Source organism: Tepidicella baoligensis, from assembly GCF_013432195.1.
In the GTDB taxonomy this organism is placed as follows: domain Bacteria; phylum Pseudomonadota; class Gammaproteobacteria; order Burkholderiales; family Burkholderiaceae_C; genus Tepidicella; species Tepidicella baoligensis.
Map to the genome: position 1 here is coordinate 1 of NZ_JACCDB010000004.1, position 57,061 is coordinate 57,061.

The 57,061-nt window shown below is 64.4% G+C and carries 52 protein-coding genes and 1 pseudogene (1 of these 53 cut by a window edge); 29 read left to right on the plus strand and 24 right to left on the minus strand.

From position 1 onward, the window contains the following. The first annotated feature begins 75 nt into the window (after positions 1–75). On the plus strand, positions 76–834 hold the full coding sequence (locus HZS63_RS06080) for a 3-hydroxyacyl-CoA dehydrogenase (RefSeq protein ID WP_180683169.1): 759 nt from the start codon (positions 76–78) through the stop codon (positions 832–834). A gap of 60 nt (positions 835–894) precedes the next feature. Continuing rightward, a complete protein-coding gene (locus tag HZS63_RS06085) occupies positions 895–2,433 on the plus strand; it encodes a GGDEF domain-containing protein (RefSeq protein ID WP_180683170.1) in 1,539 nt (512 codons plus the stop codon). 10 nt (positions 2,434–2,443) lie between these two features. Here HZS63_RS06085 and HZS63_RS06090 read toward each other — a convergent pair whose 3' ends face one another. Then, a complete protein-coding gene (locus HZS63_RS06090) occupies positions 2,444–4,102 on the minus strand; it encodes an acyl-CoA synthetase (protein ID WP_180683171.1) in 1,659 nt (552 codons plus the stop codon). Positions 4,103–4,199: 97 nt separating this feature from the next. Between HZS63_RS06090 and dnaG the strand changes: the two genes are divergently transcribed. Both dnaG and rpoD read left to right on the plus strand, forming a co-directional pair. Continuing rightward, a complete protein-coding gene (gene dnaG, locus HZS63_RS06095) occupies positions 4,200–6,167 on the plus strand; it encodes a DNA primase (RefSeq protein ID WP_180683172.1) in 1,968 nt (655 codons plus the stop codon). Positions 6,168–6,484: 317 nt separating this feature from the next. Further along, positions 6,485–8,641, plus strand: coding sequence for an RNA polymerase sigma factor RpoD (gene rpoD, locus HZS63_RS06100; protein WP_246316217.1), 2,157 nt, complete (start codon positions 6,485–6,487; stop codon positions 8,639–8,641). 85 nt (positions 8,642–8,726) lie between these two features. Here the strand turns inward: rpoD and HZS63_RS06105 are convergent, their stop codons facing one another. Continuing rightward, positions 8,727–9,578, minus strand: a complete 852-nt coding sequence (locus tag HZS63_RS06105) for a class III extradiol dioxygenase family protein (protein WP_180683174.1) — start codon at positions 9,576–9,578, stop codon at positions 8,727–8,729. A gap of 17 nt (positions 9,579–9,595) precedes the next feature. Beyond that, the gene (locus HZS63_RS06110) at positions 9,596–9,970 is read right to left on the minus strand and encodes a protocatechuate 4,5-dioxygenase subunit alpha (protein ID WP_343039958.1); all 375 of its coding nucleotides are present in this window, start codon (positions 9,968–9,970) and stop codon (positions 9,596–9,598) included. A gap of 87 nt (positions 9,971–10,057) precedes the next feature. Between HZS63_RS06110 and HZS63_RS06115 the strand changes: the two genes are divergently transcribed. After that, the gene (locus HZS63_RS06115; protein ID WP_180683176.1) at positions 10,058–10,996 is read left to right on the plus strand and encodes a LysR family transcriptional regulator; all 939 of its coding nucleotides are present in this window, start codon (positions 10,058–10,060) and stop codon (positions 10,994–10,996) included. Here the strand turns inward: HZS63_RS06115 and HZS63_RS06120 are convergent. Then, the gene (locus tag HZS63_RS06120; RefSeq protein ID WP_180683177.1) at positions 10,953–11,873 is read right to left on the minus strand and encodes a helix-turn-helix domain-containing protein; all 921 of its coding nucleotides are present in this window, start codon (positions 11,871–11,873) and stop codon (positions 10,953–10,955) included. The genes HZS63_RS06115 and HZS63_RS06120 overlap by 44 nt on opposite strands. A gap of 111 nt (positions 11,874–11,984) precedes the next feature. Here HZS63_RS06120 and HZS63_RS06125 point away from each other — a divergent pair, with 111 nt between their 5' ends. From HZS63_RS06125 to HZS63_RS06135, 3 genes are read left to right on the plus strand one after another with little or no spacing between them, the layout of a single operon-like run. Further along, positions 11,985–13,166, plus strand: coding sequence for a cytochrome P450 (locus tag HZS63_RS06125; protein ID WP_180683178.1), 1,182 nt, complete (start codon positions 11,985–11,987; stop codon positions 13,164–13,166). A gap of 28 nt (positions 13,167–13,194) precedes the next feature. Then, complete coding sequence (locus HZS63_RS06130; RefSeq protein WP_180683179.1) at positions 13,195–13,518, plus strand: 2Fe-2S iron-sulfur cluster-binding protein; 324 nt, start codon at positions 13,195–13,197, stop codon at positions 13,516–13,518. A 7-nt stretch (positions 13,519–13,525) separates the two neighbouring features. Beyond that, a complete protein-coding gene (locus HZS63_RS06135) occupies positions 13,526–14,791 on the plus strand; it encodes an NAD(P)/FAD-dependent oxidoreductase (RefSeq protein ID WP_180683180.1) in 1,266 nt (421 codons plus the stop codon). A 229-nt stretch (positions 14,792–15,020) separates the two neighbouring features. Here HZS63_RS06135 and HZS63_RS06140 read toward each other — a convergent pair whose 3' ends face one another. From HZS63_RS06140 to HZS63_RS06175, 8 genes are all read right to left on the minus strand, one after another. After that, positions 15,021–16,019 carry an aldo/keto reductase gene (locus tag HZS63_RS06140; RefSeq protein WP_180683181.1) on the minus strand — a complete coding sequence of 333 codons (999 nt, stop codon included), beginning with the start codon at positions 16,017–16,019 and terminating at the stop codon, positions 15,021–15,023. Positions 16,020–16,118: 99 nt separating this feature from the next. Beyond that, complete coding sequence (locus HZS63_RS06145; protein WP_180683182.1) at positions 16,119–17,072, minus strand: Gfo/Idh/MocA family oxidoreductase; 954 nt, start codon at positions 17,070–17,072, stop codon at positions 16,119–16,121. Between the two features lie 42 nt (positions 17,073–17,114). Continuing rightward, on the minus strand, positions 17,115–17,996 hold the full coding sequence (locus HZS63_RS06150) for a class III extradiol dioxygenase subunit beta (protein WP_180683183.1): 882 nt from the start codon (positions 17,994–17,996) through the stop codon (positions 17,115–17,117). Positions 17,997–17,998: 2 nt separating this feature from the next. After that, complete coding sequence (ligA, locus tag HZS63_RS06155) at positions 17,999–18,436, minus strand: protocatechuate 4,5-dioxygenase subunit alpha (RefSeq protein ID WP_180683184.1); 438 nt, start codon at positions 18,434–18,436, stop codon at positions 17,999–18,001. 3 nt (positions 18,437–18,439) lie between these two features. Beyond that, positions 18,440–19,378, minus strand: coding sequence for an amidohydrolase family protein (locus HZS63_RS06160; RefSeq protein WP_180683185.1), 939 nt, complete (start codon positions 19,376–19,378; stop codon positions 18,440–18,442). A gap of 329 nt (positions 19,379–19,707) precedes the next feature. Further along, the gene (ligK, locus tag HZS63_RS06165; RefSeq protein WP_180683186.1) at positions 19,708–20,391 is read right to left on the minus strand and encodes a 4-carboxy-4-hydroxy-2-oxoadipate aldolase/oxaloacetate decarboxylase; all 684 of its coding nucleotides are present in this window, start codon (positions 20,389–20,391) and stop codon (positions 19,708–19,710) included. 20 nt (positions 20,392–20,411) lie between these two features. Next, positions 20,412–21,452: an amidohydrolase family protein gene (locus tag HZS63_RS06170; RefSeq protein ID WP_180683187.1), complete on the minus strand. Its 1,041-nt coding sequence runs from the start codon at positions 21,450–21,452 to the stop codon at positions 20,412–20,414. A 34-nt stretch (positions 21,453–21,486) separates the two neighbouring features. Continuing rightward, positions 21,487–22,179: a substrate-binding domain-containing protein gene (locus HZS63_RS06175; protein WP_246316202.1), complete on the minus strand. Its 693-nt coding sequence runs from the start codon at positions 22,177–22,179 to the stop codon at positions 21,487–21,489. 132 nt (positions 22,180–22,311) lie between these two features. Between HZS63_RS06175 and HZS63_RS06180 the strand changes: the two genes are divergently transcribed. Continuing rightward, positions 22,312–23,235 (plus strand): LysR substrate-binding domain-containing protein, encoded by a 924-nt coding sequence (locus HZS63_RS06180; protein ID WP_180683188.1) that lies wholly within the window; start codon positions 22,312–22,314, stop codon positions 23,233–23,235. A gap of 1 nt (position 23,236) precedes the next feature. On the opposite strand, the gene HZS63_RS06185 is transcribed toward HZS63_RS06180, so the two are convergent. The 9 genes from HZS63_RS06185 to HZS63_RS06225 all read right to left on the minus strand — a co-directional run bounded on the left by HZS63_RS06185 (position 23,237) and on the right by HZS63_RS06225 (position 32,065). Then, positions 23,237–24,145 (minus strand): NAD(P)-dependent oxidoreductase, encoded by a 909-nt coding sequence (locus tag HZS63_RS06185; RefSeq protein ID WP_180683189.1) that lies wholly within the window; start codon positions 24,143–24,145, stop codon positions 23,237–23,239. Further along, the gene (locus tag HZS63_RS06190; protein WP_180683190.1) at positions 24,145–25,461 is read right to left on the minus strand and encodes a TRAP transporter large permease; all 1,317 of its coding nucleotides are present in this window, start codon (positions 25,459–25,461) and stop codon (positions 24,145–24,147) included. The genes HZS63_RS06185 and HZS63_RS06190 overlap by 1 nt, the downstream gene beginning before the upstream one ends. A 1-nt stretch (position 25,462) precedes the next feature. Next, a complete protein-coding gene (locus HZS63_RS06195; RefSeq protein ID WP_180683191.1) occupies positions 25,463–25,984 on the minus strand; it encodes a TRAP transporter small permease in 522 nt (173 codons plus the stop codon). Positions 25,985–26,068: 84 nt separating this feature from the next. Further along, positions 26,069–27,109 carry a TRAP transporter substrate-binding protein gene (locus HZS63_RS06200; protein WP_180683192.1) on the minus strand — a complete coding sequence of 347 codons (1,041 nt, stop codon included), beginning with the start codon at positions 27,107–27,109 and terminating at the stop codon, positions 26,069–26,071. Between the two features lie 254 nt (positions 27,110–27,363). Next, positions 27,364–28,680: a fumarylacetoacetase gene (gene fahA, locus HZS63_RS06205; protein ID WP_180683193.1), complete on the minus strand. Its 1,317-nt coding sequence runs from the start codon at positions 28,678–28,680 to the stop codon at positions 27,364–27,366. Between the two features lie 7 nt (positions 28,681–28,687). Continuing rightward, positions 28,688–28,894, minus strand: coding sequence for a DUF2783 domain-containing protein (locus tag HZS63_RS06210; protein WP_180683194.1), 207 nt, complete (start codon positions 28,892–28,894; stop codon positions 28,688–28,690). Between the two features lie 18 nt (positions 28,895–28,912). Beyond that, positions 28,913–30,517, minus strand: a complete 1,605-nt coding sequence (locus HZS63_RS06215) for an FAD-dependent oxidoreductase (RefSeq protein WP_180683195.1) — start codon at positions 30,515–30,517, stop codon at positions 28,913–28,915. Between the two features lie 31 nt (positions 30,518–30,548). After that, positions 30,549–31,091, minus strand: a complete 543-nt coding sequence (locus tag HZS63_RS06220) for a VOC family protein (protein WP_180683196.1) — start codon at positions 31,089–31,091, stop codon at positions 30,549–30,551. A 17-nt stretch (positions 31,092–31,108) separates the two neighbouring features. Continuing rightward, the gene (locus tag HZS63_RS06225) at positions 31,109–32,065 is read right to left on the minus strand and encodes an MBL fold metallo-hydrolase (RefSeq protein ID WP_180683197.1); all 957 of its coding nucleotides are present in this window, start codon (positions 32,063–32,065) and stop codon (positions 31,109–31,111) included. 155 nt (positions 32,066–32,220) lie between these two features. On the opposite strand from HZS63_RS06225, the gene HZS63_RS06230 reads away from it, so the two are divergent. Continuing rightward, the gene (locus HZS63_RS06230) at positions 32,221–33,027 is read left to right on the plus strand and encodes an IclR family transcriptional regulator (RefSeq protein ID WP_425505919.1); all 807 of its coding nucleotides are present in this window, start codon (positions 32,221–32,223) and stop codon (positions 33,025–33,027) included. Positions 33,028–33,041: 14 nt separating this feature from the next. Continuing rightward, positions 33,042–33,830, plus strand: a complete 789-nt coding sequence (locus tag HZS63_RS06235; protein WP_180683198.1) for an enoyl-CoA hydratase/isomerase family protein — start codon at positions 33,042–33,044, stop codon at positions 33,828–33,830. Between the two features lie 16 nt (positions 33,831–33,846). On the opposite strand, the gene HZS63_RS06240 is transcribed toward HZS63_RS06235, so the two are convergent. Both HZS63_RS06240 and HZS63_RS06245 read right to left on the minus strand, forming a co-directional pair. After that, positions 33,847–34,716, minus strand: a complete 870-nt coding sequence (locus HZS63_RS06240) for an amidohydrolase family protein (RefSeq protein ID WP_180683199.1) — start codon at positions 34,714–34,716, stop codon at positions 33,847–33,849. Positions 34,717–34,758: 42 nt separating this feature from the next. Next, positions 34,759–35,388 carry a TetR/AcrR family transcriptional regulator gene (locus tag HZS63_RS06245; protein ID WP_180683200.1) on the minus strand — a complete coding sequence of 210 codons (630 nt, stop codon included), beginning with the start codon at positions 35,386–35,388 and terminating at the stop codon, positions 34,759–34,761. A 243-nt stretch (positions 35,389–35,631) separates the two neighbouring features. On the opposite strand from HZS63_RS06245, the gene HZS63_RS06250 reads away from it, so the two are divergent. From HZS63_RS06250 to HZS63_RS06310, 12 genes and pseudogenes are all read left to right on the plus strand, one after another. Next, entirely contained in the window at positions 35,632–36,426 is a 795-nt protein-coding gene (locus tag HZS63_RS06250) for a crotonase/enoyl-CoA hydratase family protein (protein ID WP_180683201.1), read from the plus strand. A 33-nt stretch (positions 36,427–36,459) separates the two neighbouring features. Then, positions 36,460–38,331 carry a feruloyl-CoA synthase gene (locus HZS63_RS06255; protein WP_180683202.1) on the plus strand — a complete coding sequence of 624 codons (1,872 nt, stop codon included), beginning with the start codon at positions 36,460–36,462 and terminating at the stop codon, positions 38,329–38,331. 15 nt (positions 38,332–38,346) lie between these two features. After that, a pseudogene (locus HZS63_RS06260) lies at positions 38,347–38,814 on the plus strand (thiolase family protein); the annotation flags it as partial. 31 nt (positions 38,815–38,845) lie between these two features. Further along, positions 38,846–40,060 (plus strand): thiolase family protein, encoded by a 1,215-nt coding sequence (locus tag HZS63_RS06270; RefSeq protein ID WP_246316219.1) that lies wholly within the window; start codon positions 38,846–38,848, stop codon positions 40,058–40,060. Positions 40,061–40,086: 26 nt separating this feature from the next. Continuing rightward, positions 40,087–40,872, plus strand: coding sequence for an SDR family NAD(P)-dependent oxidoreductase (locus tag HZS63_RS06275; protein ID WP_180683350.1), 786 nt, complete (start codon positions 40,087–40,089; stop codon positions 40,870–40,872). 12 nt (positions 40,873–40,884) lie between these two features. Next, positions 40,885–41,304: an acyl-CoA thioesterase gene (locus HZS63_RS06280; RefSeq protein WP_180683203.1), complete on the plus strand. Its 420-nt coding sequence runs from the start codon at positions 40,885–40,887 to the stop codon at positions 41,302–41,304. A gap of 84 nt (positions 41,305–41,388) precedes the next feature. Beyond that, a complete protein-coding gene (locus HZS63_RS06285; protein ID WP_180683204.1) occupies positions 41,389–42,522 on the plus strand; it encodes an ABC transporter substrate-binding protein in 1,134 nt (377 codons plus the stop codon). Between the two features lie 132 nt (positions 42,523–42,654). Beyond that, a complete protein-coding gene (locus HZS63_RS06290; RefSeq protein WP_180683205.1) occupies positions 42,655–43,695 on the plus strand; it encodes a branched-chain amino acid ABC transporter permease in 1,041 nt (346 codons plus the stop codon). A 1-nt stretch (position 43,696) separates the two neighbouring features. Then, complete coding sequence (locus HZS63_RS06295) at positions 43,697–45,463, plus strand: branched-chain amino acid ABC transporter ATP-binding protein/permease (protein ID WP_180683206.1); 1,767 nt, start codon at positions 43,697–43,699, stop codon at positions 45,461–45,463. Position 45,464: 1 nt separating this feature from the next. Beyond that, positions 45,465–46,199, plus strand: a complete 735-nt coding sequence (locus HZS63_RS06300) for an ABC transporter ATP-binding protein (protein ID WP_180683207.1) — start codon at positions 45,465–45,467, stop codon at positions 46,197–46,199. A 7-nt stretch (positions 46,200–46,206) separates the two neighbouring features. Next, positions 46,207–47,889: an acyl-CoA dehydrogenase family protein gene (locus HZS63_RS06305; RefSeq protein ID WP_180683208.1), complete on the plus strand. Its 1,683-nt coding sequence runs from the start codon at positions 46,207–46,209 to the stop codon at positions 47,887–47,889. A gap of 121 nt (positions 47,890–48,010) precedes the next feature. Continuing rightward, entirely contained in the window at positions 48,011–48,439 is a 429-nt protein-coding gene (locus HZS63_RS06310; protein WP_343039959.1) for a MarR family winged helix-turn-helix transcriptional regulator, read from the plus strand. 25 nt (positions 48,440–48,464) lie between these two features. Here HZS63_RS06310 and HZS63_RS06315 read toward each other — a convergent pair whose 3' ends face one another. Next, positions 48,465–49,313: a fumarylacetoacetate hydrolase family protein gene (locus HZS63_RS06315; protein ID WP_180683210.1), complete on the minus strand. Its 849-nt coding sequence runs from the start codon at positions 49,311–49,313 to the stop codon at positions 48,465–48,467. A gap of 108 nt (positions 49,314–49,421) precedes the next feature. On the opposite strand from HZS63_RS06315, the gene grpE reads away from it, so the two are divergent. From grpE to rbbA, 6 genes are all read left to right on the plus strand, one after another. Beyond that, on the plus strand, positions 49,422–49,985 hold the full coding sequence (gene grpE / locus HZS63_RS06320; protein ID WP_180683211.1) for a nucleotide exchange factor GrpE: 564 nt from the start codon (positions 49,422–49,424) through the stop codon (positions 49,983–49,985). Positions 49,986–50,073: 88 nt separating this feature from the next. Next, positions 50,074–52,014 carry a molecular chaperone DnaK gene (gene dnaK, locus HZS63_RS06325; protein WP_180683212.1) on the plus strand — a complete coding sequence of 647 codons (1,941 nt, stop codon included), beginning with the start codon at positions 50,074–50,076 and terminating at the stop codon, positions 52,012–52,014. A 112-nt stretch (positions 52,015–52,126) separates the two neighbouring features. Beyond that, entirely contained in the window at positions 52,127–53,260 is a 1,134-nt protein-coding gene (dnaJ, locus tag HZS63_RS06330; RefSeq protein WP_180683213.1) for a molecular chaperone DnaJ, read from the plus strand. 22 nt (positions 53,261–53,282) lie between these two features. Then, complete coding sequence (locus tag HZS63_RS06335) at positions 53,283–54,647, plus strand: MBL fold metallo-hydrolase (protein ID WP_180683214.1); 1,365 nt, start codon at positions 53,283–53,285, stop codon at positions 54,645–54,647. Positions 54,648–54,904: 257 nt separating this feature from the next. Beyond that, positions 54,905–55,978: an HlyD family secretion protein gene (locus HZS63_RS06340; protein ID WP_180683215.1), complete on the plus strand. Its 1,074-nt coding sequence runs from the start codon at positions 54,905–54,907 to the stop codon at positions 55,976–55,978. Between the two features lie 5 nt (positions 55,979–55,983). After that, positions 55,984–57,061, plus strand: partial view of a ribosome-associated ATPase/putative transporter RbbA gene (gene rbbA, locus HZS63_RS06345; protein ID WP_343039960.1) — the beginning only. Its footprint extends 1,676 nt past the window's final position; 1,078 of the gene's 2,754 nt are visible here — the first part of the coding sequence; its start codon is at positions 55,984–55,986; its stop codon lies beyond the right edge, outside the window.

Here is a 57,061-nt window from a genome sequence, read left to right on the forward strand (position 1 = left end):
TGGCTGCCCCCTATGCCGATTACGTCATAATTGACGTTTACGTAAACGTCAATACAAAGGACATAGGAGCACACCATGGACATCGCAGACAAGGTTTTCGTCGTCACTGGCGGCGCTTCCGGGTTGGGTGAGGGCACCGCCCGCATGCTGGCTGCCCAAGGCGGGCAGGTCGTGGTGGCTGACATGCAGGCCGACAAGGGGCAGGCCGTGGCACGCGACATCGGCGGTGTCTTCGTGCCCTGCGACGTGACGAGCGAGGCCGATGGGCAAAAGGTCGTGGCCCAGGCGACCGCCATGGGCAAACTCGTGGGGCTGGTCAACTGTGCCGGCATTGCGCCGGCTGAAAAAACCGTCGGCAAAAACGGGCCGCACGATCTTGGCCTGTACACCAAGACCATCATGGTCAATTTGGTGGGCACCTTCAACATGATCCGCCTGGCCGCAGCCGCCATGAGCCAGAATGCCCCGGAACCCACCGGCGAACGCGGAGTGCTGATCTCGACCGCCTCGGTGGCCGCCTATGACGGACAGATTGGCCAGGCCGCCTATGCCGCCTCCAAGGGAGGCATCGTCGGCATGACGCTGCCGATCGCCCGCGACTTGGCGCGCAACGGCATTCGCAACATGACCATCGCGCCAGGCATCTTCGGCACGCCCATGCTATTCGGCCTGCCCCAGGAGGTGCAGGACTCGCTCGCCGCCAGCGTGCCCTTCCCGTCCCGCCTTGGCCGGCCAGACGACTACGCCAAACTGGTGAGACATATCATCGAGAACGACATGCTCAACGGCGAGGTGATTCGCCTCGACGGCGCCATCCGGTTGGCACCAAGATGACGTCGTGCCCGCCCCCCTGCGCGGTGTAAGATGAGCATGTCTCAACCTACCCTCTAGGGCATGACGGCACCAACCCCCCAGGACATTGCACGGGAAGCAGTCAAACGCCTGGCTGCTCGCAAGCTACCGCCGACCCCAGAAAACTTCCAAGCCACCTACCATGAGGTCGCTGGCACGCGACCTTTGCGGCCCTTCCCCCTGGAGAACCTGCGCCACATCGGCGCCCAGCTGCCAGACCGCACCCCTGCCCAGATCCGCTTCAAGGCCCAGTTCGGCAAGGCCGTGAGCCAGCACAGCTGGGAAGATCTGGAAAAAGTGCTCATCCAGCACCTGAAGCAAAGCGCTGCCACATCGGCTGAATCGGCACCAGCCGCGCCGAGCACTCCGGCGGTGATCGAAACGGAGAGCCTGCCTGCCGAATTGCGGGAACAGATCGCCCGCATCGTCAGTTTCACCCTGCCTGCCGTCGGTCAGGACGATGCCAAGGTGGTCGAACTGGCTGAGGAGCTCATCGCCTATTTGAAGCAAGACAGCCAACACCTGCCCACCCTGCGCAAGCTCATGGCAGACTTCGCGTTTCGCCTGTCATTTGTTGCGCAGGAGCAACAGGACATCCGCGAAACCCTGCTGTCTCTGCTGCACACGGTGTTCGAGAACATTGGCGACATCAATCCGGAAAACCCCTGGCTGCAAGGTCAGATGGCCGCATTGATGGAGGCCACCAAACCCCCACTTTCGATACGACGGCTGGAGAACGTGGAGCGGCGGCTGAAAGGGCTCATCGTCAAGCAGATCGAGACCAAGGAGCAGACGCTCGCGGCACAGCAGGTGATGAAAGAGACGCTCAGCACTTTTCTGCAGCGCCTCTCGCAAACGGCAGACAACAGCCAACACTATCAGCAGCGCTTCGAGGAGTGTGCCCGGCGCCTGGAGAGCGCTTCCAGCCTGGCGGAAATGGCGCCGGTGGTGCAACAAGCCATCCAGTCCGCCCGGACCATGGCCCTCGACAGCCAGCGCACCGCCGAAGAACTCAGCCACCTGCGCCAGCGGGCCCAGGAAGCCGAACAGGAGGCCCAGCGTTTGCGCGAAGAGCTCGACCGCATGAGCGAGATGGCCAGCCACGATCTGCTCACTGGGGTCCTGAATCGCAAGGGGCTGACTGATGTGGCCAAAGGCGAGCTCTCTCGCGCCGACCGCGGCGGCAGCCAGCCCTGCCTGGCTTTGCTGGATATCGACGACTTCAAGCGTCTCAACGACCGGCTCGGCCACCTCAAAGGTGACGCCGCGCTCCAGCACTTGGCGCGGGTCGCCAAGGCATCGCTGCGACCGCAGGACGCGGTAGCCCGTTTCGGCGGTGAGGAGTTCGTCATCATCCTGCCCGACACATCGGTCACCGAGGCCGTGGAGGTGCTGACCCGTCTGCAGCGCGAACTCTCCAAACAGTTCTTCCTGGAAGGGGAGGAACACATCCTGATCACGTTCAGCGCGGGCGTGATTCAACGCCGGCCTGACGAGTCCCTCGAAGAGGCGCTCCACCGCGCCGACCAGGCGATGTACACCGCCAAGCGACTGGGCAAAAACCGCGTGGTGGCAGCCTGAAAGGCCGTTGTCACACGTCGATAGCCTGGGCGGAGCCTGCCCGCCTGCGCAGTTCGAATTTCTGGATTTTCCCAGTGCTCGTCTTGGGCAATTCGCCGAACACGATGGCCCGAGGCACTTTGAACCCGGCCAGGTGGCGGCGGCAGTGCAAGACCATGTCCTCGGCCGAGGCTTGGGCATCGGCCTTGAGCTCGATGAAGGCACACGGCACCTCGCCCCAGCGGGGATCGGGCTTGGCCACGACCGCCGCCGCCAACACGGCGGGGTGGCGGTAGAGCACATCCTCCACCTCGATGGAGGAGATGTTTTCCCCGCCCGAGATGATGATGTCTTTGCTACGGTCCTTGATCTTGACGTAGCCGTCCGGGTATTGGACCGCCAGATCGCCGCTGTGGAACCAGCCCCCGGCGAACGCCTCCTGGGTGGCGGCGGGGTTCTTGAGGTAGCCCTTCATGGCGATGTTGCCCCGGAACATGATTTCCCCCATGGTCTCGCCATCCCAGGGCACGGGGCTCAGGGTCTGTGGCTCCAGCACCCGGGCATCACGTTCCAGGTGGTAGGGCACACCCTGACGGGCGTTGAGCCGGGCCCGTTCACCGATGTCCAGCTCGGCCCATTCGGCCTGTTTCGCGCAGACCATGGCAGGCCCATAGACTTCGGTGAGGCCGTACACATGCGTGAGGTCGAAGCCCATGGCCTCCATCCCCTCGATCATCGAGGCTGGCGGCGCCGCACCCGCCACCATGGCATGGATGCCCGAGGGCAGCCCTTCCTTCATGGACGCCGGGGCATGGACGAGCAGGTTGTGCACGATGGGTGCACCGCAGTAGTGGGTAACACCATGCTCGCGCATCAGATCAAAGATCATCTGCGCCTCCACCTTGCGCAGACACACGTTCACACCGGCCCGGGCCGCCAGCGTCCAGGGAAAACACCAGCCATTGCAGTGGAACATGGGCAGCGTCCACAAATAGACGGCATGCTTGGGCATGTCCCACTCCAGGATGTTGGACAGCGCATTGAGTGCCGCACCCCGGTGGTGGTACACGACCCCCTTGGGATTGCCCGTGGTGCCGCTGGTGTAGTTGAGGGCAATGGCGTCCCATTCGTCGGCAGGCAGCGACCACTCGAAAGACGGATTCCCACCCGCCAGGAAGACTTCGTAGTCCAGTGCTGGCAGATCCACCGCCGGCGGACCATAGAGGGGATCGTGCGCCATCACCACGGTGACGGGTGTCTGGCTCTGGCGCAAGGCCAGCGCCTGCTGCATCACACCGGCAAACTCCGGATCGACGATCACCAGCCGGGCCTCCCCGTGGTCGAGCATGAACGCGATGGACGAGGGATCGAGCCTGGTGTTGAGGGCATTGAGCACCGCTCCAGCCATCGGTACTCCGAAGTGAGCCTCGACCATGGCAGGCGTGTTGGGCAGCATCACCGCCACTGTGTGGTTTTTACCGATGCCGGCCTGTTGCAAGGCGCTGGCCAGACGGCGGCAACGGTCGTAGGTCTGGCGCCAGGTCTGGCGCTGGACATCTGACCCCTTTCCATGCACGATGGCCAGCCGGTGCGGGTACACGCGGGCCGCGCGCTCGATGAAAGCCAACGGACTCAAGGGCGCGAAGTTCGCCTCGTTGCGTGGCATGTCCTGATCGAAAATCGACGTCATTTCGGGTCTCCTCTCCATCGGCCTGGGCCGGATCGTCCGACTCCAATGTAGCCGAAGCAGCGGCTCGCCGGGAACAGCACATCGGCGAAAATACCGCGTGGCCATCCCCCAGAGCTTCATCCAGGAACTGCTGTCCCGCGTCGACATCGTCGAGGTGGTGGGCCGCTACGTTCCTCTGCGCAAGGCAGGAGCGAATTTCATGGGGCTGTGCCCGTTCCATGGCGAAAAATCCCCCTCGTTCAGCGTCAGTCCGACCAAGCAGTTCTTCCACTGCTTCGGCTGCGGCAAGCATGGCAACGCCATCGGCTTCCTGATGGACCACACGGGCGTAGGGTTTGTGGAGGCGGTCCAGGATCTGGCTCAACAGGTGGGGCTGGCCGTGCCGCAAGAAGATGTGCCCGTCCAGGAGCGGGCCCGTGCGGCCGCCCAACGCCGCCACCAAGCGACCCTGAACGAGGTGCTGCGGCAAGCCGAAACCGCTTTCAAGATCCAGCTCAAACAATCCCCACGAGCGATCGACTACCTCAAGCAGCGCGGCGTCAGTGGACCGATCGCCAAAACCTTCGGCCTGGGTTATGCCCCGCCGGGATGGCGCTTTCTCTCCACCGTATTCCCCGATTACCAAAGCCCGCTGCTCGTGGATGCCGGTCTGGTGATTGCCGCTGAAGAGACCCTGGGACAGGAGGACGCCAGCGGCCCGCAAGCGCGCCGCTACGACCGTTTCCGCGACCGAATCATGTTCCCGATCCGCAACGTGAAGGGAGAGACCATAGGGTTCGGCGGACGCATCCTCGATCAGGGCGAGCCCAAATACCTCAATTCACCCGAAACCCCTGTGTTCAGCAAGGGACACGAGTTGTACGGCCTGTTCGAGGCGCGCACCGCGATCCGACAGGCCGGCTATGTGCTGGTGACCGAAGGCTACATGGACGTGGTGGCCCTGGCCCAGCTCGGCTTTCCCCAGGCGGTGGCCACGCTGGGCACGGCCTGCACGCCCGACCACGTGCGGCTGCTGTTCCGCTTCAGCGAGAGCGTGGTGTTCAGCTTCGACGGCGATGCCGCCGGCCGGCGTGCCGCCCGCAAGGCACTGGAAGCGACCCTGCCCTGGATCACCGACACCCGCAGCGCCAAGTTTCTCTTCCTGCCCCCCGAGCACGATCCGGACAGCTATATCCGCGCGCATGGTCCAGACGCCTTCGCCCAAGCCATCAAGGAGGCCATGCCCTTGAGCCGGTTTCTGATCGAAGTGGCCGCTACCGGCTGCGAACTCGACACTGCCGAAGGCCGGGCCCGCATGGCCAGCCAGGCCCAACCGCTGTGGACAGCCATGCCGGACGGCGCGCTGAAGCGGCAGCTGTTGCAGGAACTGTCCGAACACGTGGAACTGGACGCCCGGGAACTCTCCCAGCTCTGGGCGGCCCGCCCCGTGCGCCGGGCTTCGGGCTCTGCAGCGACCGGCCTGACACTGCCCCGACCGGAGCCTGCCCAGCCGCCCCAGGATGCGCCTGCCGCGCGCATCGATCGTCCACGCCCGCCGCCTTCCACTGCCAGAGCGGCATCGCGGCCGACACCTTCCCGTCGCCGTCGTGCCACACGGGGCCTGCTCGGCCGGGCCGACCGGGTTGCACGGATCGTGCTGAACACCCCGCAAGCCTGGGACTGGCTGACGGCCGACGACCACCACCTGCTGGCCTCGGAGCCCGAACCACATGGTCCACTGTTTGCTTGGCTCGAAAGCCAGTGGCTGGAACACGGCCCCCAGCCATGGGCAGCCTTGAGCGTGGCGCTGCGCGGCCAGCCCTTTGAAGACTTGGCGCTGGCGCTGCATGCCAGTGGCGTAGCCTTGGAAACCCCTGAACTCTCGCCATCCAGCGAGCGCCATGATCCTGGACCTGAGGAGTTGCGCCGCGAACTGCGTGAACTGCTGCGGCGCATGCGGATCGAACATCTCAAGGCCCAAGAGACCGAGCTGATCGCACTCGCTGCCACGGACCCCGGCGCCCTCGCCCGTTACCGTGAAACACAGGCCCAACGCATCGCTCTCGAAGCGGAAACAGGAACTTAACGACTCCTGTATAATTCAAAAGTTTGCGCAAGTGCGACAGCAGCACCTCCGGATCGGCCAAACGCTCACGAACGCGTGATGGGGACAAACTCCCCCGGCCAAGGCCCAAGCGCCCCCGCAAGGACTGCAATCCAAATGTTCGCCCCACGAGCTTGCGCCTCGCCCCTTGAACGTCTGGGGTGCATGGTGGTCTGTTCGCTCAGACCCCTGATCGACTTGTTTTCTGAATCCAACGCCTAGGGGACCGCCCCTGGCAGAAAGTGTTGTTCGTGAGCACCAAGAAATCGTCCGCCAAGCCCAAGACCGCCGAGCAGGAATTGCCTGTACAGGAGGCTGCTGCCGAAACCCCCACCAAAAAGAAAACCACACGTGTGGCCAAGGTGGGCGCGGAAAACAAGCCCGCCCAACCCGCTGCCAAGCGAGGCCGCAAACCCAAGGCCGAAGCCAAAAACGTGGACGACGACATCGACCTGAGCGACCTGGACGAGGATCTGGGCGAAGACAGCGATGTCGTGGAGGCCGAGGCCGCCGGAAACGAACCTGCCGAAAAGGCCAAACCCCTGCGCATGAAAATCAGCAAGGCCAAGGAACGTGCCTTGATGAAGGAGTTCGGCCTGGACGACACGGTGCTCACCGAAGAGGAAGCCAAAGCCCGCCGCGAACACCTCAAAGCCCTGATCAAACTGGGCAAGACGCGCGGCTACCTGACCCACGGCGAAATCAACGACCACCTGCCCGACAAGCTGGTGGAGCAAGAAACGCTGGAAGTGGTGGTCTCGCTACTGAACGACATGGGCGTGGCCGTGTACGAGCAGACACCGGACGCCGAAACCCTGCTGCTGAGCAACACCGGCCCCACCGCCGCCACGGAAGAGGAAGCGGAAGAGGAAGCCGAGGCTGCCTTGTCCACCGTGGACAGCGAGTTCGGCCGGACCACCGACCCGGTGCGCATGTACATGCGTGAGATGGGCACCGTCGAGTTGCTCACCCGCGAGGGCGAAATCGAGATCGCCAAGCGCATCGAAAGCGGCCTCAACGACATGATGGCCGCCATCTCCGAGAGCCCTGCCACCATCCACGAGATTCTGGCCATGGGCGAGGAGATTCGGTCCGGGGCCGTGGTCATCTCCACCATCGTGGACGGCTTTGCAGACGCCGATGAGGCCGACGACTATGTGGCCGAGGAAGACTTCGACGACTACGACGAAGCGGATGACGACGACGGCAAGGGCGGCTCCAAAGCCCTGACGCGCAAAATGGAAGAGCTCAAGCGCGAGGCCTTGGAACGCTTCGACGCCATCCGTGTGCTGTTCGAAAAACTGCACAAGATTTACGACAAAGAAGGCTACGGCTCCCCCAACTACCTCAAGACGCAGGCGGCGCTCACAGAAAAGCTGATGACCATCCGCTTCACCGCCAAGGCCATCGAGAAACTGTGCGACACGGTGCGCCAGCAGGTCGAGACGGTGCGCAAGAAAGAGCGCGAGCTGCGCAAGATCATCGTCGAGAAATGCGGTATGCCGCAGGACAAGTTCGTGGCCGAGTTCCCGCCCAACCTGCTGAACCTGGAGTGGGTGGAGAAGCAGGCGGCCGCTGGCAAACCCTGGAGTGCGGTCATGGCCCGCAACATCCCACCCATCCAGGAACTCCAGCAACAGCTCATCGACCTCCAGGCCAGCGTCGTGGTGCCCCTGGAACAGCTCAAGGCCATCCACAAGCGGATGAACGAAGGCGAGAAAATGTCTCGCGACGCCAAGAAAGAGATGATCGAGGCCAACCTGCGCCTGGTGATCTCCATCGCCAAGAAGTACACCAACCGCGGCCTGCAATTCCTCGACCTGATCCAGGAGGGCAACATCGGCCTGATGAAGGCGGTGGACAAGTTCGAATACCGCCGCGGCTACAAGTTCTCGACTTACGCCACCTGGTGGATTCGCCAGGCCATCACCCGCTCGATCGCCGATCAGGCGCGCACCATCCGCATCCCGGTGCACATGATCGAGACGATCAACAAGATGAATCGCATCTCGCGTCAGCACTTGCAGGAATTCGGCTTCGAGCCGGACGCCTCCATCCTGGCCGAGAAGATGGACATGCCCGAGGACAAGATCCGCAAGATCATGAAGATCGCCAAGGAGCCGATCTCCATGGAAACGCCGATCGGCGACGACGACGATTCGCACCTGGGGGACTTCATCGAGGACAGCACCAACACAGCCCCGATGGACGCCGCCATGCAGGCTGGCCTGCGCGAGGTGGTCAAGGAGATTCTGGACACGCTGACGCCGCGCGAAGCCAAGGTGCTGCGCATGCGCTTCGGCATCGAGATGTCCACCGACCACACACTGGAAGAAGTGGGCAAGCAGTTCGACGTGACGCGCGAACGCATCCGCCAGATCGAAAGCAAGGCGGTGCGCAAGCTCAAGCACCCGAGCCGCTCGGACAAGCTGCGCAGCTTCATCGACTCGCTGTGACGGGCTGACACTGGCACGCCAACAACAACGGGAGCCTTGGGCTCCCGTTGTTGTTTCCCGTAACCTAAAGCCAGCAGGACCTGCATCAGGCCAGCGTCTCCAGCGCCAGCACGCCCGTGGCGGTGTTGGAGATGGGAATGTGGTAGTTGCTGTGCACCTTGCGCACACCCGCGCCTGCCGTGGTGAGTGCTGCGCGCATGGCCAGCCACATCAGCAGTTCCACGCCCTGGGTGCCGGCTTTTTCCACCAGTTCCAGATCGCTAAACTGGGTGGCCCATTCGGGGTTGGACACCATGCTTTCCAGAAACTGCTGGTCGAACGCCTTGTTGATGAAGCCTGCGCGCTCACCTTCGAGCTGGTGGCTCAGGCCGCCGGTGGCCATGACCGCCACACGTTTGTCGCTGTCCCACGACTGGATGGCTTCGCCCACGGCCTTGCCCAGCTTGTAGACGCGCTTGGCGGAGGGCAGCGGGAACTGCACGGTGTTGATGTCGATGGGCACGATCTGCACAGGGGCCACGGCGTCGTTCGGCCAGAAGAGCTTGAGCGGCAGCGTGCAGGCATGGTCCACCAGCATTTCCTGGCAGGTGACGATGTCGAATTCCTTGGCGATGAGCTGGTTGATGATGTGCCAGGACAGCTCGGGGCAGCCCGCCACCGGCGGCAGTGTGGGAATGCCCCAGCCTTCGTCAGCGTTGTGGTATTCGGCTGCCGCACCCACGGCAAAGGTGGGCATCTTGTCGAGGAAGAAGTTCAGGCCGTGGTCGTTGTAGAAGACCACGAGCACGTCGGGCTTGACCTGGCCCAGCCAGTCGTGGATGGGTGGGAAGCCGTCGAAGAAAGGCTTCCAATAGGGCTCGTTCTGCAAGCCCTTGGCAATGGCGCCGCCAATGGCGGGAATGTGGGACGTGGCCAGGCCACCGATGAGTTGTGCCATGTGTGTGCTCCTTGTGCTTATTGCTGCGCGGCTTGCCAGTCGGGTTGTTGGTTGGCGGCCACCAGCTTGGCCATGAAGGCCTCCTTGGTGGTGCCTGTCTGCTGCGCGCCGATGTCTTGCATGTTCAGGCCGAAGATGCCTGCGAACTTGGCCAAGTAGTAAGCGTTGCCGCCTGCGTCGAGCAGCGCCAACACCTGCTTGGAACGGATGGCCGCAGCCTGCTCCTCGGTCAGCCGGTACTTCTTCATATAGGCCTCGGGGTCGGCCACGAAGGCCTCGCGGTTGGCCTGGTCGTTGAAGGAGAAGCACATCTTGTTCAGGGCATAGCCCTTTTGGGCCATGCCACCGTCGAACGGCTTGGTGCCTGGAATGGTGAGGGGCGCATTGGTCACGGTGGGCTCCTTGGGTTTGACGTGTGTTGGCCACGTAGTATTCCGAAACGTTTGACCAAGATAAACAGATGAATAATCATGCATTCCATGAGCAAATTCGATTGGTCAGACTTGGATGCCAACCTGCTGCGCCTGCTGGTGACGGTGGTGGAGGCGGGTTCGGTGACGGGCGCCGCGCAGCGGCTGGGGGTGACGCAGTCGGCGGTCAGCCACCTGCTGGACAAGCTGCGCGAGATCGTGGGCGACCCGCTGTTCGTGAAGTCTGGCCGGGGCATTGTGGCCACGGCGCGTGCCGAGGCGCTGGCGCCGCAGGCCCGTGAGCTGCTGGCTGCACTGGAGCGTTTTGCCAGATCGGGCGCGTTTGACCCTGCGCGCTGGGAGACCACCTTCACCATTGCCGCCAACGACTTCCAGCGCGACGTGCTGCTGCCGCCGCTGATGCAGCGGTTGCGCCATGCAGCCCCTGGGTTGAGCTTGCGCATCATTCCATCGGGCGTGCCTTCGCTGGAGATGCTGCGTCAGGAACACTGCCAACTGGTGATCAGCCCGCGACCGCCCGACGGGGCGGATGTACTTCAAAAGCGCCTGTTCGAGGACGAATACCGCGTGTTCTACGACCCCACCGTGCGCCAGGCCCCGGTTGACGCCAGCGAATACCTGGCCGCCGACCATGTCACCGTGGTGTATGAGCCGCGCCGCTCGCTGGACCTGGACCAGTGGCTGGCCGCCAAGGGCGTGCAACGGCGCTTTCGGGTGATGGTGCCGGGCTTTGCGGGGCTGCCGTCTTTTTTACAGGGCAGCGACCTGCTGGCCACCGCGCCCGGCCTGCTGCGGCTGCACCTGCTGCGCGGACTGGCCAGCGCACCAGTGCCCGTGCCCTGCCCCGCCATGCCCATGTACCTGATTTGGCACATGCGGCACCAGCACGACCCGGCCCACCGCTGGCTGCGCAGCGAGCTGGAGACGCTGGTGCCGCAGGCCGTCAACCCTGCGCGCGGTGCGCCTGCCGGTACTGCTGCGGGCTGAGTCCGGTGCGTCGTTTGAAGAAGCGCGAGAAGTAGGCCGGATCCTCGAAGCCCAGTTCGGCCGCCAGACTGGCCGCAGGCGCAGCAATGTAGACGAGGCGGCGGCAGGCCTCGCGGGTCAGGCGTTCATGCACCAGTTCCAGCGCGCTGCGGCCGCTTTCGGCACGTACCAGGCGGTTCAGGCGCTGGGTGGACAGGCCCAGGCGCGAAGCGTAGCGTTCCAGCTGCCAGTGTTCCAGAAAGTGCTGCTCCACCAGCAACAGAAAGCGCGTGAACAGCGCCTGGTGGCGGTGCGCCTTTTCCTCCTGCCCGACCTGGCGGCCCTGCGCACTGGCCTGCGACAGCCGCCACACCACGGCGCGCGCCAGCCACAGCACCACGGGCGAGTCCCCCGAGCCGGGCCACAGGAACTCCTGCGCCAGCTCACGGAACAGTGCGTCGAGACGCTGTGTGACGCCTTCGCTTGGCGTAAAGTGCAAGATGCCTGGCGCGTCGAACAACACCCGGAAGGCTTCGCCCACCGACTGGAATTCACCCTCGACCAGAAAACGCGCGCTCAGCGTGAGTACCAGCCCATCGGTGTCGGGCGCGAAGCGAAAGCCGTGCACCACCCCTGGCGGCACCACGATGGCCGCAGGCCCCGTGACCTCGGCGTGCCATTCGTCCAGTGCCACCTGTGCCTGGCCCCGGTAGAGCCACAGGACCTGGTACAGGCCGTGGTGCACGTGAGGCTGGATCTCCCAGTGGTAGAGGCGGCTGCGCGACTGCACCTCTTCGATGTGCAGCATTTCCTGCCCCAGCGTGGCCGCTTCGCCATAGAGGGCAAAGCTGGGAATGGCCGAACCCGGGCGGTGCGGGGATGTGGAGGCTGGTGGCATGCCAAAAACAAATTGATCGAAAAGTACAAGATTTGACCATAATTATTGCAGTGTCTTTGTGCGCTGGAGAGCCTACAGTTCGTCATCTCGGACCACACACGGAGACAACGCATGACGCCTTTCAGCTTCGACCCCTATTCCCCCGCCGTTGACGCGGACCCCTTCCCCTACTACAAACGCCTGCGCGACGAATTCCCCTGCTTCTGGAGTTCCGAAGCGCAGATGTGGGTGCTGTCGCGCTACGCCGACATCGTCACCGCCGGGCAGGACTGGCAGACCTATTCCAGCGCCAGCGGCAACCTGATGACCGAACTGCCGGGCCGCGCCGGAGCCACCCTGGGCAGCTCCGACCCACCGCGCCACGACCGCCTGCGCGGCCTGATCCAGCACGCCTTCATGAAGCGCAACCTGCTGGCCCTGGAAGAACCCATCCGCGCCGTGGCGCAGCAGGTGTTCGGCCAGTTGCAAGGCGAAAAGACCTTCGACTTCAAGGACGTGTCGTCGCAGTTCACCGTGAAGGTGCTGATGGCCGCGCTGGGCCTGCCCATGGGCAATGAAGCCATCGTGGACGAGCAGACCGTGCGCGACAACGCCGTGCTGATGGTGCAGAGCGATTCGCGCACCCGCACCAAGGGCCCCGAGCACATTGCCGCCTACAACTGGATGCAGGACTACGCGAGCAAGGTCATCGCCATGCGCCGCGCCGAACCCCGCAACGACCTGATCAGCCACTTTGCCCAGGCCGAAATCGACGGCGACCGTCTGGACGAGCGCGAGGTGCTGCTGACCACGACCACGCTGATCATGGCGGGTGTGGAGTCACTGGGCGGCTTCATGATGATGTTCGCCTACAACCTGGCGACCTTCGACGAAGCACGCCGTGCCGTGGTGGCCAACCCGGCGCTGCTGCCCGACGCGATTGAAGAAAGCCTGCGCTACAACACATCGGCCCAGCGCTTCCGCCGCCGCCTGATGAGGGATGTGACGCTGCACGGCCAGACGATGAAGGAAGGCGACTTTGTGTGCCTGGCCTACGGCTCGGGCAACCGCGACGAGCGCCAGTTCCCCAACCCGGACGTGTACGACATCACCCGCAAGCCGCGCGGCCACCTGGGCTTTGGCGGCGGCGTGCATGCCTGCCTGGGCACGGCCATTGCCCGCCTGGCCGTGAAGATCGCGTTCGAGGAATTCCACAAGGTGGTGCCCGAGTACCGCCGCGTGGCCGACCAACTGCCCTGGATGCCTTCGTCCACCTTCCGCAGCCCGCTGGTGCTGCAGCTAGCCGCAGGCTGAAACGGCAACCCCAGACGAGGAAACACCCATGACGAACATCACCTACGTAGAGGCCTCTGGTCAAGCCACCACCGTGTCCCTGCCCGACGGCTGGAACCTCATGCAAGGCGCCATCGCCAACGGCATCGAGGGCATTCTGGGCGAGTGCGGCGGCTCTTGCGCCTGCGCCACCTGCCACTGCTACGTGGACGAAACCCGCTTGGGCGATCTGCCCCCGCCTTCGGAAAACGAGCTGGACATGCTGGCCAACGTGGCGGCCGAGCGCCGCCCCAACAGCCGCCTGGCCTGCCAGATCAAGGCGTCGCCGCTGCTGGAAGGGCTGATGCTGCAACTGCCCGAAACGCAGGAGTGATGCGGCCATGAACCCGGACGTCAGCGCAGACACCCCCACCCCCGAAAGCGTGGTGATCGTGGGCGCAGGCCAAGCCGGCGTCCAAACCGCCGAGGCCCTGCGCAGCGGCGGCTACACCGGCCCCATCACCCTGCTGGGCGACGAGCCGCATGGCCCCTACCACCGCCCGCCATTGTCCAAGGCCTGGCTGGCGAGCGAGATGGACGCCGCCCAGCTGGTGATGCGTACCCCCGAGATGCTGGCCCGCAAGGGCATAGACCTGCGCACCGGCGTGCGGGTGGTGGCCATTGACCGCGCCGCGCGCCAGCTGCAACTGGCCGATGGCAGCCCCCTGCCCTACGGCGCGCTGGTGCTGGCCACCGGCGCCACCCCGCGCGCGCTGTCCCTGCCGGGCGGCGATGCCCCCGGCGTGCTGGCCCTGCGCGGCAAGGACGATGCCTCGGCCATCGCCGAACGCATGGCCGCCTGTCTGGCGACGCAACGGCCGGTGGTGGTGATCGGCGGGGGCTTCATTGGCCTGGAGGTGGCCGCCACCGCCCGCAAGAAAGGGCTGACCGTGACCGTGCTGGAAGCCGCGCCGCGCCTGCTGGGCCGTGTGCTGGCGCCCATGCTGTCGGACTGGTATGCCGAGCTGCACCACAGCCACGGCGTGGAACTGGTGCTGGACGCGCGCATTGCCGCCATTGAAACGGCCCCCAGCGGCGAGGTAGCGGGTGTGCGCCTGGCCGATGGCACCTTGGTTCCTGCCGGGCTGGTGGTGGTAGGCATAGGCGTGCACGCCAACGACGGGTTGGCTCAGGCCGCCGGACTGGCGTGCGAACGCGGCATCGTGGTGGACGCCTGCGGCCGAACCAGCGACGCGCACATCTTTGCCGCTGGAGACTGCACCGCCCGCCGCTTGGCCGATGGCACGCTGCTGCGACTCGAATCGGTGCAGAACGCCACCGAACAGGGCAAGAGCGTGGCCGCTGCCGTGCTGGGGCAGGAACGCCCCTTCACCACCACACCATGGTTCTGGAGCGACCAGTACGACAAGAAGCTGCAGATGGCAGGCCTGTCCACTGGCGCAGACCGGTGGACGGTGCGTGGTGACCTGGCCAGCGGCAGCTTCAGCATCTACCACTTCCGGGGCGACAGGTTGCTGGCGGTGGACAGCGTGAACGCCGCCAGGGACCACCTGCTCGCACGCAAGCTGCTGGACGCGGGCGTGTCGCCCACGCCAGAACAGGCGGGAGATACCGCATTCGACCTGAGCAGCTTGCTGGTCAAGTAGTCGAGAACTCGACCAGCACCTCCCTCCTGCCTGTCATCAGACAAGGGTAAACAACCACCCCCCTAACGCGCGGCTGGCGACTTCCGGTTGCTCCACGGCACTCATGTGCCCGCAGTCTGGCACGATGGTGAACCGCGAGCCGGCTATGGCCTGCTGCATCTCCTGATGCGGGACCAGAGGCATCACTTCCAAGGCCACCCGTCCGCCCATGGAGTGGCCGGGCGGCATATCAGAGGCTCTCGGTATCGACTTCGCGGTTGCCTTGTTCGTTGTAGCGGCTGCCGGCCACCAAGCGGTCGTGCATGACCGTGTCCAGGTGCGCGAGCACCTCTGGTGACAGCTTCACGTCGGCTGCCGCCAGGTTCTCCAGCAGGTGCTCCACGCGGGTGGTGCCGGGAATGGGCAGAATGTCTGGCCCTTGATGCAGCAACCAGGCGATGGCCAGTTGGGCTGGGGTGCAGCCGACCTCGGCGGCCATGGCGTTGTAGGCTGGCAGCAGGGCTGCGTTCCTGGCGTAGTTGTCGGGCGCAAAACGCGGCATGTTCCGGCGGATGTCCTTGGCGTCGAAGGCGGTCACGTCCAGCGGGCCGCATAGGAAGCCACGGGCCAACGGGCTGAACGCCACAAAGCTCACCCCGAGTTCGCGGCAGGCCTGCAGCACCGCGATCTCGGGGTTGCGCGTCCACAGGGAATACTCGGTCTGCAAGGCCGCGATGGGGTGCACCGCGTGTGCCTTGCGCAGCGTGGTGGCCGACACTTCACTCAGGCCGATGCTGCGGATCTTGCCCTCGCGCACCAGGTCGGCCAAGGCACCCACGCTGTCCTCGATGGGCACCTGTTTGTCCCATCGGTGCAGGTAATACAGGTCGATGACATCGGTACGCAGGCGCTTCAATGCGGCTTCACAGGTGGCTTTGAGGGTGGCTGGGCGTCCGTCAATGACGCGCACCTTCACGCCCTGCTCGTTGGGCACGCCGGTCATGCCGCATTTGCTGGCCAGGGTGAAGCGGGAACGGTGCTGGCTCAGGAACTTGCCCACCAGGGTTTCACTGGCTCCAAAACCGTAGAGCGCGGCGGTGTCGAAATGGGTGACACCGTGATCCAGCGCCGTCAGCAGCACGCGTTGGGCCTGCTGCTCGGACACGGGTTGCCCATAGGCGTGGCAGATGTTCATGCAGCCCAAGCCGATGGCGCTGACAGTGAAGGGACCGAGTGCGCGTTGTTGCATGCCAACTCCCGTGTGATGAAAGAATCCCGACCTGCCCTGCAGGACGTGTCGCTGCGGGTGGGGGCCGGGGAAAGCGCGGTGCAGGCCGCGCCCGAGCCATCAATCGTTGATGAGCTGTTGTTCCAACTGGTGCAGCACCTGGTAGCACGGCAGGACCTGCGCTACGCTGGCGTTCGGCTCGCGGCCTTCGCGGATGGCAGCGAAGAACTCGCGGTCCTGCAGCTCGATGCCGTTCATGCTCACGTCCACATGCGACACGTCGATCTTCTCGTCTTTGCCGGTGAACAGGTCATCGTAGCGGGCGATATAGGTGGCGGTGTCGCCGATGTAGCGGAAGAAGGTGCCCAGCGGGCCGTCGTTGTTGAAGGACAGGCTCAGTGTGCAGATGGCGCCGTTGGCTGCCTTGAGCTGGATGCTCATGTCCATGGCGATGCCCAGCGTGGGGTGGATCGGGCCCTGAATGGCGTTGGCCTTGACGATCGGGCTGCCGGTCTGGTAGGCGAACAGGTCCACGGTATGCGCGGCGTGATGCCACAGCAGATGGTCGGTCCAGCTGCGGGGCTGACCCAGGGCGTTCATGTTGGTGCGGCGGAAGAAGTAGGTCTGCACATCCATCTGCTGGATGTTGAACTCGCCCGCTTGGATCTTCTTGTGGACAAACTGATGGCTGGGATTGAAGCGGCGGGTATGACCGCACATGGCCACCAGGCCGGTCTGCTTCTGCAAGGCCACCACCTCCTCACCTTCGGCGAGCACATCGCACAGCGGAATTTCCACCTGCACATGCTTGCCGGCTTGAAGGCAGGCTTTGGCCTGAGCCGCGTGCAACTGCGTGGGGGTGCAAAGAATGACGGCATCCACTTCCTTGATGGCCAAGCTGTCGGCCAGCTCGGTGGTCACGTGCTTGATGCCGTACTTGTCGGCCACTTCCTGGGTCTTGGCCAGATCGCGGCCGATCAGCGAGACGACTTCCACATCCGGAATGTTCTTGATGCCATCCAGGTGTTTGATGCCAAAAGCGCCGGCACCGGCAAGAGCGACTTTGAGTGTCATGGGGTTTCCTTGATGCGTGTTTGACGAAGCACGCGCGGTGATTCAGCGCGCGTTTTCCAGAATGAGGTGTCCCACCGCGGTGTTGCTGGCAGGCACATGGTAGAAACGGTGCTTGACGGTGGGCAGCGGGCCGATGACTTTGCCGTCGTTCACATCGGCCATGGCGCCGCGTGCAATCAGCCACATCACGAGTTCGATACCCTCACTGCCAGCCTCGCGCACGTATTCGATATGCGGCACGTTGGCACAAGCCACCGGGTCGTTGATCAGCAAATCCAGCCAGCGGTTGTCCCACTCACGGTTGATGAGGCCAGCGCGTGCACCCTGCAACTGGTGACTCATACCCCCCGTGCCCCAGATGTGCACGTTCAGGTCTTCGTCGAAGCTCTCGACCGCCTTGCGGATGGCCTGGCCCAGCGCGAAGCAGCGCCTGCCGGAGGGCACCGGGTACTGCACCACGTTGACCGCGAACGGGATGACCGGGCAAGGCCAGGCGTCCTTCGTTGGGTCCAGCTCGCCACACATCAGCGACAGCGGTACCGTCAGACCGTGGTCCACGTCCATCTTGTTGACGATGGTGAGGTCGAAGTCCTGCTGGATGACGCTCTGCGCGATGTGAGAAGCCAGTTCGGGGTGGCCGATGACCTTGGGCACAGGGCGTGGCCCCCAGCCCTCGTCGGCCGGTGCGAACTCGGCCGCCGTGCCAATGGCAAAGGTCGGGATCATCTCCAGGCTGAAGGCCGTGGCGTGGTCGTTGTAGACGAGAAAGATCACGTCGGGTTTGTGCTCCTTCATCCACTGCTTGGAGTATTCGTAACCCGCGAATAGGGGCTTCCAGTAGTCCTCGTGGGTTTTGTGCAGGTCGATGGCGGCGCCGATGGCCGGCACATGCGAGGTATAGACGGATGCGGTGATGCGTGCCATGTTCAAGCCTTTTTTCCTGCGGAGCCCTGGGGTTGGCGGTGGGGTTGTGCGTCGCCATCCTCACCGAGGTAGCGGTTGCCTTCGATCGAGCGGCCGCCGCGAATCATCATGTCGCGGTATTCCTGTTCGGTCATGCCGGTCATGGAGCCGGCCATTTGCTGGAAGCTCTTGCCGTCGGTGGCACCGAGCTTGGCCAGGAAATAGATGTTGCCACCCGTGCGCATGCACCAGTTGAGGTCGCGCGCCAGCACGGCCTGCTTCTGCTCTTCGGTCATGGGCCATTCGTCCAGGTAAGCCCGTTCATTGGCCTTGAAACGTTCACGGTTCTCTGCCTTCATGAGGCTCATGCAGAACTGGTTCAGCCAGTAGCCTTTGCGCGATTGCTCGGCATCAAAGATGATGGTGCCGGGTATGTCCTTGTAGGGTTTGTCCAAAGCCATGGGTCAGCCTTTCACTTCTTCGGGCCAGTACAGGCGCATCGGGTTGTCCACCAGCAGCTTCTTTTGCAGCTCGGGCGTGGGGGCGATGTGCGGGATGAAGTCCACCAGCAGGCCGTCGTCGGGCATGTGGTCCTTGAGGTTGGGGTGCGGCCAGTCGGTTCCCCACAGCACGCGGTTGGGGAACTCCTCGACCACTCTGCGGGCAAAGGGCACCACATCGCGGTAGGCAGCCTGTTCACCGTTCAATGCCTTGGGGCCGGTCACCGACAGGCGCTCAGGGCAGCTCACCTTGCTCCACACGTTCTCGTGCTCGCGCATGAGCTTGAGGAACAGCTCGAACTCCGGGCCGTCCACGGGCTTGGTCACGTCGGGGCGACCCATGTGGTCCACCACCACGGTGGTGGGCAGGCTGGTGAAGAAATCCCACAGTTCGGGCAGGTCCACCGCTTCGAAATAGACGACGACGTGCCAGCCCAACTGGCTGATACGGCCCGCGATTTCGATCAACTCGTCCTTGGGGGTGAAATCCACCAGGCGTTTGACGAAGTTGAAGCGCACGCCGCGCACGCCTGCGGCATGAAGCTGTTGGAGCGCTTCGTCGGTGACGCTGCGCTTGACGGTGGCCACGCCCCGCGCTCTCCCGTTCGACGACAGGCAGGCATCGACCATGGCGCGGTTGTCGGCACCGTGGCAGGTGGCTTGCACGATCACGTTGCGAGCAAAGCCGAGGTGATCGCGCAGTGCGAACAGATCGTGCTTGGAGGCATCACAAGGGGTGTACTTGCGCTCGGGGGCATAGGGAAATTCGGCGCCGGGGCCGAAGACGTGGCAGTGGGCGTCCACGGCACCTGCGGGCAGTTGGAATTTCGGCTTGCTGGGGCTGGTGGTCCAGTCGAGCCAGCCAGCGGTTTTGGTGAAGTCACCCGTGGTGGGTTTGGACATGGGTTCTTCCTTCCGATAGAGTGGTTTGAGCGTGTGGCGCGTGGCTCTCGTGGGTCATTGGCGTTGGCCCCGGCGACTGGGCAGGGGTGCGGGGTTCGCGCGATTTCCTGTCCGCAGGACAGCATGAGCGCGGGCCCCGCACCCCTGCCCTGCCGCCTGCATGTCGAAGCGCCCAAAATCTGGATGGGCCAGGTATGCCAACACGCAACGCAGCGACCGTGGGGATCCGCTGTGGGGCGCCATTCCGGCCCGCAGGGACGGCTAAGCCCCATGGCGGGCCCCCACGGTCGCCCCACACATCAAAGCGATCAACCCCCACATACCGGGGATCAATCCACATACCGCAACCCGGCAGCCGCCAACGGCTCCCGCATCTTGTACATGTCCAGCCCCAGCACGCCTGCAGCGAGCTGGTCGCGCTTGGCCCCCTCATTGGCCTCGCGCTTCAATGCCGCTTCCAGTGTTTGAGCCGCTAACGCCTTGGGCACACAGACCACGCCGTCGTCGTCGGCCACGATCACGTCACCCGGCGTCACGTAGGCACCCGCACAGACGATGGGAACGTTCACCGAACCCAGTGTGGCCTTGATGGTGCCCTTGGACGAAACGTAGCGGCTCCACACGGGGAACTTCATCTCGCGCAGGGTCTTGGTGTCGCGCACGCCGGCTTCGATGATGAGGCCGCGCGCCCCGCGTGCCATGAAGCTGGTGGCCAGCAGATCGCCGAAGTAGCCGTCACTGCAATCGGCCGTGACGGTGGCGACCACGATGTCGCCGGGTTGCACCTGTTCGGCGGCCACGTGCATCATCCAGTTGTCGCCGGGCTGCAGCAGTACGGTCACGGCCGTACCGGACACATTCACGTCCTGCTGGATGGGGCGCATGTAGGGCTTCATCAGGCCCACGCGGCCCATGGCCTCGTGCACGGTGGCGGAGCCCAGGGCAGCCAGTTGGTCGGTCACCTCGCGGTCGGCGCGGATGATGTTGCGATAAACCACACCCAATTCGTACATCGTGCTGTCCCTCGTTGATATCACAGACCCTTGGCCTTGAGAGCGGCATCCAGGCGCGGGAAAACACGGCGCGCATTGCCTTCGAACACCTTGAAACGCTCTTCCTCGGTCAGATGGGGCGTGGCCAACACGTAACGCTTGGTGTCGTCGTAGTGGTGGCCGGTTTCGGGGTCGATGCCGCGCACCGCGCCGATCATTTCGCTGGCAAACAGGATGTTGTCCACCGGGATCACCCTGGTCAGCAGGTCGATGCCCGGCTGGTGGTACACGCAGGTGTCGAAAAACACATTGCCCAGCAGGTGGTCCTTGAGCAGCGGCTTTTTCAGCTCCTGCGCCAGGCCCCGGTAACGGCCCCAGTGGTAAGGCACCGCGCCGCCGCCGTGCGGAATCAGGAATTTGAGCGTCGGGAAGTCCTTGAACAGGTCGCCCTGGATGAGCTGCATGAAGGCCGTGGTGTCGGCGTTGATGTAATGCGCACCCGTGGTGTGAAAACAGGCATTGCAACTGGTGGAGACGTGGATCATCGCGGGAATGTCGTACTCCACCATCTTTTCGTAGATGGGATACCAGTGGCGGTCGGTCAGCGGGGGGCTGGTCCAGTGGCCGCCGGAAGGGTCCGGGTTGAGGTTGATGCCGACAAAGCCATAGTCCTTGACGCACTTTTCCAGCTCGGGAATACAGGTGACCGGGTCCACGCCGGGGCTCTGCGGCAGCATGGCCGCGCCGATGAAGTGGTCGGGGAACAGCTGCGCCACGCGGGCACACAGTTCGTTGCAGATGGCCGCCCAGGTGGACGAGGTGTTGAAGTCGCCGATGTGGTGGGCCATGAAGCTGGCACGCGGACTGAAGATGGTCAGGTCGCTGCCACGCTCGCGCATCTTGGCGAGCTGGTTGGTTTCGATGGATTCACGAATCTCATCGTCGCTGATCTTCAACGCCTTGGGGTCGGCGACGACGGTCGGGTCCTTGAGGGCGGCAATCTGTAAATCGCGCCAGGCACCCAACGCCGCCGGGGCGGTGGTGTAGTGGCCGTGCACGTCGATGATGAGGGGTTTGCGCATGGGGATTCCTGTAGTGGGTATAAAGGGTGCTGGGTCAGGCCGGCTCCATGCCCTGACGGCGCTTGGCGTCTGCCGTCTCGGGGCCTGCCATGAAAGTGAGCAGTTCGCGCACCGCGTCAGGCTGCGTGGACGCCGTGGCCACCGCGCCGGCAAACACGGTGACGATCTCGCAGCCGGCCGGCAGGCCACCCAGCAGGGCGATACCAGGCACGTTCAACATCTCGCTGAGTTGCTGAAAGCCGAGTTCGACCTCGCCACTGGCCACCAGCGAGGCCACCGGCACGCCCGGCGGCGGGGTGACGAGGCGGGGCCGCAGTGTCTCCATCAGGCCCCAACGCTCGAACAAAGCCAGCAGGGCAACACCGCTGGGGCCGGTGGAGACGCTGAGCGAACGGGCCTGAAGCACGGCGTTGCGCAGGGTGGCTTCACTGGAAATGTCCGGGCGCTCGGCACCTTCACGCACCGCCACGGCCACGCCGGAACGCATCAGGTTGACACGGCTGTCCGGCAGCACGTGTCCGGCAGCGGCCAGCTTGTCCAGCGCATCGGCTGCCAGGAACACCGCATCGAACGCCTCACCGGCCTGCACGCGCCGAGCCGCATCGACCCCCCCCACCGACTCGATCACCACCTCCACCCCACAGCGCTGCCGGTACGCCTGCGCCAGTTCGGCCAGCACCTGCCGGGTGGCCATGGAGGATATGCCGGTGATCCGTTGGGAGGTCATGGGTAGCGAGGGGTCGAATGCCATCAAACAGCTGACATTGTGGCCAAGCGACGAATCGTCCACAAGGCAGTGGCCCGTCTATCAGCTATAAAGAATTGGCATTTCTCAAAACAGGCTATCTACAATTCCACCATGGACCTGAAACAGCTCGAGTATTTCGTCCGTGTCGCCGAGATGGGCAGCTTCACGCGGGCGGCAGCGGCTTTGCAGGTGGCGCAACCCGCGCTCAGCCGCCAGGTGCGGTTGCTGGAAGTGGAGTTGCGCCAGACGTTGCTGTTGCGCAATGGCCGAGGTGCCATCCCCACCGAGGCGGGCAAGTTGCTGCTGGATCATGGTCGAGGCATTCTCTACCAGGTGGAACGTGCCCGAGAAGAAATGGGCCGCGTCCGCGGCGCTCTGGCCGGTCGCGTGGCCATCGGGCTGCCGCCCACCCTGGCCCGCATGCTCACCGTGCCGCTCACGCGCGCTTTTCGGCGGCAGATGCCGCAGGCCCAGCTTTCGATCACGGAAGGACTCTCGGCAGGCATGGTGGAGGCCGTCGGGAACGGTCGACTGGACCTTGCCGTGCTCTACAACGCGCAGCCCATGGCCGAGATCGAGCTGCAGCCGCTGTTCGACGACTCCCTGGTGCTGGTGGAGGCCCGAACACCAGGGCTGCAGGAAGACCCGCCCCCGGCACCAGTGACCCTCGCCGAAGTGTCCAGGCGGCCGCTGGTCATTCCCAGCCGGCCAAACGCGGTGCGCATGCACATCGAAACCGAAATGGCCCAGCGCGGTTTGCGTCCGACCATCGCCCTGGAGATCGACGGCGTGGGGGCGATACTGGATCTGGTGGCCGAAGGCATGGGCTGCGCGGTGCTCTCGCCGCACGCCGTGGCGAGTACGGTGCGGCCGTCGGCCTATACGGTGCGGCCGATTGGCGATCCCCCGCTCGACATCCGCGTCTCGCTCGCCCTCAGCTCGCAGCGCCCCACCACGCTGACGCAGCAGGCCTCGATCGACCTCATCCGTCAGACCTGTCAAACCCTGCTGGGGGGCATCAGACCACAGGCCTGACTCAGCGCTTGTCGCGTCCGGCCAAGAGGCCATCCGCATAGGCCTGCCAGGGATCTCGCCGGCCATCGGCCGGGACATGACCGGCACGAGCCTGCGCGGCCATCCAGTCGTGCTTTTCGGCGGTTGCAGAGGCCATCCAGGGCTCGAAACCCGCCTCGCGCACCGTCTGGGCCACCTCGCGCATCTCCTCGGCTCGGCGCCGGCCGTGCTGCGCCACGCGGCTGAAGAAGTAGGCACCTTGCTGCGTCCAGTCGATCCCCGGAAAGGTTTCCTGCAAGGTCGCGATCATGGCATCCTCTACCCCGTAGTGACGGGCGGTGGTGTAGCTCTCGATCACCAAAGCCTCCAGCCCTTTGATCAGAATGCTGCGGCACATTTTCGTGGCCGAGGCCACGCCAATACGGCTGGAGACGACGCTGACGTCCATGCCCCAGCCCTGCAGCACGGTTGCCAGTTCTGCCGCACCGCTACCCCCGAGCAACATGGGCACACGGATGCCATAGGGCGGCACGGAAGTCATCACCCCTGCCTCGACGTAGCGCCCGCCCGCTCCGTCCACAACGGCTGCCGCACGCTGCTTGGTGCCGGGCGAAGCAGAATTCAAATCGAGCAACCATGTTCCGGGGCGTAACGCTGCCGCCACCTCCTCGGCCACGACACCGGTGTTGGATGCGGTGACCGCAGAGATCACCAGATCCGACCGTCGCACCAACTCCTGCACCGATGCACAGGCTTGCACCCCGTGCGCCATGGCGTGGGCACGAGCAGCCTCAGCGCTTTCAGGACGGGCGAACTTCAGGTCCCAGGCTCCCACCCAGGCCAAGCCCTGCGCCGCCAGCGCCTGGCCAAAGATACGCCCCACCTCGCCGTAACCGACGAGGCCGACACGCCAAGCCTGCTGTCCGTCCATCAGAGCCGCAGGGCAAACAGCGTGATGGCCGGGAACGCCACCAGGATCGCCGTGCGCACCAAATCGCTGACCACGAACGGCGTGACACCGCGATAGGTGTGCGTGATCGGGATGCCCTTGGCCATGTTGTTGATCACGAACAGGTTCATGCCCACCGGCGGCGTGATCAGCCCCACCTCCACCACGATCAGCACCAGAATGCCGAACCAGATCGCCGTCTCTTCAGGCGTCAGGCCGAAATCCAGCCCCATGATCATGGGAAAGAAGATCGGAATCGTCAGCAGGATCATGGACAGCGAGTCCATCACACACCCCAGCAACAGGTAGATCAGCAACACCGAAGCCAACACCAGCCAGGGGCTCATGCCCAGGTCCAACACCCATTGAGCCAACTCCTGCGGCAGTTGCGACAGCGCCAGGAAGGTGTTGTAGAGCCCGGCACCCAACACGATCATGAAGATCATGCCGGTGGCCAGTGCCGTACCGAGAATGGCATCGCTCAGGGTGCGGCGGTTGAGCCCGCCAGCGGCCCAGGCCGCGATGCCGGTGCCAAAGGCGCCAACGGCTGCGCCCTCGGTGGGCGTGAAGACGCCCGTGTAAATCCCCCCGACCACGGCCAGGAAGATCACGATCACCGGCCAAGTTTTGACGGTGGCTTTCCAGCGCTCGGCCATGGGCATGGGCGCCATCTTGCCGGCGCTGTCGGGCTTGACCCGCACATAGATGGCAATGACGATCATGTACCCAATGGCCGCCAGAATGCCGGGCACGAAGGCCGCCAAAAACAACTTGGCGATGTTTTGCTCGGTCAGGATGGCATAAATCACCAACACCACCGACGGAGGAATGAGGATGCCCAGCGTGCCGCCGGCGGCCAGACAGGCCGTGGACAGGGCGCCCGAGTAGCCGGCGCGCCTGAGCTCGGGCAGGGCCACCTGGCCCATGGTGGCGGCAGTGGCCAGCGACGAGCCGCAGATCGCTCCAAAACCCGCGCTGGCCCCCACCGCAGCCATGGCCACACCACCCTTGCGGTGCCCGATCCAGGCTTCAGCCGCCTTGAACAGCGCCTGCGACAAACCGCCCAGTGCCGCAAACTGCCCCATCAACAGAAACAGCGGGACCACCGACAGCGAGTAGTTGGAAAATGTGCTGTACGTGACCTGCTTGAGCTGGTTCAGGATGGGCAGCGGCGTGCCATAGATGAAGTACGCGCCCACCAGACCACACAGCGCCATGGCCAGACCGATCGGCACCCGAATGAAGATCAGCGCCAGCAGTACGGGGAACGACCAGGCGGCCAGTTCAATTCCGGACATGTCAATGTTCCTTTGCTTCTTCGACGGGCCAGCCGGCGGGATAAGACGCCAGGCCGAACATGATCAGGTTTTTCGCGATGTAGGCCAGGCAACCGATGACGGCACCGACCAAACACAGGGCATAGGCCCACCACACCGGTATCTGCAAGATGAAGGTGGACTCGAAATACATGCGTTTTTCCAGCATGCCGTCCCACAGGCGCCAGGTCAGCACCAGCCACAGCACCAGCATGAGGAAATCGCTGAACGCCAGCACCACTCGCTGGGCCCAGCGCGGCAGGTGTGAATAGAGGATGTCCACCGTCGCGTGCCCGCCGCGCAGGTAGGTCCAGGGCAGAAAGAAAAAGACGGCGATGGCCGTGCCCATCTCCACCAGCTCAAAGTCCCCTGGCACCGGCCCCAGACCCATGTCGATCAGCGCCCGCCCGCTGACACTGATCACGACCATCAGTGTGAGCAGCACCAGCAGGATGCCACCCACGATGGCCGACCACTTGGACAGTCGAAACACCCACGCAATCATGTTGCAGACCTCAATTGCAGAACAGGCAGGGTCGCCCCTGCCTGCGTTCACCCACCCGTTACGAGTGGACTCAAATATGAAAGTTTACTTTGCGCGGTGTTTGGCGATCAATGCCCGGGCCTCGGCGGCCAGTTTGGCTCCGTCGATGCCGCGACCACGCATCTCGTTGATCCAGTCGGCCTCGACCGCAGCCGCGGTTTCCAGGAAGCGGCGGGTTTCGGCTTCGCTCAGGGTAATGATGTTGTTGCCGGCTTTGCGGGCCTCTTCGTAGCCCACCTTGTCGCCCTCATCCATGGCGCGGCCAAAGGCGGCGGAAAGCTCCAAGCCCGAGTTGTTGTCGATCACCTTCTTGAGATCGTCCGGCAGGCGCTCGTAGCTGTTGCGGTTCATGGAGAACGCAAAGGCCATGTTGTAGAGCCCCTTGTCACCCGCGAAGCCGGTGTGGTTCTTCACGATTTCGGTGACCCTCAAACTCGGTGCCACCTCCCAAGGAATGGTGGTGCCGTCGATCACGCCGCGCGACAGCGCCTCGGTCACGGCGGGAACGGGCATGCCCACGGGAGTCGCGCCCAGCTTGACCAGCATGTTGTTGACGATGCGGGTGCCACCGCGAATCTTCATGCCGCGCAGACTCTCCAGACTCGTGATCGGGTTCTTGGTGTGGAACAAGCCCGGACCATGGGTATGCACGGCCAGGAGCTTGACATCACGGAACTCCTCGGCGGCGTGCTTTTGCACGAACTCCCAGGCCGCTTTGGAAGTGGCTTCTGCGGCGCCGGGCCCCGAAGGCGCGATGAAGGGAATTTCGAACACTTCGGTGCGAACGAAGCGATTGGGGGTGTAGCCCAGCACGGTCCAGGTGATGTCCACCACGCCATCCTTGGCCTGATCGTAGAGTTGCGGCGGGGTACCCCCCATCTGCATCGCCGGGAAGATCTGGACGCGCAGACGGCCCTTGGACTCTTCCTCGATCTTTTTCGCCCATGGGGTGATCGCGTTGGCCGGAATCGTGGCCTGCGGCGGCAGGAAGTGATGCAGGCGCAGGGTGACGGTCTGCGCCATGGCGCTGGCGGCGGTGAACGCCGCACACAGAACACCCAGGGTACGTAATTTCAACAGTTTCATGGATCAATTCCTTTCCATTTTCAACGGAGGCCATGCCTGCGATGACGGCAAGCCAGACACAATGTTATTTAATATAACAGTATGACGCCCAACAATGCATAGGGTAAACCCGATGCATGCCATGATCCCAGCAGCCGCTGGCAGCACCAGACTGTAGGCCAGTCTGGCCAACCTTCAAAGGCAGCAAGATCGCTATCTGATATAGCAACTCAGCATATCTGCCACACCAGAGTGCCAGCACATGAAAGCACCGCTCACATCCTGGCGGGAAGTACCATGCCCCAGCACTCACCAAAGCCGATGCGTGCAGCCCCCGGCTTCTCGCACCAACCGCGCAGCACCACGGCATCGCCGTCGAGCAGGAAGGTGCGACTCTCGCCATTGGGCAGTTGGAGCGGCTGCTTGCCACCCTGGGTGAGCTCGATCAGCGCGGCCGCTTGATCCAGCGTGGGACCGGACAGCGTGCCGCTGCCGAGCAGGTCCCCGGGCTGGAGGTTGCAGCCGTTGACGGTGTGATGCGCCACCATCTGCGCCACCGTCCAGTAGGCGTGACGGTAACTGGTGGCGCTGATGCGGGTCTCACGCAGGCCGGCTTCGCGCATGGCCTGGGTTTGCAGCCCCACTTCCAACTGGATGTCGATGGCGCCCGCGCTGCGGTTGGCCGGCGAGTCCAGGTACGGCAGGGGTTGCGGGTCGTCGGCCGGGCGCTCGACCGCCGTTCGGTACGGGGCCAACGCCTCCAGTGTCACCACCCAGGGGGAGACGGTGGTTGCGAAATTCTTGGACAGGAAAGGGCCCAGCGGCTGGTACTCCCAGCCCTGGATGTCACGGGCAGACCAATCGTTGAGCAGGCAGATGCCGAACACATGCCGCTCGGCTTCGGTGATGGCGATCGGGTCGCCCAGGGTGTTGCCGGTGCCGATGAACACACCCAGTTCCAGCTCGATGTCCATGCGCTGGCTGGCCCCCAGCACGGGCGCGTCGGCATCGGGTTGTTTGAGCTGGCCTTTCGGTCGGTGGAAAGGGGTGCCTGAAATGACGATGCTGGAAGCACGCCCGTGGTAACCGATGGGTACCCACTTGTAATTGGGCAGCAGCGGGTTGTCGGGCCGAAACTGCTTGCCGATATTCGTGGCGTGATAGACCGAGGTATAAAAATCGGTGTAGTCGCCGATGCGGGCAGGCAGGTCGTATTCGGCTTCGGCCTGCGGCACCAGACACGCCTGCAAAGCCGCCTGCTGGGGACTGCCTTGACGCAGTGCCCGCGACAGCGCCAGACGCAGCGCCGACCAGGCCCCCTGCCCCAGCGCCATCAAGGCATTGAGCTTGTCCTGGGCCCCGGCCTGGGCGGCCTGAGCGGCTTCACCGGAGAACACACCGGCGTGGGCCACGGCGGCCAGATCGACGATCTGGTCGCCGATCGCCACGCCACCGCGCCAGGACTCGGCGGCACCTCGGCGACGGAACACCGCGAAAGGCAGGTTTTGCAGGGGGAAGTCCGTGCCCTCCTGGTTGGCCGTGGCCACCCAGCTGCGCAGCGCCGGATCATGGGTTTCGTTGAGAGGTGTCATGCGCGGATCAGACAGGAGAGGCGAGCGTGTTGTCACGCGCCAAGGCAATGGCCTCGCGCAACACCTCACGGTCACCGATGTGGTTGCACAGGATCAGCACCAGCTTGGCCAGCATCATGTCGGCCTGCTCGTCGCTCAGGTCACGCTGGGCGTTGATCAGTTCGGCATAGAAAACGTCCTGATCGGGAATGTTGGGCTCACGGTTGAGTGCCATGGTCAGTCTCACTCCTGTTCATTGCAGTTTGAGGGCGCGACGCATGGCGGTCTGCACCTGCGCTGCGTCGAACCGGCGCCAGCGTGCGGCCACGTGCTGGTCGGGACGGATCAGGTACACGGTGCCGCGCTGACCATGGTAGCGTTGCGTCAGCACACCCTTGGAGTCGATGATGTCTCGCCCCACCTCCAGCACCTGGGCGGTGATGTTGCCAACGGTCACGGGTTGCGCGGGGCCGAAACTCAGCAGCACAAAGCCTCGACCCAGTTGTTCCAGCAACCAGGCACTGCGGCCGTCGCGCTCGATGGGGGCGTCGGCGCAGTTGGTGCCAGGCAGCATCTTGCCGGCAAACACGTCGCTGTCGGGCGTGTTGAGCGATGAGGCCAAGTAAGGTGTGGGCGTAGACAGGCGACCGCTGTTGACCAACGGGCGGGCGAACGGCTCGGTACGGGCCAGTTCCAGTACCGCGTTGCGCAAGCGCAGCGAGGTGCGGCTCTTGGGCGTGATGAAGTCGGTCGCGCGGGTGGAGTGGCCGATGTTGTCGTCGGCCGCATAGGCGCGCTCTTCGTGGTAGGTGTCGAGCAGGGCCAGGGGGGCATCGCCATCGAGCACGGCCTTGAGTTTCCAGCTCAGGTTGTCGCAGTCCTGGATGCCGGTGTTGGCACCGCGCGCGCCGAAGGGCGAGACCTGGTGTGCGGCATCCCCGGTGAAGATGACGCGGCCGTGGCGGAACTGGTCGATGCGGCGGCAGGCGAACTGGTATACCGACACCCATTCGAGTTCGAATTCCACGTCCTTGCCCAGCATGGCCTGGATGCGGGGAATCACCTTCTCGGGTTTTTTCTCCTCCACCGGGTCGGCGTTCCAGCCGAGCTGGAAGTCGATGCGCCAGACGTTGTCGGCCTGTTTGTGCAGCAGCACGCTCTGCCCCCGATGGAAGGGGGGATCGAACCAGAACCAGCGCTCGGTCGGGAAGTCGGCCTTCATGACCACGTCGGCGATCAGGAAGCGGTCCTGGAAGAACTGGCCGGTGAAGTCGGCGCCGATCATGCGGCGCGTGTCGCTGTGGGCGCCGTCGGCGGCGATGATCCACTGGGCTTCCATCTTGAAGATGCCGTCCGGCGTCTCCACGGTGAGCGTAGCGAAGTCGTCGGCCTGCTCGACGGCCAATACCTTGTGCTTCCAGCGCACGTCCACCAACGGGGATTCGTCGCAGGCTTTGACCAGACGCTCTTCCAGATGGTACTGCTGGTAGTTGATCATGGCCGGCATTTTGTGATCGTCTTCCGGCAGCAGGTCGAAGGTGTAGGCCAGTTCGTCGCGGAAAAAGACCTTGCCTACTTTCCACTGCACGCCCTTGGCGGCAAACTCCTCGCCCAAGCCCAGGCGGTCCCAGATCTCCAGCGGGCGCTTGGCGTAGCACACCGCGCGTGAGCCGATGCTCACGGTGTTGTTGTCGTCCAGGATGACGGCGGGCACACCGCGGTAAGCCAAGTCCAGCGCCTGCGTCAGACCAACGGGGCCGGCACCGATGATGACCACCGGGTGACGCTTGAGCGTCCCTGTGCGCTGCTCTTCGCTCTGCCGGTAGGCGTATTCGGGGTAGGTGTAGGTCTTGAGCATGGTGTTTTTCAGCAGAAAGAGGGCAAACGGTTCAGTCCAGTGCCTTGAACTCGTGCTCGTGCATCCAGGCGGCGTGCTTGGGCGCGCGCTTGGTCTGGGCCCATTCGTTGAGCATGTCCCACTTCACTTCGTCGAGCTGCTTGTACATCTCGGGCGTGCCCACGTCGGCCGCCAACTCGAGGCGGTGGCCATTGGGGTCGAAAAAGTAGATGCTCTTGAAGATGGTGTGATCGGTCGGGCCGATGACCTCGATGCCACTGGCCTGCAGCTTGGCTTTGATGGCCTCCAGTGTCTCCAGACTGTCCACCTTGAAGGCGATGTGCTGCACCCAGGCCGGGGTGTTGGTGTCGCGCCCCATCTCGGGCGAATTGGGCAACTCGAAGAAGGCCAACACATTGCCTTGCCCGGCGTCCAGGAACACGTGCATATACGGGTCCGGCTCCTTGGTGGAGGGCACCTGGTCTTCGGCGATGGCCAGCACGAAGTCCATGTTCAGGTGCTTGACGTACCACTCGACGGTTTCTTTGGCGTCCTTGCAGCGGTAGGCAACGTGGTGAATGCGATCGATTTTCATGGTCGTCTCCTGGGTGATCAACCTTCGAGGGCTTCCCACATCTGGCGGTCGCGCTCAGCGGTCCAGATGCGGGGATCGGGGTAACCCGTGGCTTCGTCGTAGGCACGGGTCACGTCGAACGGCATGCAGTGATTGAAAATCACCCAGTTGCCGTATTTGGGTTGCAGTTTGGCGAAGGTCTCTTCGTACACTTTGCGCAGGTCAAGCCCGGCATCGGCGCCGGCTTTCACGCTGGCCCACAGGTCGCTGATGAAGGCGCGCGTGACTTCCAGCCCCTTTTGCACCTGCGCTTCGCCGCGCAGCGCCGGACCACGGCCGGGCACCAAGGCCAGCGGCTTGAGCTTGGCGATGTTGTCTAGCGTCTGCGGCCAGTCCTGGAAGTAGGCATCCCCGGCGTAGGGGGTGGCGTCGAATTCGACCAGGTCACCCGCCAGCAGCGTGCGCTCCTGCGGCAGCCACACCACGGTGTCACCCTTGGTGTGGCCTCGGCCCAATTGCAGCAATTGCACTTCCAGCTTGCCCAGCCACAGGGTCATTTTGCCGGTGAAGGTCATGGTTGGCCAGGTCAGGCCTTCGGGCACGGTCTCCAGGTTGCGGAACAGGCGCGGGAAGCGCCCGATCTCGCTGGCCTTGTCTTGCTCGCCACGCTCCACGATCAGATCGTAGGTGTCCTGGCTGGCCAGAATCTGCTGCGGCTGGTAGGCGCTGGCGCCCAATACGCGCACGGCGTGGTAGTGGGTGAGCACCACATACTTGATGGGCTTGTCGGTGACTTGGCGAATGCGGCGGATCACATCGGCGGCCATGGCAGGCGTGGCCTGAGTGTCGGCCACCAGCACGGCATCGTCACCAATGATGACGCCGGTGTTCGGGTCACCCTCGGCCGTGTAGGCCCAGGCGTGTTCAGAAATCTGTTCGAAGGTGACCTTCTTTTCTTCGAGGTCGGCCGCGGAGGCAAACGTTTTGGCGCTCATGAGCAATCACTCCTAAAATTCAACATTAACGAATCGATTCGCTATTGATCAATGACGCAATCTTACCTTGAAATTCACCATTGACAAATAGATTTGTTTAGGTGAAAACCCGAACCCTGCTCCGACATCGGCCGGGGCAGAGTGACAATCTACGCATGAACACCATGAAACACAACCCGCAACCGGAAGCGATGGAGGAGCCGGAGGAGCGCACGTCACGCGGCATACAAAGCGTGGAGGTGGGCGGTCAGTTGCTCAAGGCACTGGCCCACACCGGCCGGCGCATGGCACTGAAAGACTTGGCGCGAGCCGCCGACATGACGCCGGCCAAGGCCCACCCCTATCTGGTGAGCTTCGGCAAGCTGGGGCTGATCGAACAGGACCCTGTCAGTGGCCACTACGGGCTGGGCCCACTGGCCATGCAACTCGGGCTGATCAGCCTGCAGCAAGTGGACCCGGTGCGTCTCGCGATCGCTGAGCTGCCAGGGTTGGCGCAGCGCGTCGGCTGCACCGTCTCTGCCGCCGTGTGGGGCGCGCAGGGACCGGTCATCATCCGCGTGGAAGAAGGCCCCACCCCTGTTCACGTGGCCATGCGGCATGGGATTCCGGCCTCGCTGCGGCACACCGGCACGGGCAAGATTTTTGCCGCCTACCGGGCACGGCCTGAAGTGGCGCAAGCGCTGGAGCGCGAAGGTTTGGCCGGTGAGCTCGACGACCCTGCCTTCGCCGCCGAACTCGACGAGATCCGCGCCACGGGCATCACCCAGGTGCGTGACGAACTGCTGCCGGGCATCAGCGCCATGGCCGTGCCGGTGTTCGACGGCTTTGGTCGGCTGGTGCTGGCCATCGCCGCTATCGGACCGAGCAAGATGTTGGACCTGAGGCCCGGCGGCCCCCAAGCCCAAGCCCTGCGCGACGTGGCAACGAGCCTGTCCCAGCGGCTGGGCGCACACCATCGATGAATCGCTCGCATCCCATGACCACACTCCCCGACCAGTCCACACCTCCCGTGCTCACCATCAAGGATGGCGTGGCCACCCTGTGGATCAACCGCCCGGACAAACGCAACCGCCTGCAGCCCGAAGACCTGCACGAGCTCATCGCCCACTGCCAGCGCATCGATGCCGACCCCTCGGTGCGCGTAGCGGTACTCACCGCCAACACCGCCGGGCAGCCGCGCCCGGTGTTCTGCGCCGGGTACGATGTGGGCGGTTTCGAGGGCGACAGCCAGGACACCCAGCTGTTCGAGCAAACCGTGGAAGCTTTGGCCGGCCTGCGCCCGGTGCTGATCGGCGCGCTCAACGGCAGCGTCTATGGCGGCGCCACCGACATGGCGCTGGCCTGCGACCTGCGCGTAGGCCTGAGCGGCAGCGAATTCCGCATGCCCGCTGCGGCACTGGGCCTGCACTACTACCCCAGCGGGCTGCGCCGCTACGTGGCCAACTTCGGGGTCAACGCCGCCCGCCGCGCCTTCCTGACGGCGCGCCCCTTGCCGGTGGAGGAGCTGCTGCAACTGGGTGTGCTCATGGAGGTGGCCGATACCGAGCACTTCGTGCCGACCGTGGCGGCGCTGGTGGCCGATGTGTCGCGGCTGGCACCACTGGCCGCGCAGGCCACCAAACGCTCACTCAGCGAAATCGCCAACGGCCTGTACGACGCCGACAAACTGGGCCAGCGTCAGGCCATGACCCTGCGAAGCCAGGACTTCGCCGAAGGGCGCCAGGCCTTTGCCGAACGCCGGGCGCCGGTGTTTCACGGCCGCTGACCCCACGACATGCCGCTCAGACCGGATCCAGGCCCAGCAAACGCACCGCGTTGCCCTTCAGGATGCCGGGCATCACCTCGGGCCTGAAACCCGCCACCTCGAAGTCCTTCATCCAGCGCTCGGGGGTGATGAGTGGGAAATCGCTGCCGAACAGCACCCGGTCCTTCAGCAGGGTGTTGGCGTACTGAATGAGTTGCTTGGGGAAGTACTTCGGGCTCCAGCCGCTCAGGTCTATCCACACATTGGGCTTGTGCATGGCCACGGAAAGCGCCTCGTCCTGCCAGGGGAAGCTCGGGTGCGCCATCACGATCTGCATGTCGGGCCAGTCGATGGCCACGTCGTCCAGGTGCATGGGGTTGGAGTATTCCAGCCGCAACCCACCCCCACAGCGCATGCCACTGCCGATGCCGCTGTGCCCCGTGTGGAAGATCGCCGGCAGCTTGTAATGGTTGATCACCTCGTAGATCGGCCAGGCCATCTTGTCGTAGGGGTGGTAGCCCTGCACCGTGGGGTGAAACTTGAAGCCCCTGATGCCTTCTTCTTTGATCAGCCGTTCGGCCTCGCGTGCCCCCATCTTGCCCTTGTGCGGATCGACGCTCGCAAACGCGATCATCATGTCGCTGTTCTCACGAGCAGCCTGAGCGATTTCCTCGTTGGGGATGCGCCGGCGCCCCAGCTTGGATTCGCTGTCCACCGTGAACATGACCAGACCGATCTTGCGCTCCCGGTAGTAGGCGATCGTCTCGGCGATGGTGGGCCGGCGGTCACTGCCGAAGTAGCGGTCGGCGGCACGGTCGTATTCCTCGCCGTAGTTGTCGAACGGGTTCCAGCAGCTCACCTCGGCATGGGTGTGGATGTCGATGGCGATCAGGTCTTGATGTTTCATGGGTATCTTTCAGCTCACAGGTGTCGTCACGGGCCCATACGTTCAATACGGCAGCGTCTTGGAGGTCAGCAACCGCTCGACAAATCGGCGGCGTGCAACCTTGTCGTCCTCGCTGCCTTGGGCGCGGAACAGAGATTCGGCCTGCATGTAGGCATAGAGCACAAAGGCCCGGTGTCGGCTCTGGGGCTCAGCAAAGCCCAACTCGCGAAAGGTGCTCTGGATGTAGCGCAGACGCAAGGCGTCCACTTCGTCCACCACGGCCCGGGCCATGTCGTCACGACGGGCCCAGGCCCGGATCGCCAGCTCCACGGCCCCGCCGCGCTGCGCCGACACCCCGTGAAACGGCAACTCCGTCAGCTCGCGAATCACCGTGCGTGCATCGCCTGAGCGGGCACCGTGTGCCGCAATCACCTGTTCCGTCTGCACCTGTTTCCAGCTTTGCAAAAGACGCTGCAGCAAATCCTCCCGATCGGCGAAGTGCCAGTAAAAGCTCCCCCGGGTCACGCCCAATAGGCGCGCCAGTGCATCCACTCTGACCCCATCGATGCTTTTGTCGACCAGCAGATCGGCGGCACCACGCAGCCAATCCTGCGGCGTCAGCTTGGCATCCTTGGAGCGAGCGGCGCTTTTCCCGGTAGGGGCTGAGGCAAAGACGGGAGATGAGGCATTCATGGTGCCACCCATGATAGTTGCCTCACGGCTCGGCCGAAGCCTCTGTTTCCGACCCAGACACCTGGTGTTAACCCGGATGCACGGACCGGGTGAAGATGGGTACATTCTCGAAAACATACAGATATGTATTGAAATCAAATCACCTGTCTTCGCTGCGTGTACTGTTCACCAGCGATTGCTTTTTTGGATTTTTTTGATTATATTTTATAACTTTATGAATCCATTCATCAGGAGCCAAACCTTATGCGCCCTCGCCCCACCCCCTCTGCCACCGACGCTGTGCAGCTCACGATGCAAGGCCCGGTCGCCGTCATCCGCCTGTGCCGTCCGGGCAAGCGCAACGCCCTGAGCGACGGCCTCATCCTCGCCATCCGCGACACCTTCCAGAACCTGCCCGCCGAGGCGCGAGCCGCCGTCATCCACGGCGAAGGCGAGCACTTCTGCGCCGGGCTGGACCTGTCGGAACTGCAGGAACGGGATGCGGGCGAAGGCGTACACCACTCTCGCATGTGGCACAACGCCTTGGATCAGGTGCAACACGGCGCGGTCCCGGTGATTGCCGCCCTGCACGGCGCGGTCGTGGGCGGCGGGCTGGAGCTGGCCAGCGCCTGCCACATCCGCGTGGCCGACGAGACCACCTTCTTCGCGCTGCCCGAAGGCACGCGCGGGATCTTCGTGGGCGGTGGCGGTGCGGTGCGCATCCCCAAGCTCATCGGTGCTGCCCGCATGACCGACATGATGCTGACCGGTCGCGTCTATGACGCCGTGGATGGCGAACGCATCGGCCTGGCGCAATACCTGGTGCCCAAGGGCACCGCGCTGGACAAGGCGCTGGAACTGGCCCAGCGCATAGCCAGCAATGCGCCGCTCACCAACTACGCGCTCATGCACGCGCTGCCGCGCATTGCCGAACAGCCGGCCGACCACGGCTTCTTCACCGAAGCGCTGATGGCCTCCATCGCCCAGGCCGCACCGGAAGCGAAAGAACGCGTGCGCGCCTTCCTGGAAGGCAAGGCCGCCAAGGTGCAAAAAGGCTGATACCCCACCCGACCCGCCCTAGCAGGAGACAAGATGAGCCCTCCCACCTTCCGCCCGATGCCCTTTGGGGTGACCCGCGCTGTGCTGCGCGACGGCCCCACCGGCACGCACTACCTGCGCGCCGATCAGGAACTGCTGCCCTACCCCGAACGCCTGACAGATCGCCTGCGCCATTGGGCCGAAACCGCACCCGACCGCACCTGGATGGCGCGCCGCCAGCCCACCGTGGATGCCGATGGCAAACCCGCACTGGGCGAATGGCGCCACATCAGCTACGCCGAAGCGTGGGCCACCGCGCGCCGCATTGCCCAGGGCCTGATCAACCGCGGCCTCGACACCGAGCGCCCGGTGGCCATCCTGTCGGAAAACAGCCTGGAGCATGCGCTGCTGGCCCTGGGTTGTATGGTCGCGGGCGTGCCTTACGTGCCCATCTCGCCCGCCTACTCGCTCATCAGCACCGACTACGACAAGCTCAAGCACGCGGTGCGCATCACCACGCCGGGCATGCTGTTTGCCAGCGATGCGGCGCGCTACGGCAAGGCCCTGCGTGCCGTGGCCGGTGAAGGCGTGGAAATCGTGTTGGCCGACGGCAAGCTGGACGGACTGGACAGCACCCGTTTCGCCGACTTGGCCGCCACTCCCGAAACGCCCGCCGTGGACGCGGCCATGGCCGCCACCGGGCCAGACACCATCGTCAAGTTCCTGTTCACCAGTGGCTCCACCAAGCTGCCCAAGGCCGTCATCAACACCCAACGCATGTGGTGCGCCAACCAGCAGCAGATGGTGCAGTCCATGCCTGTGCTGGCGGAGCAACCCCTGGTGCTGGTGGACTGGCTGCCCTGGAATCACACCTTCGGGGGCAACCACAACTTCGGCATGGTAATCTTCCATGGTGGCACGCTCTATATCGACGACGGCAAACCCACGCCCGCGCTGATACACGAAACCCTGCGCAACCTGCGCGAGATCGCGCCCACCGTGTACTTCAACGTGCCCACGGGCTTCGAGGCCATTGCCAACGCCATGAAGACCGACGACCTGTTGCGCAAGACCCTGCTGTCGCGCGTGAAGATGTTCTTTTACGCCGGCGCCGCGCTGGCCCAGCCTGTGTGGGACAGCCTGTACGAGAGCGAGGAGCGCGAGATCGGCCAGCGCATCGTCATGGGCACCGGCCTGGGCATGACCGAATCGGGCCCCTTCGCCATTTTCGTGACCAACCCCTATGTGAAAGCGGGCGACCTGGGCCTGCCCACCCCGGGCCTGGAACTCAAGCTGGTGGACATCGATGGCAAGACCGAGGTGCGCTACAAAGGCCCCAACATCACCCCGGGGTACTGGCGCATGCCCCAGGAAACGGCCGAGGCTTTCGACGAGGAAGGCTTCTTCAAAACGGGCGACGCGGTCAAGTGGATCGACGAGACCGACATCCACCTGGGTCTGAAGTTCGACGGTCGCATCGCCGAGGACTTCAAGCTCGCCACCGGCACCTTTGTGAGCGTGGGGCCGCTGCGTGCCAAGATCATCGCTGCAGGCGCCCCCTACATCCAGGACGTGGTACTGACCGGTCTGAACCAGAAGGAAGTGGGCGCCATGGTGTTCCCCACACCCAAGGTGCGCGAACTGGCCAACCTGCCTGCTGACGCATCGATGCACGAGGTGCTGGAAAGCGCCCCGGTGCTGGCCTATTTCCAGAACGTGGTGAACGAACTGGCCAAGACCGCCACTGGCAGCGCCAACCGCATCGCACGCCTGTGCCTGCTGGCCGACCCGCCCACCATTGACCGAGGCGAGGTCACCGACAAAGGCTCCATCAACCAGCGCGCCGTGCTCACGCACCGCGCCGATACCGTGACCGCTCTGCACGAGGACCGGCTGCACCACATCCTCAAGCCCCAAACGCACTGAAAGAGACACACAACCATGGCCCACAAGGGATTCTTCAACGCCTTCAACGACGTGTGGATGCTGGACGGCGTGCGCACGCCGATGGTGGACTACTGCGGCGCGCTCGGCCACATTTCGCCCACCGACCTGGGCATCAAAGCCGCCCGTGAAGCGCTGGCCCGCAACGGCGTCAACCCGGCCGACATCGGTTCCGTCATCACCGGCAACATGGCACCCGGCGACTTCGACCAGTTCTTCCTGCCGCGCCACATCGGCCTGTACGCTGGGGGGCCGCAAGAAGTGCCGGCCATCATGGCGCAACGCATCTGCGGCACCGGCTTCGAGCTGTTCCGCCAAGCCGGCGAGCAGATCGAAGCCGGTGTGTGCGACGCCGCGCTGGTGGTCGGCACCGAGAGCATGACGCGCAACCCCATCGCCGCCTTCGACCACCGCACCGGCTTCAAGCTGGGTGCGCCGGTGGGTTTCAAGGACTACATGTGGGAGGCNTGGGGTGCCGCAAGAAGTGCCGGCCATCATGGCGCAACGCATCTGCGGCACCGGCTTCGAGCTGTTCCGCCAAGCCGGCGAGCAGATCGAAGCCGGTGTGTGCGACGCCGCGCTGGTGGTCGGCACCGAGAGCATGACGCGCAACCCCATCGCGGCCTTCGACCGCCGCACCGGCTTCGAGCTGTCCCGCCAAGCCGGCGAGCAGATCGCAGCCGGTGTGTGCGACGCCGCGCGGGTGGTCGGCACCGAGAGCCTGACGCGCAACCCCATCGCGGCCTTCGACCGCCGCACCGGCTTCGAGCTGTCCCGCCAAGCCGGCGAGCAGATCGCAGCCGGTGTGTGCGACGCCGCGCGGGTGGTCGGCACCGAGAGCCTGACGCGCAACCCCATCGCCGCCTTCGACCACCGCACCGGCTTCAAGCTGGGTGCGCCGGTGGGTTTCAAGGACTACATGTGGGAGGCGTTGAAAGACCCGGCCGCTGGCATCAACATGATTCAGACCGCCGAGAACCTGGCCAAGAAGTACGGCATCAGCCGCGAGGACGTGGACCGCTTCGCCAGCGACTCCTTCGCCAAGGCCGTGGCCGCTCAGGAAGCCGGTTTCTTCGACGGCGAAATCGTGCCGGTGGTGACCGAGAAGTTCGAACTGGAAGGCTACAAGACCCGGGGCATCAAGCTGCAAGGCAAGGTCACCAGCGTGGACCGCGACACCCACCCGCGCCCCTCACCCGTGGAAGTGCTCGCCAAGCTCAAGCCGGTGTACGAAGGCGGCGTGCAGACCGGCGGCAACAGCTCCGCGCTGGTCGACGCGGCAGCGGCGTGCATCGTCACCTCGGGGGCTTACGCGAAAGCACAAGGCAAGAAGCCCGCCGCCCGTGTGGTGGCCGCCGCCGCCGTGGGCGTGCCGCCCGAGATCATGGGCATCGGCCCGGCCCCGGCCATCCGCCTGCTGCTGGAGCGCACTGGCCTGCAACTGTCCGACATCGGCCGCTTCGAGATCAACGAAGCCCAGGGTGCCCAGACCCTGGCCGTGGGCCGCGAGTTGGACCTGGACCTCACCAGGCTCAACGTCAACGGCGGTGCCATCGCGCTGGGCCACCCACTGGCCGCCACCGGCGTGCGTCTGACCATCACCCTGGCCCGCGAGCTGCGCCGCAGCGGCCACCGCTGGGGCATCTGCAGCGCCTGCGTGGGTGGTGGCCAGGGCATAGCGCTGCTGATCGAAAACCCGGACGCGGCTTGAACCTCACACCCAACCAAGGAAGCATCATGGACATTCAAGGCAAAGCAGCCCTCGTCACCGGCGGCGGTTCCGGCTTGGGCGCAGCCACCGCCCGCGAACTCGCCCGCCTGGGCGCCCAAGTGGCCGTGCTCGACATCCATCAGGCCAACGCCGAGCGCGTGGCCCATGACATCAACACCGCATGCGGCGCGGGCACGGCTCTGGCGCTTGCTTGCGACGTCACCAGCCCCGAGAGTGTGCAAGCCGCCATCGACACAGCCGCCGCGGCCCACGGACCGGCGCGCATCCTCATGCAGATCGCCGGCATTGGAACCGCCAAGCGGGTCATCGGCAAGGACGGCAGCCCCGCTGCGCTGGAAGACTTCGCCAAGGTCGTCAACGTCAACCTGGTGGGCACCTACAACGTGGCCCGGCTGTTCGCCGCTGCCTGTGCCAGACTGGATCCGATGGAAGACGACGAGCGCGGAGTCATGGTGTTCACCGCCTCGGTCGCCGCCTATGACGGCCAGGTGGGCCAGCAGGCCTACAGCGCCTCCAAAGCTGGCGTGGTGGGCATGACCCTGCCCATGGCGCGCGACCTGTCGCAGCACGGCATCCGCGTCTGCACCATTGCCCCCGGCCTGTTCGCCACGCCCCTCATGAAGCAGTTGCCCGAGCCGGTGCAGGCATCGCTGGCGGCCAGCATCCCGTTTCCCCGGCGCCTGGGCAAACCCGAGGAATTCGCCGAGCTGGCATGTCACATCGTCCGCAACGGCCACCTCAACGGTGAAACCATCCGCCTGGACGGTGCCTTGCGCATGGCCCCGCGCTGAAAAGGATTGAACATGAGCAAAACCGTCGTGTACGAAGTGGAAGTGATGTTCGGCGACTGCGACCCCGCCGGCATCGTCTTCTTCCCCAATTTCTCCAAATGGATGGACGCTTCGTCACTGAACTTCTTCGTGAAGTGCGGCGTCCCGCCCTGGCGCGAGCTGGTCAAGACGCGCGGCATCGTTGGCACCCCGCTGCTCGAAATCCACACCAAGTTCATGCGCCCGGCCACCTACGGTGAGCGGCTGCAGGTGCACACCAGCGTCATCGAATGGCGCGACAAGGTGTTCATCCACAAGCACGTGGTCAAACGGGGCGACGAGGTGCTGTGCGAAGGCACGGAAACCCGCGCCTTCGTCATCAAACACCCCGACGACCCAGACCGCATCAAGGCCATCTCGGTGCCCGGGGACATCAAGGCCCTGTGCAGCTAACGCCATCTCGTTTTAAGCCGGCCACCCAAGAAGCCGGCCTTTCCTCACCTCTGTACCACCCTTGTCCTTTTAGGAGACTGACCCATGAAGTTCACAAAAGCCCTGCTTTCAGCCACCATCCTGGCCACTGCCACCGCGGCCATGGCCGACGTGAAGATCGGCGTGATCTTGCCGCTTACCGGCCCTGCGTCCGGGTTGGGCATTCCGGCCAAGAACCAGATCGCGCTGTGGCCCACCACCATCGCCGGGGAAAAGCTGCAGGTCACCATTCTCGACGATGCAACCGATCCCACCAACGGTGTCAAGAACGCCCGCCGCTTCACCACCGAAGACAAGGTCGACCTGATCGTCGGCTCCGTGGCAACCCCGGTGGGCGTGGCCATTGCCGATGTCGCACTGGACACCAAAACACCCCAGCTGGCGCTCACACCCATTGGCCTACCCCCAGGCAAAGATGCCTGGAGCTTCCGCATGCCCCAATCAAACGGCGTAATGGCCACGGCCATCGTGTCGCACATGCAGAAGCTGGGCATCAAGTCGGTCGGCTACCTCGGCTACACCGACGCCTACGGTGAGCAGTGGCTGCAAGCGTTCACTCCGTTGGCCGAAAAGGCTGGCATCCAGATCGTGGGCGTGGAGCGTTTCGCCCGCAACGACACCAGCGTGACTGCCCAAGCCCTGAAGCTGGTCGCCGCCAACCCAGACGCGATGCTGATCGTCGCTTCCGGCAGCGGGGCCGCGATGCCGCACAAGAGCATCGTCGAACGCGGGTTCAAAGGCAAGATTTACCAGACCCACGGTGCGGCCACCAAAGACCTGATGCGCGTGGGTGGCAAGGACGTAGAAGGCGCCTTCGTTGTCGCCGGCCCGGTGATCGCCCCCTCGCAGTTGCCCGACAGCAACCCATCCAAAAAGATTGCCATGGACTTTGCTCAGCAATACGACAAGGCCTACGGCGCCGGAACTGCGAACCAGTTCGCCGGTCATGCCCACGACGTGGTGTTGGTGCTCGAGAAGGCGTTGCCCATCGCGCTCAAAAAGGCCAAGCCCGGCACGCCGGAGTTCCGTACGGCTTTGCGCGACGCGTTTGAAACCATGGGACCCACCGTGGTTGCCCACGGCACGCTGAACTGGACGAAGGACGACCACTGGGGTTACACGCCCGACACCGGCGTGATCTACAAAGTCGTCAACGGCGACTGGAAGTTCGAGAAGTAATTGACCAAAGGGAGCCACGGGCGCACCGATGCCCGTGGCATTACTCGATTGAGGTCGACCCTTCCATGCCGGCCTCTCCCGGCCCGATTTGCCCCATCAGCCTAATGAGCCCCGTTGATTCGGGGTCGCCCTATGGACTCAACGATCGTCAGCATCTTGCTGGTTGACGGACTCACCAACGGTGCCATTTATGCCCTTCTGGGCTTGGCCACCGTGCTGGTATTTGCCGTCACCCGCGTGATATTCATTCCCCAGGGGGAGTTTGTGGCTTACGGCGCCCTGACCCTTGCCCTGTTTCAAACCGGCCAGGTGCCCGGCACGGTCTGGCTGCTGTTGCTGCTCGCCGTGGTCGCCGCCCTGATGGAGGGTTACACCACCTGGCGCCACCGACACAGCGCAGTTGCAGGCTTACAGGCCGGAGTCAAACTGTTGGCGATTCCCGCGGTGGTGGCGGCTCTGGGCTGGTGGGCGGCACCGCAGCAGTTTCCGCTGGCGGTCCAGGCACTGCTGAGCGTCGCCATCGTCACGGCGTTCGGCCCGCTGGTCTATCGCGTGGCCTACCAGTCGCTCGAAGACGCCACGCCTCTGGTGTTGCTGATCGTGTCGGTCGGCGTGCACTTCGCCATGGTTGGCCTGGGACTGCTATTTTTCGGTGCCGAAGGCTTCCGCAATCCGGCCTTCTGGGACGAGCGTTTCGCCCTAGGCGCTGTGATGCTGTCTGGGCAAGCCATCATCATCGGCCTCGCGGCCATTTCGCTGATCGTCTTGCTGTGGCTGTTTTTCGAGCGCACTCTGTACGGCAAGGCGCTACGCGCCACGGCAGTGAACCGGCTCGGCGCGCGGCTCATGGGCATTTCGTCCCACGCCAGCGGTCAGCTTACCTTCACCATGGCGGCCTTGATCGGGGCCCTGTCGGGGCTGCTCATTGGCCCTACCACCACGGTGTTCTACGATTCCGGTTTCCTCATTGGCCTCAAAGGTTTCGTGGCGGCGGTGATCGCTGGACTGTCCAGCTACCCGGTGGCGCTGGTCGGTGCCCTTTTCGTGGGCGTGGTGGAAGCCTTCAGCTCATTCTGGGCAAGCGCCTTCAAGGAGGTGATCGTTTTTACTCTGATTCTGCCCATCCTGCTATGGCGCTCACTGGCCAGTGGCCATTCTGAGGAGGAGCATTGATATGCCTATCCGTCGCATGGGCTGGATCGGCTTGATCGTGGTGCTGGCTGCGATCGCGCTGCTGCCACTTCCCGATTTCTGGATTCTTCAACTGAACTACATCGGGCTCTACAGCTTGGTCTGCCTGGGGCTGGTGTTGCTGACGGGCGTCGCCGGGCTCACTTCGTTCGGCCAAGCAGCATTCGTGGGCATTGCTGCCTACACCAGCGCCTGGCTCACGTTGAATCTGGGGTGGTCACCCTGGGTCACGCTGTTCGCGGGCCTGCTGCTCACGGGCATTTCGGCCTTTATCGTCGGCTGCATCACGCTTCGCATGTCGGGACACTATCTGCCGTTGGCCACTATTGCGTGGGGGTTGTCGCTGTACTACCTGATGGGCAATCTCGACGCCCTGGGCAAGTACGACGGCTTGCTGGGCATCACCGGTATCAGCGTGTTCGGTCATGACCTAGGCCAGGGGCGCGGCATTTACGTGCTGATCTGGTTATGCGTGCTGGCAGCGGTGTGGGCCATTCAGCACTTGCTCGACTCCAGGCCCGGACGCGCCATCCGTGCTCTCAAAGGTGCCACGCAGATGGCCGAAGCCATGGGAGTAAACACCCTGCGGTACAAGATCATCATTTTCGTGCTAGCGGCTTTGCTGGCGGCCATCTCAGGCTGGCTGTTCGCCCACTTCCAGCGCTCGATCAACCCATCGCCCTTTGGCCTGAAAATGGGCATTGAATACCTGTTCATGGCCGTCATCGGTGGCGTAGGCCAGGTCTGGGGGGCGCTTACCGGCGCCTTCCTCACCAAGGTTCTGGAAGATCAATTGCAGGTGCTGCTGCCCAAGCTGCTGGGGACGAGTGGCAGCTTTGAAGTCATCGTGTTTGGCATCCTGCTGGTACTGATGCTGAAATTCCTGCCCCAAGGCCTATGGTCGCTGGTGGAGCAGCGTCTTCCGCTCCCCCCGCGTCAGATGGACTGGGCCGATGCCCCGGATCTGCCTGCCCGCGCCCAACCCGGCCACGGCGAGTTGGTCCTCGACGTGCGCAGCATCCGCAAGCAGTTCGGCGGGCTCACGGCCGTTAACGATATCAGCTTCCAGATCCACGCCGGCGAAATCGTCGGTCTCATCGGGCCGAATGGCGCCGGCAAGTCCACCACCTTCAACCTCGTCACCGGGGTGCTCGCCAAGACCTCTGGCGAGGTGCATTTCCGAGGCAAAGACATCACCCGCCTGCGCTCGCGCGACATCTTGCGCGAAGGCATGGCCCGCACCTTCCAGCACGTCAAGATGATTCCCGACATGACCGTGCTGGAAAACGTGGCCCTGGGCGCCTACACGCGCGGCCAGGCCGGCGTGGTGCGGTCGATGCTGCACCTCAACCAGGCCGAAGAGCGCCAGTTGTTCAAGCAGGCTCAGCGCCAGCTGGAACGTATCGGCATGGGACAGTACCTTCACGAGCAGGCCGGCAACCTCGCCATGGGGCCGCAGCGCCTGATGGAAATTGCACGCGCCCTGTGCTGTGACCCGGCGTTGCTGCTGCTCGATGAACCGGCGGCCGGGTTGCGCCACAAGGAAAAGGTGGCACTAACCAATGTGCTGCGCCAGCTGCGCAGCGAGGGCATGAGCATTTTGCTGGTGGAACACGACATGGATCTGGTCATGGACGTCTGCGACCAGTTGGTGGTGATGGAATTCGGCACTCTGTTGACCTGCGGCACCCCTGCCGAGGTACAAGCCAACCCGGCGGTTCGTGCGGCCTACCTAGGAACGGAACATTGATATGCCCACACCCTTCTTGAAAGTCAGTGAGCTGCGCGCCGGTTACGGCAGGGCTGAAGTCCTCCACGGCCTCAGCCTGGAAGCTGGCAAAGGCAGCGTCATCACCGTGATCGGACCCAACGGCGCCGGCAAGTCCACCCTGCTCAACACCCTGATGGGCATCCTGCCCGGCAAAGGCCAGATCGAGCTCGGTGGCACGGCCCTCCATGAACTGACGCTGGAAGAACGGGTGATGGCCGGTATTGCGCTGGTGCCCGAAAAGCGTGAACTGTTCGGCTCCATGTCGGTGGAAGACAATCTGGTCCTGGGCGGCTTTCGCCAGATGCGTCTGGGCCAGCGCGACTGGCGCGACCGGCTCGATGAGGTCTTCACCACCTTCCCCCGACTGAAGGAGCGCCGAACCCAACAAGCGGGCACGCTATCGGGCGGTGAACGGCAGATGCTGGCCGTGGGTCGCGCGCTCATGTCAGGGCCGTCGCTGCTGATGCTCGATGAGCCAAGCTTAGGTCTTGCGCCGCTGATCGTTCGCGAAATCTTCACCATCATCGAAAGCCTTCGCAAGACCGGCGTGACCATCGTGCTGGTAGAGCAAAACGCTCGGGCTGCCCTGCAAGTAGCCGACTATGGCTATGTATTGGAAATGGGTGAACTCAGCACTCAAGGCCCTGCCACGCAACTGTTAGACGACCCCCGCGTGATCGAGACCTATCTGGGCGCTGCCCGCAAACACCACTGACCCCACCATGAACGCCTATCGTCCCATCGCCTCCGACATTGGTTTCATCCTGCTCGACGTCTTGCGAGCCCAGGACACCTTGGCACCACTGCCAGCCCTGGCCGACAACGCCGACCCCGATCTGATGCGCCAGGTGCTGGAAGAGGCAGGCAAGTTCGTGGGCGAGGTGGTGGCACCGCTCAACCGCGACGGTGACGAGATCGGTGCCCGGTGGCAGGACGGCCGTGTCACCATGCCCCCGGGGTTCCGCGACGCCTACCAGGCCTTCTGGCAGGCAGGCTGGCCTGCCCTCTCGGCCGCACCCGAAGACGGCGGCCAGGGCCTGCCCACCGTGCTGGAAATGGTCCTGTACGAATGGCTCAGCGCCGCCAACCACGGCTGGACCATGGCGCCGGGCCTGCTGCATGGCGCCTACGACTGCATCAAGCACCACGCCAGCCCCGAACTCAAGGCCCGCTACCTGGAGAAAGTGGCCACCGGCGAGTGGCTCGCCACCATGTGCCTGACCGAACCCCACGCCGGCAGCGACCTCGGCCTGGCCCGCACCAAGGCCGTGCCACAAGCCGACGGCAGCTACCGCATCAGCGGCACCAAGATCTTCATCAGCGGTGGCGAGCACGACCTCACCGACAACATCGTCCACCTGGTGCTGGCCCGCCTGCCCGACAGCCCGCCCGGCCCCAAGGGCCTCTCGCTGTTCCTCGTGCCCAAGTTCTACGAAAACGGCAGCCGCAGCCCCGTGGTGTGCGAGCGCATCGAAGAAAAAATGGGCCTGCACGGCAGCCCCACCTGCGTCATGCGCTTCGACGAAGCCACCGGCTGGTTGGTGGGCGAACACGGCAAAGGCCTCAACGCCATGTTCCTGATGATGAACGCTGCCCGCCTGCACGTGGCCTTGCAAGGCGTGGGCCTGCTCGACGCCGCCTGGCAAAAAGCCGACGCTTACGCCCGCGACCGCCGCCAGATGCGCGCTCCGGTGCGGCGCGACCCGTCACAACCGGCCGACCCCATCATCGAACACCCGGCGGTGCAGCGCCTGCTCGACACCCAGCGCGCCTGGGTGGATACCGGCCGCGTCATCGCCTACCAGACGGCGATCGAGCTCGACGTGGCCAAACATCACCCCGACGCTGCCCGCCGCCAGCAGGCGCAGCAGTGGTGCGCCCTGGCCACCCCCGTGCTCAAGGCCGCCTGGACGGACCAGGCCTTCCACGGCGCCAGCGACTGCCTGCAGGTCTTCGGCGGCCACGGCTACGTGCGCGAATGGGGCATCGAGCAGGTGGTGCGCGATGCGCGCGTGACCATGATCTACGAAGGCACCAACGAAATCCAGGCACAAGACCTGCTGTTCCGCAAAGTGCTCGCCGACGGGGGACGCAGCTTCAGCACCTGGCTCGACCGGCTGGATGGCGACCTCACCCACACGCACTCCCCCAGCGCCCCACGCGCCCGCCGCGACGTCGATGCCCTGCGCGACCTGGCCGCCGCCCTGCCGGCCGCCCAGCCCACCGCGCTCTACCCCGTAGCGGGCGATTTTCTGCGCGCCGTCGCCCTGACGCTGATGGGCTGGGCCGTCTGCCGCCTGGAAGCCGGCGCGAACGGCACATCGCCCGTACCGGAGGCCTTTGGCCGCTCGGTGTGGCCCGAATGTGCCATGCGCCGCGAGATGGTCCGCGCGGCCCTAAACTGAAACCTTCGGTGAGGGGGTGAGGCCATACGACAACACGGTAACATTTCGGGCTATGCCGCCTTTCACGCCCACTCAACGCCCGCCTTCCGCCGCAGTGCCACCCACCGAAACCGCCCCCGCCGTGGATGCCACCTTTCTCGAAGGGCTGATCGGCTACAACGCCCGCCGCGCGGCGCTGGCGGTGATCTCGGTGTTTCTGGAGCGCATGGCCCCTTACGGCCTGCGGGTCGTCGACTTTTCCGTGCTCACCCTGATCGCCCACAATCCCGGTGTGACCTCACGGCAACTGAGCAGCGCACTGGCCATCTTGCCCCCCAATCTGGTGGGGTTGGTGCGTCAACTCGAAGAGCGCGGGCTGATCGAGAAACGCCCTCACCCCCACGACCGGCGGGCTCAAGGGCTGTACCTGACCGCCGCAGGCGAACGCCTGCAAGGCGAAGCCCAGTCTGTGGTCGCATCCCTCGAAACGGAAGCCATCACCCACCTCACGGAAGAGGAACGCCGCACCCTCATCGGCCTGCTGCGCAAAGTCTATCAACCCGCCGGCTGAGCACCGCCCTTGCGCATCGCCCCCCTCAAACGGCCCGGCGCATCACCGTCTGCCGTTGCGTACCCAGCACCGGACTGCCCAGGGTGATCACGTCGCCCTCGCGCAGAAACACCGGAGGCTTTTGTCCCATACCCACACCGGGGGGTGTACCGGTCGGGATCAGATCACCAGGCTCCAGCCGCATGAACTGACTCAGGTAACTCACGAGGGTGGCCACATCGAAGATCATGGTGCGCGTGTTGCCAGTCTGGCGGCGCACCCCGTTCACATCCAGCCACAGGTCGATGTTTTGCGGATCGGCCACTTCATCGGCGGTGACCAGCCAAGGACCCATGGGACAGTGGCTGGGATAGCTCTTGCCCTTGACCCACTGGCCTTCGCGCTCCATCTGGTAGGCCCGCTCCGACACGTCGTTGACCAAACAGTAACCGGCCACACAAGCCAGCGCTTCCGCGCGCGACACGTGCCAGGCGGGCCGGCCGATCACCACCCCCAACTCCACCTCCCAATCCAGCTTCTGCGAATCCGGGGGCAGCCATACCGGGTCGTTGGGCCCGCTGATACTGCCGCTGTGCTTGTTGAACACGATGGGCTGACTCGGGGGCTGCAGACCGGCTTCGGCGGCATGGTCGGCATAATTGAGCCCGATGGCCACGACGTTGCGCACCTGGCCTACGCACGGGCCCAGTCGGGCCTGCGGTGATACCACCGGCAGCGTAGCCAGGTCCAGCGTGGCCAGTCGGGCCAGGGAGGCCGGCGTCAGCACGGCCGGCGTGAGGTCGTCGAGCACTTGCGAAAGGTCTCGCCGCACACCCTGGGCATCCAGCACACCCGGGCGTTCCTGACCAGACTCCCCATAACGAAACAATTTCATCGATCATCTCCTTCGACAGCGCCAGATTCTGGCATGTCGGGCCTTGAAACCCATCGATGCGGCCTCAGCTGAGGCATTTTGAAGTACACACAACCCTGACGCCCCACCATGCAACACGAGCAAGATCCCACCTACACCAAGCCCGATCCGAACGCCCCTGTCAGCCCCGAGCAAACCGAAACAGGCGCCTCGGCCCAGGCCGCCGAGCAGGCCAACAGCCCCGCTGACGAACTGGCCACCCTCAAGGCCCAAAACGCCGAACTCGTCGAGCAGTACCTGCGTGCCAAGGCCGAAGTGGAAAACATGCGGCGCCGTACCGAAGAAGAAGTGGCCAAAGTGCGTAAATTCGCCGTGGAAGGTTTTGCTGAAAGCCTGCTGCCGGTGCTCGACAGCCTGGAAGCCGGCCTGGCCGTCCAGGAAGCCACGCTGGAGCAGATCCGTGAAGGCGCCGAAGCCACCCTCAAGCAGCTTCAGTCTGCACTGAGCCGCCACAAGGTACTCCCCATCGACCCTGCCCCTGGCGACAAGTTCGACCCCCATTACCACCAAGCGATCAGCATGGTGCCTGCAGACCAGGAACCCAATACCGTGGTGACGGTGCTCCAGAAGGGCTACCTGATCAGCGAACGGGTACTGCGACCGGCCCTGGTCACCGTGGCTGGGGCCAAGTAAGGCTCGCGGGCTTGAAAAGCCGTCTGGCAGCCACACATTCACATCAGTTCAATTTTTCCAAATTCCCAAGCATACTCAGGAGTAACACATGGGCAAGATCATCGGCATCGACCTGGGCACCACCAACTCGTGTGTCGCCGTCATGGAAGGCAACACCGCGCGCGTGATTGAGAACAGCGAAGGCGCACGCACCACGCCGTCCATCGTCGCTTATCAGGAAGATGGCGAAATCCTCGTCGGTGCCAGCGCCAAGCGCCAGGCCGTCACCAACCCCAAGAACACGCTGTTCGCCGTCAAGCGCTTGATCGGCCGCAAGTTCACGGAAAAAGAAGTGCAAAAGGACATCGACCTGATGCCCTACTCCATCGTGGCCGCCGACAACGGCGATGCCTGGGTGGAAGTGCGTGGCCAGAAACTGGCCCCGCCGCAAGTCAGCGCCGAAGTGCTGCGCAAGATGAAGAAGACCGCCGAGGACTACCTGGGTGAGCCGGTCACCGAGGCCGTGATCACCGTGCCGGCCTACTTCAACGACGCCCAGCGCCAAGCCACCAAGGACGCAGGCCGCATCGCCGGCCTGGAGGTCAAGCGCATCATCAATGAACCCACCGCAGCCGCCCTGGCCTTCGGCCTGGACAAAGCCGGCAAGGGCGACCGCAAGATCGCGGTCTATGACCTGGGCGGCGGCACCTTCGACATCTCGATCATCGAGATTGCCGACGTCGATGGCGAGAAGCAGTTCGAGGTGCTGTCCACCAACGGCGACACCTTCCTGGGCGGCGAGGACTTCGACCAGCGCATCATCGACTACATCATCGCCGAGTTCAAGAAAGAGCAAGGCGTGGACCTCACGAAAGACGTGCTGGCCTTGCAGCGCCTGAAAGAGGCCGCCGAGAAGGCCAAGATCGAGCTGTCCAACAGCTCGCAGACCGACATCAACCTGCCCTACATCACGGCCGATGCCACGGGGCCGAAGCACCTGAACATCAAGCTCACGCGCGCCAAGCTGGAAAGCCTGGTCGAGGAGCTGATCGAGCGCACCATCGAGCCCTGCCGCATCGCGATCAAAGACGCCGGCATCAAAGTCAGCGACATCGATGACGTGATCCTGGTCGGTGGCATGACCCGCATGCCCAAGGTGCAGGAAAAGGTCCGGGAGTTCTTCGGCAAAGAGCCGCGCAAAGACGTCAACCCCGACGAGGCCGTGGCCGTGGGCGCGGCCATCCAGGGCGCGGTGCTCGCTGGCGACCGCAAGGACGTGCTGCTGCTCGACGTCACCCCGCTGTCTCTGGGCATCGAGACCCTGGGCGGCGTGATGACCAAGATGATCAGCAAGAACACCACCATCCCGACCAAGTTCTCGCAAGTCTTCTCCACGGCCGATGACAACCAGCCGGCCGTGACGATCAAGGTCTACCAGGGCGAACGCGAGATGGCCGCCGGCAACAAGTTGCTGGGCGAGTTCAACCTCGAAGGCATTCCGCCGGCCCCGCGCGGTGTGCCTCAGATCGAAGTGACCTTCGACATCGACGCCAACGGCATCCTGCACGTCAGCGCCAAGGACAAAGGCACCGGCAAGGAGAACAAGATCACCATCAAGGCCAACTCGGGTCTGACCGAGGAGGAAATCCAGAAGATGGTGAAGGACGCCGAGCTCAATGCCGCCGAGGACAAGAAGAAGGTCGAACTGGTGCAGGCCCGTAACCAGGCCGATGCGCTGGTCAGCTCGGTCCGCAAGAGCCTCAACGAGTACGGCGACAAGCTCGACGCCGGTGAAAAAGACAAGATCGAGGCCGCCATCAAGGCCGTCGAAGAGGCCACCAAGGGCGACGACAAGGCCGAGATCGAAGCGAAGACCAACGAGTTGATGAGCGCGAGCCAGAAACTCGGTGAGAAAATGTACGCCGACATGCAGGCCGGCCAAGCCGCTGCCGGGGCGGCTGGTGCCGAGCAGGCCCAGTCTGCCAGCGGCGGCCGCGCGGCCGACGACGACGTGGTGGATGCCGAAGTCAAGGAAGTCAAGCGCGACTGAAGCCTCACCGCGTGCGTCGGCGCGGCTCGACGCACGCCCTATTCGCCGCCGCGTCAGGGCACCCCGGTGACCTGGCGCGGCGTTTGCACTCGAAACGAGCACTGGTACCGACATGGCCAAACGAGACTTTTACGAGATCCTGGGCGTCGCCAAAAACGCCAGCGACGACGAGATCAAAAAAGCCTATCGCAAGCTCGCGATGAAGTATCACCCTGACCGTAATCAGGGGGACAAGGCCAAGGAAGCCGAAGAAAAATTCAAGGAAGCCAAGGAAGCTTACGAAATGTTGAGCGACCCGCAGAAACGGGCTGCTTACGATCAGTATGGCCATGCTGGCGTGGATCCCAATATGCGGGGTGCTCCAGGCGGGCCGGAAGGCTTTGGTGGCTTTGCCGACGCCTTCGGCGACATCTTCGGCGACATCTTTGGCGGCCACCGTGGCGCAGGCCGGGGCCGGCAGGTCTATCGTGGCAGCGATTTGTCTTATGCCATGGAGATCACGCTGGAAGAAGCCGCCCACGGCAAGGACGCACAGATCCGCATTCCCAGCTGGGAAGATTGCGACACCTGCCACGGCAGCGGTGCCAAACCCGGCACCAGCGTCAAGACCTGCCCCACCTGCAACGGTGCCGGCGTGGTGCAGATGCGCCAGGGTTTCTTCAGCGTGCAGCAGACCTGCCCGCACTGTCACGGCAGTGGCAAGGTCATTCCCGAACCCTGCCCCGCCTGCAACGGTCAGGGCAAGCTCAAGAAGCACAAGACGCTGGAAATCAAGATCCCGGCCGGCATCGACGACGGCATGCGCATCCGCTCCGCCGGCAATGGCGAGCCCGGTCGCAACGGCGGGCCACCCGGCGATCTGTTCATCGAAATCCGCATCCGCAAGCACGACATCTTCGAGCGCGACGGCGACGACCTGCACTGCCAGGTACCGGTGAGCATCACCACCGCCGCCCTGGGTGGCGAGATCGCCGTGCCCACACTCCAGGGCAAGGCCACCATCGAGATCCCGGAAGGGACCCAGCATGGCAAAACCTTCCGGCTCCGCGGGCGCGGCATCAAGGGTCTGCGCTCCAGCTACCCGGGCGACCTGTACTGCCACATCGTGGTCGAGACGCCCGTCAAGCTCACCGAGCACCAGCGCAAGTTGCTGCGCGAGCTCGATGAGTCGTTCCAGCGCGGCGGCCACCGCCACAGCCCCAACGACAAGGGCTGGTTTGAGAAAGCCAAGGCATTTTTCTCGTAAGAAACTGTGGTGAAATGAACGCATGAGCGTTCGGATCACCTTTCTGGGCGGAGCCGGTACCGTCACCGGCTCCAAGTTTCTCGTGCAGCACGACGACCAGCGCCTGTTGGTCGATTGCGGTCTGTTTCAGGGCTACAAGCAGCTGCGGCTGCGCAACCGCACACCGCTGCCGTTCGAGCCCAACCATCTGCAGGCCGTCATCCTCACCCACGCCCACCTGGACCACAGCGGCTACTTCCCACTGCTGGTCAAGGAAGGCTTCAAGGGCAAGGCGTGGTGCACTCCCGGCACACGCGACCTGTGCCAGATCCTGCTGCCCGACAGCGGCCACCTCCAGGAAGAAGACGCCGCCTTTGCCAACCGGCACGGTTTCTCCAAACATTCTCCTGCGCTCCCGCTCTACACCGAAGACGATGCTGTGCGCAGCCTCAAGCTGCTCAAAACCGTGCCGCCGCTGCGCGAGTTCGAACCCATCCAGGGCTGGAAGGCCCGCTTTTACGGCGCTGGGCACATCCTGGGAGCGTCCAGCGTGTCACTCGAAGTCGGCGGCAAGCGGCTGCTGTTCTCGGGCGATCTGGGCCGACCGGACGACCTCATCATGCTCCCGCCCGACCCGCCCCCGGGCGCCGATGCGGTGATCGTCGAATCCACCTATGGGGACCGCGACCACCCCAACGACAACCTGATCGACGAACTCGCACCGCTGCTGGAAAAAGTGGCCGCGCGCGGTGGTACGGCCGTGGTACCGGTATTTGCCGTGGGTCGGGCCCAGGCGCTGCTGCACGCCATCGCCGAACTGAAACGCCAGCATCGCCTGCCCCGATCCCTGCCCGTGTACCTGGACAGCCCCATGGCCATCCACAGCACCGAGGTTTTCACACAGCACCTGGGCGAGCACCGGCTCAACGCCGCCGAGTGCAACGCCATGGCCAAGGTGGCCAAAATGGTTCGCACGCCCGATGAATCCAAGGCCATTGCCACCCACCACGGCCCCAAGGTCATCCTGGCCGCCAGTGGCATGGCCACCGGTGGGCGGGTACTGCACCATCTGGTGCAGTACCTCGGCGATCACCGCCACATGGTCGTCCTCACCGGCTACCAGGCACCAGGCACGCGTGGCGCCACCCTGGTCAAAGGGGGCACGAGCTTGCGCATCCACGGGCAGGACGTGCCGGTACGCGCCGAAGTGGCCCAGCTGTGCTCCTCCTCCGCCCATGCCGACGCCGGCCAGCTCATGCAATGGTTGCGCGCCATCCCCGGCCAGCCACATCGGGCCTTCGTGGTCCACGGCGACCAGGAAGCCGCCGACTGCCTGCGCCGCCGCATCGAAAATGAACTCCGTTGGCACGCCATGGTGCCGGAGCATGGGTCCACCTGGGCGGTATGAGCATGGCCGCCCTCGCAGGTGCAACCATATTGCAGCTTTCGCAACGCACGCTGGGCACGGGCGGCATCCAGCGTCGAAACCGTTCGATGCCAGCCCCGTGATGGCCAGCCAATCAACTGCGCGCCAAATCGAACAAGTCAGCGCTCAGGCCTGGCGCCTGCTTTACACGTACAACCCCACAAAGACAGGTATCATCCCCAATAACCGCACCCCAAAGGGGGGAATTGATTTCGTGTGGCAACCGAGGCGATTGGAACATGACTGAAAAAAACAAAACCATTCTCGGTGCAACAGTCCTGATCGCCGTGATCATGGCCGTGGCAGCGTATCTATGGCATCAAACCTATAAAGACGGTGCGCTGGAGCACATCGCCAGTGGCAACGGTCGCATCGAGGCGGTGGAGATCGATATTGCGCCACGTCAGCCGGGCCGGGTCGCGGCCATCGAAGTGGCTGAAGGTGACTTGGTGCACACCGGGCAAATACTGGTCCACATGGACACCGAGTCGCTGCAAGCGCAACTGCGGCAGGCCGAAGCCCGTGCCCGGCAGGCAGAGGACGGGGTGAGTACGGCGCGCAGCCAACTGGCCCAGCGCGAGAGCGAGAAGGCCGCCATGCAGGCCGTGGTGGTGCAGCGCCAGACCGAATGGGCTGCCGCAAAGCGGCGCGCCCAGCGCTTCGCCGAGCTGCACCAGCAAGCCTTCATCTCGCAGCAACAACTGGATGACCAGGCCGAAGTCGTGGATCGTGCCGCCGCCGCGCTGGCCGCCGCGCGGGCTCAGGTGGCAGCCAGTGATGCGGCGATCGCCGCGGCGCGCAACCAGGTCCGGGCCAGCGAATCGGCGGTGGAGGCCGCCCATGCGGAAGTGGCGCGCATCCGTACCGACATCGACGACAGCGTGCTCAAGGCCCCGCGCGACGGCCGCGTGCAGATCATCGTGGCCCGTCCTGGCGAGGTGGTCGGCGGCGGCGGACGGGTGCTGAACCTGGTGGACCTCAAGGACGTCTACATGACCTTCTTCCTGCCCACCCGCGCGGTCGGGCGGGTGGCCGTGGGCAGCGAGGCGCGGCTGGTGCTGGATGCGTTTCCCCAGCACGTGATCCCGGCCCGTATTTCCTTTGTGGCGGACGTGGCGCAGTTCACGCCGAAGACCGTCGAAACCGAGGTCGAGCGCGAGAAGCTGATGTTCCGGGTGCGGGCGCAGATCCCGCCGGACCTGCTGGAGAGACACCTGGCCCAGGTCAAGACCGGGCTGCCCGGTGTGGCCCATGTCAAACTCGATGCCGACGCGCCCTGGCCGCCGCAGTTGCAGGTGAGGCTGCCGGAGTGAACTCCGTGGCCGGCTCTGCGCCCGCGCCGGTGGTGCGTTTGCACGAGGTGGGCTTGCACTATGGGAAGGTGCAGGCGTTACGGGGCATCGATCTGGATGTCCCGGCCGGGGTGATGGCCGGCCTGATCGGCCCGGACGGAGTGGGCAAGTCCAGCCTGCTGGCCCTCGTTGCCGGCGCGCGCGCCTTGCAGCGCGGGCGCATCGAGGTGCTGGGGGGCGACATGGCCAGCGCGCGTTTTCGCGCCGAGGTGTGCCCGCGCATCGCCTACATGCCGCAGGGCCTGGGCAAGAACCTCTACCCGACCCTGTCGGTGTTCGAGAACGTGGATTTCTTCGGCCGGCTGTTCGGCCATGATCGGGCTGAGCGCGAGCGGCGCATCGCCGCACTGCTGGCCGCCACCGGGCTCGCCCCCTTCGCCGGCCGGCCGGCCGGCAAGCTCTCGGGCGGCATGAAGCAGAAACTCGGGCTGTGCTGCGCGCTGATCCACGACCCCGATCTGTTGATCCTCGATGAACCCACCACCGGGGTCGATCCGCTGTCGCGGCGCCAGTTCTGGGCCTTGATCGACGACATCCGCGCCGAGCGCCCCGGCATGAGCGTGCTGGTGGCCACCGCCTATATGGAGGAGGCCGCGCGCTTCGACTGGCTGGCCGCGATGGACGCAGGGCGCGTGCTCGCCACCGGCAGCCCGGCGGCATTGCTCGAGCGCACCGGCTGCCAGACGCTCGAACAGGCCTTCATCGCCTTGCTGCCGGAAGCCAAACGCGCCGGCTACCGGCCGGTGGACATCGTGCCGCACGAAACCAGCGCCGAGGCGGAGGTGGCCATCGAGGCGCGCAACCTCACCATGCGCTTTGGCGATTTCACGGCGGTGGACCGGGTGAATTTCCGCATCCGGCGTGGCGAGATCTTCGGCTTCCTCGGCTCCAACGGCTGCGGCAAGACCACCACCATGAAGATGCTCACCGGGCTGCTGCCCGCCAGTGAAGGCGAGGCGCTGCTGTTTGGCAAGCCGCTCGACCCCCACGACCTGGCCACCCGCCGCCGCGTCGGCTTCATGACCCAGAGCTTTTCGCTCTATG

Excerpts from the sequence above, each read along its gene's own strand:
- fahA (WP_180683193.1), bottom strand. The coding sequence starts at position 28,680 with ATGACACCTCTCAACGAAACCCATGATCCGGCGCTGCGCAGCTGGGTG.
- HZS63_RS06285 (WP_180683204.1), top strand. The coding sequence starts at position 41,389 with ATGAAGTTCACAAAAGCCCTGCTTTCAGCCACCATCCTGGCCACTGCC.
- HZS63_RS06275 (WP_180683350.1), top strand. The coding sequence starts at position 40,087 with ATGGACATTCAAGGCAAAGCAGCCCTCGTCACCGGCGGCGGTTCCGGC.
- HZS63_RS06215 (WP_180683195.1), bottom strand. The coding sequence starts at position 30,517 with ATGCTCAAGACCTACACCTACCCCGAATACGCCTACCGGCAGAGCGAA.
- HZS63_RS06150 (WP_180683183.1), bottom strand. The coding sequence starts at position 17,996 with ATGGCACGCATCACCGCATCCGTCTATACCTCGCATGTGCCGGCCATC.
- HZS63_RS06180 (WP_180683188.1), top strand. The coding sequence starts at position 22,312 with ATGGACCTGAAACAGCTCGAGTATTTCGTCCGTGTCGCCGAGATGGGC.
- HZS63_RS06240 (WP_180683199.1), bottom strand. The coding sequence starts at position 34,716 with ATGAAACATCAAGACCTGATCGCCATCGACATCCACACCCATGCCGAG.
- HZS63_RS06130 (WP_180683179.1), top strand. The coding sequence starts at position 13,195 with ATGACGAACATCACCTACGTAGAGGCCTCTGGTCAAGCCACCACCGTG.
- HZS63_RS06230 (WP_425505919.1), top strand. The coding sequence starts at position 32,221 with ATGAACACCATGAAACACAACCCGCAACCGGAAGCGATGGAGGAGCCG.
- HZS63_RS06300 (WP_180683207.1), top strand. The coding sequence starts at position 45,465 with ATGCCCACACCCTTCTTGAAAGTCAGTGAGCTGCGCGCCGGTTACGGC.
- HZS63_RS06125 (WP_180683178.1), top strand. The coding sequence starts at position 11,985 with ATGACGCCTTTCAGCTTCGACCCCTATTCCCCCGCCGTTGACGCGGAC.
- HZS63_RS06220 (WP_180683196.1), bottom strand. The coding sequence starts at position 31,091 with ATGAAAATCGATCGCATTCACCACGTTGCCTACCGCTGCAAGGACGCC.
- HZS63_RS06255 (WP_180683202.1), top strand. The coding sequence starts at position 36,460 with ATGAGCCCTCCCACCTTCCGCCCGATGCCCTTTGGGGTGACCCGCGCT.
- HZS63_RS06295 (WP_180683206.1), top strand. The coding sequence starts at position 43,697 with ATGCCTATCCGTCGCATGGGCTGGATCGGCTTGATCGTGGTGCTGGCT.
- HZS63_RS06225 (WP_180683197.1), bottom strand. The coding sequence starts at position 32,065 with ATGAGCGCCAAAACGTTTGCCTCCGCGGCCGACCTCGAAGAAAAGAAG.
- grpE (WP_180683211.1), top strand. The coding sequence starts at position 49,422 with ATGCAACACGAGCAAGATCCCACCTACACCAAGCCCGATCCGAACGCC.
- HZS63_RS06160 (WP_180683185.1), bottom strand. The coding sequence starts at position 19,378 with ATGTCCAAACCCACCACGGGTGACTTCACCAAAACCGCTGGCTGGCTC.
- HZS63_RS06235 (WP_180683198.1), top strand. The coding sequence starts at position 33,042 with ATGACCACACTCCCCGACCAGTCCACACCTCCCGTGCTCACCATCAAG.
- ligK (WP_180683186.1), bottom strand. The coding sequence starts at position 20,391 with ATGTACGAATTGGGTGTGGTTTATCGCAACATCATCCGCGCCGACCGC.
- HZS63_RS06140 (WP_180683181.1), bottom strand. The coding sequence starts at position 16,019 with ATGCAACAACGCGCACTCGGTCCCTTCACTGTCAGCGCCATCGGCTTG.
- dnaJ (WP_180683213.1), top strand. The coding sequence starts at position 52,127 with ATGGCCAAACGAGACTTTTACGAGATCCTGGGCGTCGCCAAAAACGCC.
- HZS63_RS06185 (WP_180683189.1), bottom strand. The coding sequence starts at position 24,145 with ATGGACGGACAGCAGGCTTGGCGTGTCGGCCTCGTCGGTTACGGCGAG.
- HZS63_RS06115 (WP_180683176.1), top strand. The coding sequence starts at position 10,058 with ATGAGCAAATTCGATTGGTCAGACTTGGATGCCAACCTGCTGCGCCTG.
- HZS63_RS06120 (WP_180683177.1), bottom strand. The coding sequence starts at position 11,873 with ATGCCACCAGCCTCCACATCCCCGCACCGCCCGGGTTCGGCCATTCCC.
- HZS63_RS06340 (WP_180683215.1), top strand. The coding sequence starts at position 54,905 with ATGACTGAAAAAAACAAAACCATTCTCGGTGCAACAGTCCTGATCGCC.
- HZS63_RS06195 (WP_180683191.1), bottom strand. The coding sequence starts at position 25,984 with ATGATTGCGTGGGTGTTTCGACTGTCCAAGTGGTCGGCCATCGTGGGT.
- HZS63_RS06105 (WP_180683174.1), bottom strand. The coding sequence starts at position 9,578 with ATGGCACAACTCATCGGTGGCCTGGCCACGTCCCACATTCCCGCCATT.
- HZS63_RS06290 (WP_180683205.1), top strand. The coding sequence starts at position 42,655 with ATGGACTCAACGATCGTCAGCATCTTGCTGGTTGACGGACTCACCAAC.
- HZS63_RS06245 (WP_180683200.1), bottom strand. The coding sequence starts at position 35,388 with ATGAATGCCTCATCTCCCGTCTTTGCCTCAGCCCCTACCGGGAAAAGC.
- HZS63_RS06210 (WP_180683194.1), bottom strand. The coding sequence starts at position 28,894 with ATGGCACTCAACCGTGAGCCCAACATTCCCGATCAGGACGTTTTCTAT.
- HZS63_RS06190 (WP_180683190.1), bottom strand. The coding sequence starts at position 25,461 with ATGTCCGGAATTGAACTGGCCGCCTGGTCGTTCCCCGTACTGCTGGCG.
- dnaK (WP_180683212.1), top strand. The coding sequence starts at position 50,074 with ATGGGCAAGATCATCGGCATCGACCTGGGCACCACCAACTCGTGTGTC.
- HZS63_RS06170 (WP_180683187.1), bottom strand. The coding sequence starts at position 21,452 with ATGCGCAAACCCCTCATCATCGACGTGCACGGCCACTACACCACCGCC.
- HZS63_RS06200 (WP_180683192.1), bottom strand. The coding sequence starts at position 27,109 with ATGAAACTGTTGAAATTACGTACCCTGGGTGTTCTGTGTGCGGCGTTC.
- ligA (WP_180683184.1), bottom strand. The coding sequence starts at position 18,436 with ATGGCTTTGGACAAACCCTACAAGGACATACCCGGCACCATCATCTTT.
- HZS63_RS06135 (WP_180683180.1), top strand. The coding sequence starts at position 13,526 with ATGAACCCGGACGTCAGCGCAGACACCCCCACCCCCGAAAGCGTGGTG.
- HZS63_RS06280 (WP_180683203.1), top strand. The coding sequence starts at position 40,885 with ATGAGCAAAACCGTCGTGTACGAAGTGGAAGTGATGTTCGGCGACTGC.
- HZS63_RS06270 (WP_246316219.1), top strand. The coding sequence starts at position 38,846 with ATGGCGCAACGCATCTGCGGCACCGGCTTCGAGCTGTTCCGCCAAGCC.
- HZS63_RS06250 (WP_180683201.1), top strand. The coding sequence starts at position 35,632 with ATGCGCCCTCGCCCCACCCCCTCTGCCACCGACGCTGTGCAGCTCACG.
- HZS63_RS06305 (WP_180683208.1), top strand. The coding sequence starts at position 46,207 with ATGAACGCCTATCGTCCCATCGCCTCCGACATTGGTTTCATCCTGCTC.
- HZS63_RS06335 (WP_180683214.1), top strand. The coding sequence starts at position 53,283 with ATGAGCGTTCGGATCACCTTTCTGGGCGGAGCCGGTACCGTCACCGGC.
- HZS63_RS06315 (WP_180683210.1), bottom strand. The coding sequence starts at position 49,313 with ATGAAATTGTTTCGTTATGGGGAGTCTGGTCAGGAACGCCCGGGTGTG.
- HZS63_RS06085 (WP_180683170.1), top strand. The coding sequence starts at position 895 with ATGACGGCACCAACCCCCCAGGACATTGCACGGGAAGCAGTCAAACGC.
- HZS63_RS06090 (WP_180683171.1), bottom strand. The coding sequence starts at position 4,102 with ATGACGTCGATTTTCGATCAGGACATGCCACGCAACGAGGCGAACTTC.
- HZS63_RS06175 (WP_246316202.1), bottom strand. The coding sequence starts at position 22,179 with ATGACCTCCCAACGGATCACCGGCATATCCTCCATGGCCACCCGGCAG.
- HZS63_RS06145 (WP_180683182.1), bottom strand. The coding sequence starts at position 17,072 with ATGACACTCAAAGTCGCTCTTGCCGGTGCCGGCGCTTTTGGCATCAAA.
- HZS63_RS06080 (WP_180683169.1), top strand. The coding sequence starts at position 76 with ATGGACATCGCAGACAAGGTTTTCGTCGTCACTGGCGGCGCTTCCGGG.